Genomic DNA, 49,669 nt, shown 5'->3' with positions numbered 1-49,669 from the left:
GTGGGGTCTCCCCATGCGAGAGTAGGGAACTGCCAGGCATCAAATTGCGATAACCCTCAGCGAAAGCTGAGGGTTTTTTGCGTTCAGGACTCCGTGTTTTCCTCACTTTTTAGCCAGTCGATGACAAAATCTGCTATTAGTTGCGGCTGATTCAGGTCGAGACAAGGCACTCCCACCGTTAATGGTCGGTCACTGGCTACCGCAATCACCTCTTTATCAAGTAACTCACAGAGATTGCCACCGGTCGCTTCGCGCCACAGAATAATTTTTGGCACGCATTCGTTTTTGAAACCTTCAATCAGAATGACATCCAGTGAGGATGCATCCAGCCGGCTGGCGAGATAAAAAAGATCAGGATTAACATCGTTATCCGGCGTCTCGGTCATTAATGCCCAGCGCTGTTGACTGGCGACCAGCACCTGATCCGCACCGGCTTTACGTAACTGATAACTGTCTTTGCCTGGCGTGTCGATATCCATATGATGGTGCGTATGTTTAATCAGACCTGGTCGTATATTTCGCTGTTGCAGTAACGGAATTAACTGTTTAAGTAGCGTAGTTTTACCGGTACCGCTTGGTGCGGCAAAGGCGATAAGTGGGAGCATATGATTAAACCTCGTGCCAGCTAAGCAGATCGTCTGGCGTATTGATATTAATAAAACTTGCGTTATCATCGTCGAAAATAACAGGATTTGAGGTTATCTGTCGCATAAATAGCATCAGCTTGCGATCGCCGCGATTCAGGAAAATTTCCAGTCGATCGGCAATGCGGCGGTTAACCAAAGCCAGGGTCGGATGATCACGCCCCGCGCTTCGTACCCAGACGGCATCTGCAGTTCCCCGGTTTTCCCATAAACCTGCAACCAGAGTGGGTGGTATAAAGGGGGTGTCACATGAAACAAACATTGCCCACTGACTATGAATCGTGCGCAGTGCGGCCAGCATACCTGCCAGAGGGCCAGCAAAATCAGTAACGGTATCACTAATCACTGGAAAACCGCTCTGCTGATAGCGCGTGATGTTACGGTTAGCACTAATGCAAATAGTCGAAACTTGTGGCTGCAAACGCTGTAAGACGTGTTGATAAAGCGGAAGACCGTTGAGCATCATCAGTCCTTTATCTTCGCCACCCATCCGGCTGCCGCGTCCTCCGGCGAGAATGACCCCGGTGACCTCTGCAAATGTCATACTCATTTGCTGCTGCATGGAGATTAACCTCTCTTTTAATGTGGAAATAACCCTGTTAACGTAACGGAATACTCACCGTAAGGGCAAACCGCTATGAAATGTCATCGTCTTAATGAATTGATCGCACTGCTACAGCCTGCCTGGCAAAAGGAGCCCGATCTGAATCTACTGCAATTCTTGCAGAAACTGGCCGATGAGTCAGGTTTCAGTGGGCCAATTGAGCAGCTCACTGACGATATTCTGATTTATCACCTGAAAATGCGGGATGCAGAAAAAAGTGCCCTGATTCCTGGCCTGAAAAAAGATTATGAAGAGGATTTTAAGACCGCCTTACTGCGCGCTCGCGGCGTGATTAAAGATTAAATCTGAACCTTCAGCCAAAGCATATGTCTTTTAATGATATTCTTTCCCGCTTACTTTTAGCGAAATAGCGAATCTGCACCATGAACCAGGCAGCCTTTAACTTTCAGACGCTAAATCCCGATTCGATAGTCGATGCGCTTTGGGATACCGGCTTGCGTGTAGAGTCCGGCCTGACGGCTTTAAACAGCTACGAGAACCGGGTGTATCAGTTCTCAGACGAAGATAAAAAGCGTTATGTGGTGAAGTTCTACCGCCCACAGCGCTGGACGTCGGCTCAAATAGATGAAGAGCATCAGTTTGCTGCCGAGCTGCTGGCTGATGAAGTACCGATTGCTGCGCCGCTAATGTTGCAGGATAAGGTGCTGCATCAGCATGAAGGCTTTTACTTTGCGGTATTCCCGAGTCTGGGTGGCCGCCAGTACGAGACGGATAACTACGATCATATGGAGTGGGTGGGACGGTTTCTCGGTCGTATCCATCAGACCGGCAAAAAACACCGGTTTACCGAGCGCCCGACCCTTAGTCTGCAGGAATATATCGTTGAGCCACGGCAGGTACTGGAAAATACCAGTCTGATCCCGGCGAAGCTAAAGATCAGATTGTTGCAAAGCCTTGATCGACTGAGCAATACGCTGCAAGGCTGCTGGCATAACGACTGGGCCTCTCTGCGCCTGCATGGCGATTGTCATCCCGGTAATATACTGTGGCGTGACGGTCCACTGTTCGTCGATCTTGATGATGCGCGGAATGGTCCGGCGGTACAGGATTTATGGATGCTGGTAAACGGCGATCGTCAGGAACAGCGCATTCAGTGGGACATTTTGCTGGAGGCGTACAGTGAGTTCAGCGACTTTGATGCACACGAATTGTCACTGATTGAACCTTTACGCGCTATGCGGATGGTTTATTATCTGGCATGGATTGTTCGCCGCTGGCAAGATCCTGCTTTTCCGAGAAGTTTTCCGTGGATGACGGATGAAGATTTCTGGCACAGACAGATATCGATTTTTGATGAGCAGGACAAGCTGTTGCAGGAGCCACCGCTGCAGTTAATGCCTGCGTTTTGACGTTATATTCAGGAGAAATGTTTAAGATGAAAAAGATTTGGTTTGCGCTCGTCGGCCTGGTTCTGGCATTCAGCGCTTCCGCAGCGCAATTTACCGATGGTCAGCAGTATGTCACTCTCGATAAGCCGGTTACCGGTGAGCCTCAGGTTCTCGAGTTTTTCTCATTCTTCTGTCCGCATTGTTATCAGTTCGAACGTGTTTATCACGTTAGCGAAACGGTTAAGAAAAACCTGCCTGAAAACGTTAAAGTCACCAAATATCACGTCGAATTCTTAGGCGGTGAGATGGGTAAAACGGTCACTCAGGCATGGGCAGTGGCGATGGCGCTGGGCGTTGAAGATAAAGTCACCGCACCAATTTTTGAAGGTATTCAGAAAACGCAGACCATCACTAATCCGGCCAGCCTGAAAGACGTTTTTGTTAAAGCTGCTGATATCAAGCCAGAAGAGTACGATGCTGCATGGAACAGCTTTGTGGTGAAATCCCTGGTTGCACAACAGGAAAAAGCCGCTGCTGATGTTGATTTGCGTGGTGTTCCGGCAATGTTTGTTAACGGCAAATATATGGTTAATAACGGCGGTCTGGATACCAGCTCTATGGATAACTTCGTACAGCAATATGCCAACGTGGTTAAATTCCTTATCAACAAAAAGTAAGTAATGCTTATAGTAAACGCCGGTTTTCCGGCGTTTTTTGTTTCCCCGCCGCTATTCTTCACTTATATCTCTCCTTTTTCCCACGAAGAAAAAATACCGTCATACGTCCCACTGTCTGACCACAGAACAGGTATTAATGACGGAGCGGAAATATTTGTATCCACACTAAATATTTTTCTGATATTTAAACAAATCATCCACAATAAATTTATAACTAACTGAAAACAAATAATTTTATTCTGTATTGGATTGTCGTTTATTGTAAATAACAATAAGTTAGCAAACTTACGCACAAACTTATCCACAGTTTATTTGCTGGAAGCTGGCACGCAATTCAGAAAACTTTACTGCTTTATTGCCCGAGTTATTTCAACTTTATGCCTGAGCTGTGGCATCCTTAAGCTCATTCAAATGGCTAACAAAGAATGTGACAACCTATGGCACAAATTGCAGAAAATCCGCTGATTCTGGTAGATGGTTCCTCTTATCTCTATCGCGCTTATCACGCCTTCCCACCGCTCACCAATAGTGTGGGTGAACCGACCGGTGCGATGTATGGCGTACTCAATATGCTGCGCAGCCTGCTGCTGCAATATAAGCCGAGCCATGTTGCGGTCGTTTTCGATGCCAAAGGTAAAACCTTCCGTGACGAGTTATTTGAGGACTACAAATCTCATCGTCCGCCGATGCCGGACGATCTGCGTGCGCAGATTGAGCCGCTGCATCAGATGGTGAAAGCCATGGGCTTGCCGTTGCTGGCAGTGAGTGGTGTTGAGGCTGATGACGTGATTGGTACTCTGGCACTACAGGCAGAAAAACTGGGTCGTCCGGTGCTGATCAGCACCGGTGATAAAGATATGGCCCAGCTGGTTACGCCAAATGTGACGCTAATTAACACCATGAATAACTCGATCCTTGGCCCGGAAGAGGTCAATGATAAATATGGTATCCCGCCAGAGCTGATTATCGATTTCCTGGCGTTGATGGGCGATTCCTCGGACAACATTCCTGGTGTGCCTGGTGTTGGTGAGAAAACCGCGCAGGCGTTACTACAGGGGTTGGGTGGCATGAAAGCCATCTATGACAATCTGGATAAAGTCGCCGACCTGTCGTTCCGTGGTGCCAAAACCATGTCAGCCAAGCTGGAGCAAAATAAAGAGGTGGCTTTCCTCTCCTATCAGCTGGCAACGATTAAAACCGACGTTGAGCTGGAGGTGACTTGCGACCAGCTGAACGTCAATGAACCGGCAGTGGAAGAACTGCTCGGACTGTTCAGGCATTACGAATTTAAGCGCTGGATTACCGATCTGGAAGAAGGCGTCTGGTTGCAGGGCAAAAAGAACAATCCTGTGGCGCAAAAAACAGTAGTCGAAAAAATTGAACAGCAGGAAGTGGCCAGCGTGCTGTCAGCTGATGGCTATGTCACGATTCTGGATGAAGAAACGTTTGAACAGTGGCTGAAGAAATTGCAGGCCAGCGAAGTCTTTGCCTTCGATCTTGAAACCGATGCGCTGGATACCCTTAGTGCAAATATTATCGGCCTCTCTTTTGCGGTAGCAGCGGGCGATGCGGCTTACCTGCCGGTTGCCCATGATTATCTCGATGCGCCCCCGCAGCTTGACCGCGATGCGGTTCTGGCGCGACTGAAGCCACTGCTGGAAAACCCGAAAGCGCTGAAGGTCGGGCAAAACCTGAAGTTCGATCGCGGTGTGCTGAAGAACTATGATATTGAGCTACAGGGCATTCAGTTCGACACCATGCTTGAGTCTTATATGCTGAACAGCGTGGCCGGTAAGCATGATATGGACACGCTGGCATCACGGTGGCTGAACCATAAAACCGTCACCTTTACTGAAATTGCCGGCAAAGGTAAAAATCAGCTGACCTTCAACCAGATTGCACTGGAGCAGGCGGCGCATTACGCTGCTGAAGATGCGGATGTCACGTTGCAACTGCATCAGAAGATGTGGCCAGAGCTGGAGCAACAGGCCGGGCCGAAAAATGTCTTCGAAACGATCGAAATGCCACTGGTTACGGTGATCTCCCGGGTTGAGCGTAACGGCGTGTTAATCGATCAGGGCATTCTGGCGGCTCACTCGAAAGAGCTGACGACTCGTCTTGCCGAACTGGAGCTGAAAGCGCATGAGCTGGCTGGTGAGCCGTTTAACCTCTCTTCGCCTAAACAGCTGCAAACTATTCTGTTTGAAAAACAGGGCATTAAGCCGACCAAGAAGACGCCGGGAGGCGCGCCGTCGACCAGTGAAGAAGTGCTGGCAGAACTGGCGCTGGACTATCCGTTGCCGAAGGTCATTCTTGAGCACCGTGGTCTGTCGAAGCTGAAATCGACTTACACCGATAAGTTGCCACTGATGATCAACCCGCATAGCGGGCGCGTTCACACTTCCTATCATCAGGCGGTAACGGCAACCGGACGTTTGTCTTCCAGCGATCCGAATCTGCAAAATATTCCGGTACGGAATGAAGAGGGGCGTCGAATCCGTCAGGCATTTATCGCACCGGCAGGCCATCGCATCGTCGCCGCTGACTATTCCCAAATCGAGCTGCGCATCATGGCGCATCTGTCGCAGGATAAAGGGTTGCTGAAAGCCTTTGCCGAAGGCCAGGATATTCACCGTGCCACGGCGGCAGAAGTGTTCAGTACGCCGCTGGACAAAGTGACCAGTGAGCAGCGCCGCAGCGCCAAAGCGATCAACTTTGGTCTGATTTATGGCATGAGCGCGTTTGGTCTGTCGCGGCAGCTTAGTATCGGTGCCGGGGAAGCGAAGAAGTATATGGATCTCTACTTTGAGCGTTATCCGGGCGTGTTGCAGTATATGGAAAGCACCCGTCAGCAGGCTTCAGAACAAGGCTATATCTCGACCCTTGATGGTCGTCGTCTCTACCTGTCGGACATTAAATCCAGCAACGCCATGCGTCGTAAAGCCGCCGAGCGTGCAGCGATTAACGCCCCGATGCAGGGCACTGCCGCTGATATCATTAAGCGTGCCATGATTGCGGTAGACGAGTGGCTGCTGGCGCAAAGCACGCCGGAAGTGAAGATGATTATGCAGGTACACGATGAACTGGTGTTTGAAGTGCAGGAAGATGCGGTTGAGAGCGCCAGCAAGAAGATCCGTGAACTGATGGAAAACAGCATGACGCTGGACGTGCCATTACGTGTAGATGTCGGTGTGGGTGATAACTGGGATCAGGCCCACTAACCCTGCTAATTATGATGACCGGAAAGGGACGGGGATTTATCCCCGGGTTCTGTCGCTGAGTGATAACTAAAACCTTGGGTTAATCGTTTCAGCTTCAGGATTGACAGGGATGTCAGTCTCATAATCCGCTAAGTTTCTATCGCCTAAGCATTTTTTATGTAATTTAGCTACAAAGTTACCGGTTTTTTGTGACCAGTGTTGAGAAATCAATGATGTTTTATGAAAATTAACTACAAAAAACCCTTTTTCGGTCAGAAAAAATCATGTAGAGTTCAAGGCGTAGGGTACAGAGGTAAGATGTTCTATCTTTCAGACCTTTTACTTCACGTAATCGGATTTGGCTGAATATTTAGCCGCCCCAGTCATTTATGACTGGGGCGTTTTTTATTGGACGCGGGTCAGAATTTTGCCGAATTTTTCGCCCATCTGATGGGCTGATGCAGGCATGAGCGGCGAGAACGCCGCCCGTTCGGCAGTTTTATTCTTCCGCGATTTCTTCTTCGGTAGCGGGTGGGATCTCGCTATACCAGGTATCCAGCTTCTGACGTAGTTTATCGACGCCAATCTTTTTCAGCGACGAGAACATCTCAACCTGCACATCGCCCATAAACGCCATCGATGCTTCGCGCACCATATTCAGCTGAGCTTTACGCGCACCTGAGGCGAGTTTATCGGCTTTGGTCAGCAGGATCAGCACCGGAATCGAGCTTTCAACCGCCCACTGCACCATGGACTGATCGAGATCTTTCAGCGGGTGACGGATATCCATCAGCACCACCAGTCCTTTCAGGCACTGCCGCATGCGCAGGTATTCTGCCAGTGAGCGCTGCCATTTCTTCTTCATCTCTTCCGGAACCTGGGCGTAGCCATAACCCGGCAAGTCGACAAGGCGAATACCTTCTTCAACTTCGAACAGGTTAATCAGCTGCGTACGTCCAGGTGTTTTACTGGTACGGGCGAGGCTTTTCTGATTAGTGAGTGTATTCAGCGCGCTGGACTTACCGGCGTTAGAACGGCCAGCAAACGCCACTTCAATGCCGGTATCAGCAGGAAGGTGGCGAATGTCGGGGGCGCTGGTGACAAAATGCGTTACGTGATAATTCCAGCCAGACAAAATAGAAACTCCGAAGGACAAATGTGGCGATGGCGTGATTATACCTGTAAAACGCCCAAAGCGCCCGATAGCTAATTTTGTAAGACATTTGCCATAGTTACTGCCAGTGATTAGCGATTTTTCTAAAATTTTAAAATTATCAAATATAGATAAATCAGATGGTTAACTTTTCATACCTAAACAAAAGTATAACTATTTTTTTACCTGGCTTGTCAGTTTGGCCTTTTAGTCTAAAGTAGTGCACAGAGTCTGGATGACTCACTTCAGGATGAAGCGCTCAGGGAATGTCAGGATGACAAAGAGCGAGGGAAAAAGGAAACAGGTTCAGTGGACCAGAACCCTAACGGAAAGGGAAGCACTCGGGATGAGTGGACGGCACATGGAAAAACCGGGATGTTGATTGCATAAATGGATGTAATGGAAGACTGTCCTTCTACGGAAGGTGCGAAAAAAGGCGACAGGGTGACCTGCCGCCTTTTTTCTTTGTCCGCTTTCTGCTAGATTTCGCCGCAATTCTATACTGAATAGATAATTCCAGAGAGCAGACACTATTATGAAGCAACCTGCACGTGCGCCGCAGGGTAAAACCAAAGCGCCAAAAGACAAACGTAAGTCACGCGAAGATCTCAATCAAAAAGCGCGCGATCGCAAAAACGAGAAAAAACACCGTGGCAATGCTTCCGGCAGCCGCGCCAATCCTGTCGCGGCAGACCAGAACAAAGGCAACGACAGCAAAGCCAAAGACCCGCGTATCGGCAGCAAAAAGCCGATTCCACTGGGCGTTGAAGGCCAGCAGAGCAAACCCGCGAAAGTGAAGAAAGTGGCGGTAGAGAAACAGCCGAAGCTCAGCCCGCAGGAAGAGCTGGCGGCGTTGGAAAACAACGAGCGTCTCGATGCGTTGCTGGATCGTCTGGAAAATGGTGAAGTGTTGTCTGCGGAAGAGCAGGCATGGCTTGATCAAACTCTTGACCGCATCGACGTGCTGATGGAGCAACTGGGCATTGAGCTTGGTGACGACGAAGACGGTGATGAAGCAGAAGAAGATATGTATCGCCTGCTGAAGGGCAATAACTGATCGGCACTTTGCTGACGTCTGCACCGGCATTCCCTCTGCGGAGTGCCGGATCAAGAGGTTTAAGCCAATGCTTTGGCCTGGATCAATTTTCGCCTTTCTTCTTACATGTTATCTGATTTGGTTATTCGTTAAACTACGGCGTCTGACGCGACTGAAATCCCGGTTGCGCCGCGATACCGTCAAACGACAGCTGAGACAGTGTCCTCCCGCGCGACGGTCAACACGACGACGTAACTGGAAGGAGTGATGATGTCCATGCCAACGATTGAATGGGATCTGGCCCTGATTCAGAAATATAACGCATCCGGGCCGCGCTACACCTCTTATCCTACCGCACTTGAGTTTAATCAGAACTATAACGAGGCCTGCTTCCAACAGGCGGCGCAACGTTATCCTGAACGCCCGCTGTCGCTCTATATCCATATTCCTTTCTGCCATCGCCTTTGCTACTTCTGCGGCTGCAATAAAATCGTCACCCGTCAGCAGCATAAAGCCGATCAATACCTTGATGTGCTGGAGCAGGAGATTCGAGCGCGTGCGCCACTGTTCTCCGGCCGCACAGTAGGGCAAATGCACTGGGGCGGCGGTACCCCAACCTTTCTTGATAAACAGCAAATTACCCGGCTGAACAATGTGCTGCGCGCCAGTTTTAACTTCAGCGCCGATGCTGAGCAGTCGATTGAAGTCGATCCGCGTGAAATTGAGCTGGATGTGCTGGACCACCTGTGCGCTGCCGGGTTTAACCGCCTGAGCATGGGCGTGCAGGATTTCAATAAGCAGGTTCAGGAGAAAGTGAACCGCGTACAGGATGAGGCATTTATCTTTTCCCTGATGCAGCGCGCACGCGAACGAGGTTTTACCTCTACCAATATTGATTTGATCTATGGCCTGCCATCGCAAACGCCAGAGAGCTTTGCTTTTACTTTAGAGCGGGTGGTGGAGTTGAATCCGGACCGTCTTAGCGTGTTTAACTATGCGCATCTGCCAGCGCTGTTTGCCGCGCAGCGTAAAATCAAACAACAGGATCTGCCAGATGCGCGGCAAAAGCTGGAGATTCTGCAACAAACCATCCATACCCTGACAGGCGCGGGCTATCAGTTTATTGGTATGGACCATTTTGCGCGGCCGGGGGATGAACTGGCGATTGCCCAGCGAGCTGGCAAACTGCACCGCAATTTCCAGGGTTATACCACTCAGGGCGACAGTGATTTGCTGGGAATGGGCGTTTCGGCGATCAGTATGATCGGCGACAGTTATGCGCAGAATCAGAAAGTGATGAAGGATTACACCGACAGCGTCACCCGGCAGGGGCATGCGCTGTGGCGCGGTCTGACTTTAAGCGCGGACGACTGCCTGCGCCGTGAGGTGATCAAAACGCTGATCTGTCATTTTGCTCTCGATTTCAGACAGATTGAACAGGCGTGGAACATCGATTTTGCGCACTATTTTGCGCAGGATTTGGCGTTGCTTCAGCCGCTGATAAGCGACGGGCTGGTGGAGCGCCATCAGAAGGGCCTTCAGGTCACCGCTAAGGGACGATTGCTGATCAGGAATATCTGTATGTGTTTTGACAGCTACCTGCGCCAGAAGGCGCATATGCAGCAATTTTCACGGGTGATATAAATTAAAGGGCGGCGAAGCCGCCGCCTGTGCCGTGTTATTCCATTCCCAGCTCTTTCAACTTGCGTGTCAGGGTATTCCGGCCCCAGCCGAGCAGTCGTGCCGCTTCCTGCTTATGCCCTTGCGTATGACGCAGGGCAGTAGTCAGCAGCGTTCTTTCCATCTCCGGCTGCGCTTCTGATAACAGATTTTGATGACCGGAACGTAAGGCACGATCGGCCCACTGTGCTAACAGCGTTGCCCAGCTGTCCGGTAGCGACTGCACCGGACTATCCGGCGTCGCGGTTTCGAACAGCTCCGGCGGCAGATCCTGAATTAACACTTCCTGGCCTGCGGCCATCACCGTTAACCAGCGACAGGTGTTTTCCAGCTGACGCACGTTACCTGACCAGTGCAGACGGGTTAATGCCGTTTCGGTTTCCGGGTGCAGAATTTTCGCCTCAACCCCTAACTCACGCGCCGCAACTTGCAGAAAGTAGCGTGCCAGACGCGGAATATCTTCACGACGTTCACGCAATGGCGGCAGATGGACGCGGATAACATTCAGGCGGTGGAACAAATCCTCACGGAATTTACCTTCCTGCACGCGCAGTTCAAGGTTCTGATGGGTGGCGGCGATGATGCGCACATCCACTTTGACCGGTGCATAACCGCCGACACGATAGAACTGCCCATCGGCCAGCACGCGCAGCAGGCGGGTTTGCACGTCGAGCGGCATATCACCAATTTCATCCAGAAACAGTGTGCCGCCATCAGCCTGTTCAAAGCGGCCCTGACGAATCTGATTCGCGCCGGTAAAAGCCCCTTTCTCATGGCCAAACAGCTCTGACTCAATCAAATCCTTGGGGATTGCCGCCATATTCAGCGCAATAAACGGTGACTTGGCGCGCGGGCTGTGGCGATGCAGCGCATGGGCGACCAGCTCTTTACCGGTACCCGATTCGCCATTAATCAGTACGCTAATCGATGAGCGCGACAGGCGGCCAATAATCCGAAACACATCCTGCATCGCCGGCGCTTCACCGATGATATCGGTCGTCGGGCCATTCACCGGCTGATTACGCGGTTGCTGCTGTTCCTGATAGTGGCTGATGGCGCGTTCAACCAGTGCGACCGCTTCATCGATATCAAACGGTTTCGGCAGATAGTCAAATGCACCCTGTTGATAGGCGCTGACGGCGGCATCCAGATCGGAGTGTGCGGTCATTATGATGACCGGAAGCATTGGATGGCGCTGTTTAATCTGTTTAAGTAACGCCAGACCATCCATGCCCGGCATGCGAATATCTGATAATAAAACGTCCGGGGTTTTAGTTGCCAGCGCATCCAGCACCTCGTTGCCGCTTTCAAAGGTCGCGCAGCTTAAACCGGCTCCAGTGAGCGCACGTTCAAGCACCCAGCGGATGGAGCTATCGTCATCGACGATCCAGACTATCCCTCGTTGCATAGAAACCTCACTGGCGAATAGGCAGATATACCGAAAATTCGGTGTGACCAGGCCAACTGTTAAATTCGATTTTTCCTGAGTGCTGATCGATCAGGCTACGGGCAATGGAGAGTCCCAAACCGGTACCGCCCTCGCGCCCGCTGACCATCGGATAGAACAGCGTATCCTGTAGTTGTGCCGGAATGCCGGGGCCGTCATCTTCAATATCGATGCGTGCCACCAGGCGATAACGTACGCCATGCAGTGTCAGCTGAAAGGCTGTGCGCGTACGTAAAGTAATGGTTCCACCTGCCTCACCCAATGCCTGTAGCGCGTTGCGTACGACATTCAGCAGTACCTGCTCAAGCTGATCGGGGTCATGCGGTAATTCAGGTAAACTTGGGTCGTAATCACGCACCAGCGTCACGTTGTCCGGCAATTCCATCGACACCAGGTTCACCACGCGTTCGGAAACCTGATGAATGCTTTGCGTCACGTGCATACCGGGCTGCTGCGGCCCTAACAGGCGATCAACTAAATTGCGCAAGCGGTCAGCCTGCTCGATGATCACTTTGGTGTATTCGGTTAATGCCGGGTCGGGCAGGGCTTTCGCCAGTAGCTGCGCCGCACCGCGTAATCCACCCAGTGGATTTTTTATCTCATGTGCCAGGCCGCGCACTAAATCACGTGCGGCAACTTGCTGAGCGTGTTGAATCTGTTCCTGACTGAGGCGGCGCTGATTATCCATCGGAGCCATCTCCAGCAGGATTAACCCTTCTGGCAGACGTTGTGCCGTCAGCGACATAATATGCGCGCGACTGTCCACCACCAGCGTCACTTCGCTGTCGGTAAACCCCTGACCTGCATCAAGACTTTCCCGCATCACGTCGATATTCAGCGAGAAATAGCCCATTAAGTCCGGCAACGGTGTGCCAAATAACTTGCGTGAGCTTTGCGCCAGTAGTTGCTGTGCGGCCGGATTGGCGTAGTGCACCACCAGTTGGTCGTCGACCAGCAAAATACTGTTAATCAGAGAGTTGAGAATCTGCCCAGCATCGGGCAGCGTGCCAGTTGCCATACAGCGTTCCCCTGCACTTTTTTAGTGCATTATAGTTTCGGAACCGGTTACGCGTGAGTCCGCACGGTGAATCAGTGGAGAAAAAAGCCCATCCGAAGATGGGCTGAAAGTTTCCACGGCAACAAAAAACGTCAAACTTATTAAACGCTGTAGTACAGCTCGAACTCTACCGGGTGCGGAGTCATGCGAACGCGGTCCATTTCGGACTTACGCAGTTCGATGTAAGCATCGATAGTGTCGTCGGTGAACACGCCGCCACGAGTCAGGAACTCACGGTCTTCGTTCAGGGCATTCAGCGCTTCTTCCAGAGAGCCTGCTACTTTTGGAATCTCAGCTTCTTCTTCCGGTGGCAGGTCATACAGGTTCTTATCCATCGCATCGCCAGGATGGATTTTGTTGATGATGCCATCAAGGCCAGCCATCAGCAGTGCAGAGAACGCCAGGTATGGGTTAGCCGCTGGGTCCGGGAAGCGTGCTTCGATACGGCGTGCTTTAGGGCTGGCAACAACCGGGATACGGATTGAAGCAGAGCGGTTACGCGCAGAGTAAGCCAGCATAACTGGAGCTTCATAACCCGGGACCAGACGCTTGTAAGAGTTGGTGGTTGGGTTCGCCAGGGCGTTGATCGCTTTAGCGTGTTTGATTACACCGCCGATGTAGTACAGGGCGATGTCAGACAGGCCGCCGTATTTGTCGCCAGCGAACAGGTTGGTGCCGCCTTTAGACAGAGACATATGGCAGTGCATACCTGAACCGTTATCACCGAACATTGGTTTCGGCATAAAGGTCGCCGTTTTGCCCCATGCGTGAGCAATGTTGTGCACGACATATTTGTAGATCTGAATTTCGTCAGCTTTTTTGGTCATAGTGTTGAAGCGGGTCGCCACTTCGTTCTGACCCGCGGTCGCCACTTCGTGGTGATGAGCTTCAACAACCAGACCCATTTGCTCCATGGTCAGACACATGGCAGAACGGATGTCCTGTGCTGAGTCGACGGGTGGCACCGGGAAGTAACCGCCTTTCAAACCTGGACGGTGGCCTTTGTTGCCGCCTTCGTATTCTTTACCGGTGTTCCATGCTGCTTCGATATCGTCGATAGCCACGTGTGAGCCGGAAGTGCTGCTGCCGAAACGAATATCGTCAAACAGGAAGAATTCGGGTTCTGGTCCAAACAGCACGGTGTCCGCGATGCCGGAAGAGCGCAGGAAATCTTCTGCACGCTTAGCGATAGAACGTGGGTCACGGTCATAGCCCTGCATGGTGCCTGGCTCAAGGATGTCACAACGGATGATAAGAGTAGGATCTGCGAAGAATGGGTCGAGAACAGCAGTGCTGACATCTGGCATCAGAACCATATCGGATTCATTGATACCTTTCCATCCGCCGATGGAGGAACCATCGAACATTTTGCCTTCTTCGAAGAAGTCAGCATTTACCTGGTGAGCAGGGATAGTGATGTGTTGTTCTTTACCTTTGGTATCGGTAAAACGCAGATCAACAAATTTCACTTCATGCTCGTTAATCATCGACAGAACGTGTTCAGCGGACATACTTAACTCTCCTGGAATTTTCATTGTTGTCGTGGTTCGAGAACTTTATCGTTCGGTACGCGTAAATTGTCGCGTACATCTGATAATAAAGATCTCAGACAAGCTATCAACCGTTGTGGAAACTGCCGTTTTCGCTTAGACAGACTAAAGCGAAATCTATGCCAACTTTTTTATTTGGGTAAAAAGGCGCTATTATGCGCCCTCTCGTGAGACGAGAGATGCACCATGATGGATGTCGCGCACCATTTTGGTGCTTTTGAATGATTAATGGGCACTATTTTGGTGCAAATTCTCGATGGAGTGCGATCTTTGCACTGTAAATGGCTGTAAAAGCAATCCTGACAGTAATCTTTATATGAAATTTGTGATCCTGTTCAGTCCTTCGATTAATCCGTGTACAATAGCGCGCTATTTCTAATGCCTGAGGCAAAGCTGTGATCGAAAATTTGCGTAACATCGCCATTATTGCCCACGTTGACCATGGTAAAACTACCCTGGTTGATAAGTTGCTGCAGCAGTCCGGGACCTTTGATGCCCGCACCGAAGCAACCGAACGCGTAATGGACTCCAACGATTTGGAGAAAGAGCGTGGGATTACCATCCTCGCCAAAAACACCGCCATTAACTGGAAAGACTACCGCATCAACATCGTGGATACCCCAGGACACGCCGATTTCGGCGGCGAGGTTGAGCGCGTAATGTCAATGGTTGACTCAGTTCTGCTGGTTGTCGACGCAATGGATGGCCCGATGCCGCAAACTCGTTTCGTGACCAAGAAAGCTTTTGCTAATGGTCTGAAGCCGATTGTTGTGATCAACAAAGTTGACCGTCCGGGCGCACGTCCAGATTGGGTTGTCGACCAGGTATTTGACCTGTTCGTTAACCTCGACGCAACCGACGAGCAGCTGGATTTCCCAATTATTTATGCCTCTGCACTGAACGGTATCGCTGGTGTTGACCATACCGATATGGCTGATGATATGACTCCGCTGTATCAGGCAATCGTCGACCACGTTTCTCCTCCACAGGTAGAAATGGAAGCGCCATTCCAGATGCAGATCTCTCAGCTGGATTACAACAACTACGTTGGCGTTATCGGCATTGGCCGTATCAAACGCGGTGTGGTTAAGCCTAACCAGCAAGTGACTATCATTGATAGCGAAGGCAAAACCCGTAACGGTAAAGTCGGTAAAGTTCTGACCCACATGGGTCTGGAGCGTATCGAAGCGACCATTGCTGAAGCTGGCGATATCATTGCTATCACCGGTCTGGGCGAGCTGAACATCTCTGACACCATCTGCGACCCGCAGAACGTGGAAGCGCTGCCAGCCCTGAGCGTTGATGAACCCACTGTAACCATGTTCTTCAACGTCAACACCTCGCCATTCTGTGGTAAAGAAGGTAAGTATGTGACTTCACGTCAGATCCTTGACCGTCTGAACAAAGAGCTGGTGCACAACGTGGCACTGCGCGTTGACGAAACTGAAGATGCGGATGCATTCCGTGTTTCTGGTCGTGGTGAGCTGCACCTGTCCGTACTGATCGAAAACATGCGTCGTGAAGGCTTCGAGCTGGCAGTATCGCGCCCGAAAGTTATCAACCGCATCATCGACGGTCGCAACCAGGAGCCGTTCGAGAACGTGACGCTGGACATCGAAGAGCAGCACCAGGGTGCTGTGATGCAGGCGATGGGTGAGCGTAAAGGTGACGTTAAAGACATGGTGCCAGATGGCAAAGGTCGTATTCGTCTCGATTACCTGATCCCGGCACGTGGCCTGATCGGCTTCCGTACCGAATTCATGACCATGACTTCCGGTACCGGTCTGCTGTACTCCACTTTCAGCCACTACGACGACGTGCGTCCGGGCGAAATCGGCCAGCGTCAGAACGGCGTGCTGATCTCTAACGGCCAGGGTAAAGCCGTTGCGTTTGCACTGTTCAGCCTGCAGGACCGCGGTAAGCTGTTCCTGGGTCACGGTGCAGAAGTTTATGAAGGCCAGATCATCGGTATTCACAGTCGTTCTAACGACCTGACTGTTAACTGTCTGACCGGTAAGAAACTGACCAACATGCGTGCTTCTGGTACTGATGAAGCCACCACCCTGGTTCCACCAGTGAAAATGTCACTGGAGCAGGCGCTGGAGTTTATCGATGACGACGAACTGGTAGAAGTTACTCCTACCTCCGTACGTATCCGTAAACGTCACCTGACTGAGAATGACCGTAAACGTGCTTCCCGCGGAAGCAAAGACGTTTAATTCTCGCTTAGCGTGAACAATAAATGGCTCCGGTATCGGGGCCATTTTTTTATCTGCTTACCTCACCCCACTGATATCAGGCCACTGCACCCGCAAATTTTTGCAGCCGATTCCGTTTTCACATTTCCTGTCTCATGCTGGCTGTTCAGTCTCGATTTTTACCGCTAGAGTGAATAGCTCACCGGAACAAAAGGAGATGGCCATGCTGTATATCTTTGATTTAGGTAACGTCATTGTTGATATTGATTTCAACCGTGTGCTGGGCGTATGGAGTGACCTGGGGCGCGTTCCGCTGGCAACATTGCAGAGTCGCTTCCGTATGGGGGAAAGCGTTGAACAGCATGAGCGCGGTGAAATCAGTGATGAGCAGTTCGCAGCAGCTGTTTGTGATGAGCTGGATATTGCGCTGAGCTTTGAACAGTTTGCGGCTGGCTGGCAGGCGGTATTTGTCAGTGTGCGCCCTGAGGTGCTGACGCTGATGCATCAACTGCGTGAGCAGGGCCATCGGGTGGTGATCCTGTCGAACACTAACCGCTTACACTGTCGCTACTGGCTCGCGCAGTATCCGCAGGTGCAGCAGGCTGCCGATCGCCTCTATCTGTCGCAAGAGATGGGCGTGCGTAAGCCGGAGGCGGTTATTTATCAGCAGTTACTGCAACAGGAAGGTATTCCCGCCGATCAGGCGATATTCTTCGATGATAACCTGCCAAATATTGAAGCGGCGCGCGCGCTGGGGATAACCAGCATCCATGTCACGGATGCGAGCGTGATCCCGGCTTACTTTGCTGAGCAGCGCTGAGGTCGGTTGTAATGAAACGAACGCGTTATACCGCACGGGTAATGGCTGCCTGGCTGAAGCTATTGTGGCGGCGCATTGAGCACGACGGCATGACGACCCATGCCGGTAATCTTGCCTATGTCTCTCTGCTGGCGCTGGTGCCGCTGATTGCGGTGGTGTTTGCGCTTTTCGCTGCCTTTCCGGTGTTCTCAGATATCAGCATTCAGTTAAAGAATTTTATCTTCTCCAACTTTGTGCCGGCGGCGGGAAATACCATTCAGCGCTACCTTGAGCAGTTTGTTGCCAACGTCAATAAAATGACGGCGATTGGTGCGGTAGGGCTGATTGTTACCGCGCTGCTGTTAATGTATTCGGTCGACACCGCGCTCAACGCCATCTGGCGCAGCAGCAAAAAACGTTCGCTGGTGTACTCTTTTGCCGTGTACTGGATGATTCTGACGCTTGGGCCGCTGCTGGCGGGAGCCAGCCTGGCGATCAGCTCATATCTGCTATCGATGCGCTGGGTAGAGGTCACGGGCGTCACCACGCTGGTGGATCAACTGCTGCGTATTTTTCCGTTATTGCTGTCGTGGCTGGCATTCTGGCTGTTGTACAGCACGGTGCCAACCACCAGAGTGCCGCCGCGTGATGCGCTGATTGGCGCGCTGGTCGCCGGGCTACTTTTTGAGCTGGGTAAAAAAGGCTTCGCGCTCTATGTTACGATGTTCCCATCGTACCAATTGATTTACGGTGTGCTGGCAGTGATTCCCATTCTTTTTTTATGGGTTTACTGGACCTGGTGTATCGTACTTTTAGGGGCAGAGATTACTGTATCGCTGGACGACTATCGCCAGCTGCGACAAAAAGAACGAGAACAGGCAAACGAGGAACCATGATTGCGTTAATACAGCGAGCGTTGAATGCCAGCGTTACGGTGGCGGGAGAGACTCTCGGTGAAATCGGGCCAGGGCTGCTTATTTTGCTGGGTGTGGAAAAAGGCGATACCGAGCAACAAGCCGTGCGACTGTGCGAACGAGTATTAGGCTATCGCATTTTCGGCGATGAAAACGACAAGATGAATCTGAATGTTCAGCAGGCAGGCGGCAGTGTGCTGGTGGTGTCGCAATTCACCCTCGCGGCGGATACCAACAAAGGGATGCGCCCCAGCTTCTCCGGCGGAGCCGATCCCGCGGAGGCTGAAAGGCTGTACAACTATTTCGTCGGATGCTGCCGGGAAAAAGGCATCGCAACGGAGACGGGTCGCTTTGCGGCGGATATGAAAGTCTCGCTGGTGAATGACGGGCCGGTCACCTTTTGGTTACAGGTGTGAGGCACTTAGCCGAGCGGCAAGGGACAGCGGCGAGCTCTGACAGAGAGAATCACTTTATGTATCACCTTCGTGTACCTGAAACAGCAGAAGAGCTGGATATCTATTATCAGTTTCGTTGGGAGATGCTACGCAAGCCACTCCACCAGCCGCAGGGCTCGGAGCGCGATGCCTGGGACGCGATGGCGCATCACCAGATGGTGGTTGATGAGCAGGGAAAACCGGTGGCGATCGGGCGTCTCTATATCAACGGCGATAACGAAGCGGCGATCCGCTTTATGGCGGTGCATCCTGCGGTACAGGGGAAAGGGCTTGGTACGCTGGTGGCCATGACGCTGGAGTCGGTGGCGCGACAGGAAGGCGTCAAGCGCGTGGTATGCAGTGCGCGTGAGGATGCGGTGGAGTTCTTCGCCAAGCTCGGTTACGTCAACCAGGGTGAAATCACCGCGCCACAGACTACGCCGGTGCGTCACTTTCTGATGATCAAACCGGTAGTAACGCTGGATGATATTCTGCATCGCGCCGACTGGTGCGGTCAGTTGCAGCAGGCGTGGTACGAACATATCCCGTTAAGTGAAAAAATGGGTGTGCGGATTACGCAGTACACCGGGCAGAAATTTATCACCACCATGCCGGAGACCGGCAACCAGAATCCACACCATACGCTGTTTGCCGGCAGCCTGTTCTCGCTGGCGACGCTGACCGGATGGGGGCTAATCTGGCTGCTGTTGCGTGAGCGCCATCTGGGGGGAACCATTATCCTTGCCGATGCGCATATTCGTTACAGCCATGCGATTACCGGTAAACCGGGCGCGGTGGCAAACCTTGGTTCCTTGAGTGGCGATCTCGACCGGCTGGCGCGCGGACGCAAAGCGCGTGTACAGCTTGAAGTTGAACTGTTCGGTAACGATCTGCTGGGGGCGGTGTTTGAAGGGGTATTTATCGTGCTGCCCGCCGATCCCGACGGGCCACTGGAAGAGGGTGGATGCGGTTCGTAAGTTTTACCCCGCGGGCGGTCTCTTCACCGCCCGGCACGCAACATTAACGAACCTCGCCCTGCACCATAGTCTGATGCACATTTTGCTCATTGGCGGTGACTGACAGGGTGCCACTGGCGCTTTGGCGCAACGGCGCCCCCGCAGCCAGGCTGGCGTTCAGTTTCAACTGCATATTCCCTTTGCCCTGTAGCGGAACTGCGGGCCAGCCCCAGTTATGCAGCAAGTCAGTGGCGACCGAGCGCCCGTTAAGCGTTAACGACAGCGTACGCGCGGGATGCTGCGAAACCGTGGCTAATCCTTCCACCATTCCCTCACCGGCAAACGCGCTCATTTCAGTGACGTTAATCTGTTTATCATCGGCGGTTAACGCCAGTGAAGGGTGGCGCACATCGCTGCGGTTAAAGGTGGCTTCCGCCGCATTGAGGTTGAGCTTTCCTGACCAGATCCCCCACTGATGATTGTGTGCCAGCAACAGGCTAGTGCCGTTGCTGTCCAGCGCGGTCATCTGGAAAGGGAACGCCGGATTAATATCAATAATCAAATTACGACTGGCGGAAAAACGGTTTACCGTGACGCTATCCAGCCAGCCGGGAAGCGGTTGCATCCAGCGGTCGCGCCAGTTGTCGGGTAAGGTATATTCCAGTCCGGCAATCACCAGTTCATCCAGCGCCAGCCGTTGCTGGCTGCGCACCCACTCACCCTGCGTGCGGATTAACCCTTTCGCCCAGCGCGAGCTGAACTGCGAAATTTTGATGCCCTGCGGGGAAAAATCGAGATTAGCAATCGGGTCATCCAGCTGTAACTGACCATTAATAAAGCTGCTGGCGTTCATGGACAGCGAACCGCCATCGCTCTCCCAGTCACCGTTGCGTAAGGTGAGGTTCTTCAACGACAGGTCGAGATCGGTCACCGCCCAGTCTGGCCCCTGCATACGCGCATTGGTGATATCAACCCGCTCAAGATGCACGGAAGGCAGCGCCAGCATCGGGGCGAGTAGCGCTGTTAATGACTGGCTGGATTGCAGACGAATATCATTCAGCCGCAGATTGGCGATGCGCCAGTTGCCTTGTTGGTCGCGTTCGGCGTTACCGGTCATTGAACCGCGTGCCAGGTCTGCACCAATATTGCTGAAGACCAGACGCTTATTGTCGATGCGCCCCTGCAACAACACGTTATTACCTGCCACGCCATTGATCGTCATTGAACCGGCGCTCAACTGGAAGCTGGTGGTATCGCCCAGCACATTGCCAACTTTCGGCTGCCACGGCATAACCCCGCCGTTAACCTGTTCGGCGCTGACTGGCAGCACGCTGTGTGGGCTGGTGATCGCCATATCGTTCAGTTGCAGGCGATTGGCCTGCATTGGCCATGCCACACTGCTGTCAGAAACATTCATGGTGCCATCGTTAAGCTCAACGCTGTCAAAATGCAGCGGATCGCTAAACTGGCGCAGCGTAAAACCGAGATCAATCCGTTTGGCGACCAGCACCGCCGGTTGACCATCGTGGCCGAAGGTGACGTCATTCAGAATCAGATGCGAAGGCGAAGATAACTGGTAATCAACTTGAGCCACAGACAGGTGATACTCGGTACGATCGCTTATCCAGCGACTGGTCCAGTCAGCCCCCCAGTGGGTCTGCAACAGCAAAAATAGCGTCACCAGCACCAGCAGCACCAGTAACAGCAGCGTCAGAAAAAATTTGCCGATAAATTTCATCGCACCTTTCCCTATGAATTTCCGGTATCCGGTTGTTATGCCTGAATTACTCAGCCAGCTCAACAGCCTGGATGTAAAGTCAGACAAACTCAGTGAAAAGTCGGGAAGAATTGTGGGCGAGGTCAGCCTCGCCCATGCAGGGTTACTTCTCTTGCGGGAAAATCAGGTTCAGCACAATGGCGGTGATACCGCCAGCAGCGATGCCGGAAGAGAGCAGGGTTTTCAGCCAGTCAGGGGCGAATTGCAGGATCAGCGGCTGTTGTGAAACACCCAGACCCACCGCCAGTGATAAGGCAATAATCATAATCGCGCGGCGATTTAACGGTTCGCGTGACACGATACGCACGCCGGATGCGGCAATCGTACCAAACATCACGATGGTCGCGCCGCCCAGTACCGGCTCCGGAATATGCTGCACAAAGCCGCTCACTGCCGGGAACAGGCCGAGAACGATCAGCATCAGTGCCACGACAAAGCCGACATAGCGACTGGCGACGCCGGTAAGCTGGATCACGCCGTTATTCTGACCAAAGCAAGAGTTGGGGAAGGTATTAAACAGTGCTGAAACGCAGGAGTTAAGGCCATTTGCCAGCACGCCACCTTTCAGCCGCTTCATATACAGCGGGCCGCTTACCGGTTGCTCGGAAACATCGGAGGTCGCGGTAATATCACCGATGGTTTCCAGCGAGGTCACCATAAATACCAGCATCAATGGAATCAGCAGGTTCCAGTCAAAGCCGAGGCCGTAATAGAGTGGGGTCGGTACGGCCACTAACGGGCTTTCGCTTGCCGCGATATTCTCCGGCAGCATGCCGAGCGCCCAGGCTAAAAGATAACCGACCGCCATGGCGATCACCAGTGAGGCGACGCGCAGATAAGCATTACGCTGGCGGTTCAGCAGGATAATCACCGCCAGTACCGCACCGGCCAGCAGCAGATTTTTGGGTGCGCCGAAAGTGTGATCGTTCATCGCGGCAAAGCCACCGCCGATAGAGGTCAGGCCAACCTGGATCAGTGACAGGCCGATAATCATCACCACAATTCCTGATACCAGCGGCGTGATAATGCGTCTGGCAAGATGCAATACGCGCGACAGCAGCATTTCGGTACAGGAGGCCACCATCAGGGTGCCAAACAGCGCGGCCATCATCGTCGGAACATCAGCTCCGCCATTTTTCAGTGCCAGTCCGCCCATAATCAGCGGCGTCACAAAGTTAAAGCTGGTGCCCTGAATTGACAGTAATCCCGAACCGACCGGCCCCCAGGTTTTGATCTGCAAAATCGACGCTACGCCAGAGGCAAACAGAGACATGCTGATAATGTGCCGGGTATCTTGCGCCGGTAATCCCAGAGCCTGACAAATCAGTAGTGCTGGCGTGATAACGGCGACAAACATTGCCAGCAGATGCTGACTGGCAGCAAACAGCGTTTGCGGCAGCGGTGGTCGATCTTCGAGCCGGTAAATCAGCTCACTTTTAGCGTTAGGTACGGGGTTACGATTTGCAGCAACAGCATCGATATCGGCGGACATTTTCACGGTTCCCAGGCGACAAAGTGGCGATTTTAATCTTCTGCCAGGTAAAAGCAATCGTTTGCCAGTGCTGTAATCATCCTTAGTCGCGAGATCACCGCACATCAGGCTTAATCGAACGGGCGGATAACCACTACGCTTAAACCATTCCGCAATGTTGCGGGTAACAAATTATGAGGTACCGATGAGTCACGTTTTTATTATTGGATCGACTGGCGGCGTGGGTCGCCGTCTGAGAAAACGACTGAGCGCGTCTGGTCATCAGGTTACCGGACTGCATCGTAAACCGGAGCAGGCTGCCGGGCTGGCCGAGGATAACGTCAGGCCGGTCGAGCTTGATCTGCTGACGACGGACAGCGAGACCCTGGCACAAGCGATGCAGGGCAGTGATGTGGTAGTGTTTTCCGCCGGTGCTGCCGGTGCAGGCATCGAATTAACTGACGGCATTGATGGTCGTGGTGCACAAATCGCAGCAGAAGCGGCACGTATCGCTGGCGTTAAGCGCTTTTTACTGGTTTCTGCTTTCCCGGATGCCGGACGCGGCAAACAGATTTCGCCCACGTTTGAGCACTATATGAAGGTTAAGCGTCAGGCGGATGTGATGCTGGCGGCGACCGATTTAGACTGGGTTATTTTGCGCCCCGGCACCCTGACAAATGAACCGGGCAGCGGCAAAGTTAATGTCGGCCTGGCTATCGCCTATGGTGAAATCTCCCGCGAAGATGTGGCTGCGGTGCTGCACAGTCTGGTCGAGCACGACGAAGTGAAACGGGTGATTATTGAGCTGACGGAAGGAGAGCAGCCGATCGACCGCGCGGTGCAGCAGATCGGCGCTTACAGCGGGCGCTAAAAAAGACTCAGGCGTTGGTATAACGCTCGGTTTCTGGCAGCCAGCGCTCAATCAACGCCTGTGCCTGTTGCGGATAATGCTGGTGGATATGGCGCGCCACGCGCTGCACCTCCGGGATCATTGCCTGATCGCGCAGCAGATCGGCGACTTTAAACTCGGCATTACCGGTCTGCCGGGTGCCGAGCATCTCACCCGGGCCACGGATTTCCAGGTCACACTGAGCAATCACAAAGCCATCATTGCTGTCGCGCAGCACCTGCAGACGCTTCTGGGCGGTTTTACTCAGGGGTGCCTTATACAGCAGCACACAGTGCGAGGCGACAGCGCCACGACCCACGCGACCACGCAGCTGGTGCAGCTGTGCCAGCCCCAGCCGTTCCGGGTTTTCAATAATCATCAGGCTGGCATTAGGCACATCCACCCCAACTTCAATCACCGTGGTCGCAATCAGCAGCTGAATCTCACCCTGTTTAAATGACTGCATCACTGCCTGTTTTTCCTGCGGCTTCATGCGGCCATGTACCAGCCCGACATTCAGCTCCGGCAGCGCAATTTTCAGCTCTTCCCAGGTCGCTTCAGCCGCCTGGGCTTCCAGCAGTTCTGACTCTTCAATCAGCGTGCAGACCCAGTAAGCCTGACGCCCCTCTTCGCCACAGGCGCTTTTCACCCTGGCAATAATATCGGCGCGGCGAGTATCGGGGATGGCCACGGTGGTCACCGGCGTACGTCCTGGCGGTAGCTCATCGATGGTTGAGGTATCGAGATCGGCATAGGCGGTCATCGCCAGCGTGCGCGGAATTGGCGTGGCGGTCATAATCAGCTGGTGAGGATGGAAACCCTGCTCCTCGCCTTTTTCCCACAGCGCCAGACGCTGGTGGACGCCGAAACGGTGCTGTTCATCGATAATCACCAGCGCCAGGCCATTAAACTGCACCTGCTCCTGGAAAATCGCATGGGTGCCGACAATCATCGACACCTGCCCGCTGGCAATGGCTTCCTGCTGTGCCTGACGCGCTTTACCTTTCTGCTTACCGGCCAGCCAGCCGACTTCAATCCCTAACGGAGCAAACCACTGGCGGAAATTGTTGGCGTGTTGTTCAGCCAGTAGCTCGGTAGGCGCCATCAGCGCCACCTGCTTACCATAAGCAATCACATCCAGCGCCGCCAGCGCGGCAACCAGGGTTTTGCCTGAACCGACATCGCCCTGAACCAGACGCATCATCGGGTAGTCATGCGACAGGTCACGTTCAATCTCTTCCACCACCCGTCGCTGTGCGCCGGTAGGTTTAAACGGCAGTGCCGCCAGCAACTTATTGCTCAGCTCATGTCTGGCGGGCATGGGTAGCGCATGATAGCGCTGAGCACCGGCGCGTACCGCCAGCATACTGAGATTATGTGCCAGCAATTCTTCCATAATCAGCCGACGCTGCGCCGGATGTTTACCGCTTTCCAGATCGGCCAGCGCCATATCCGGCGGCGGACGATGCAGCGTGCGCAATGCAGTGGGCAGGCTAATCATGCCCTGGCTTAAATCGGGTGGCAGCAATTCCGCAATGGCGCAGGTTTCCAGCAGGGTTAACGCCTGTTCGGTAAGATTGCGCAGCGTTGCCTGGCGGACGCCTTCGGTAGTGGAATACACCGGGGTCAGCGTCTCCTGTAACTCGGTCACGCTGTTTTCACCCTGCACACGATACTCAGGATGGATAATTTCGGCACCGCGCTGCCCGCGCTTAATCTCGCCATAGGCCGTGACGCGCTTGCCCGGCGCCAGGCTGTTTTTCATTCCGGCATTGAAATTAAAGAAGCGCATGGTGAGCACGCCGCTGCCGTCGCTGATCTGACAGGTCAGCATCCGGCGACGACCAAAACTGATATCGGTATGCAGCACTTCACCTTCTACCGTGGCATAGATACCCGGTAGCAGATCGTTGATGGTGTAGAGTTGAGTGCGGTCTTCATAACGCAGCGGGAGATGCAGCAGGATATCTTGCACGGTGTGCAAGCCGAGCTTCGCCAGCTTGCCAGTCTGACTGGCACCGACGCCGGAGAGAGTACTCAGGGGAACGGCATCCAGCAGACGACCTGTCATTTTTTCACCGAAGCCTGCATGGTTGTCCACCATGCGTCATCAGCCACCACTTCGCCACTGTCATTGATTTGCGGATAAGGCAGACCTTTGTGTTTGGCGACGCGCGCCAGCACCGGATAGCCGCCTTCAAACAGCAGGCGCTGCTGTTCCGCATAATCCAGGGTGCTGCTGGTGCGCTGGTACATACCGGCATTCTGACGCTGACGCTGTGCTTCATACAGAATCAGCGCCGAGGCCACGGAGACATTCAGTGACTGAACCATACCGATCATCGGAATAATGATATCCTGGTCGGCCAGATCCAGCGCTTCCTGCGTGATGCCGGTTTTCTCTTGTCCCATCAGAATGCAGGTGGGGCGCGTGTAATCTATCTCGCGGAAATCCACTGCTTTATCAGAAAGATGCGTCGCCAGAATCTGCATGCCCTGGCTTTTAAGATGGCCGACGGCATCGCCGATAGTACGGTGAGTTTTCACCTGCACCCAGCTGTTACTGCCAGCCGCCGATGACACCATGGTGCGCATGCGGTTGCCAGGCCAGACGGCGTGTACTTCGTGAACGCCAACCGCGTCGGCCGTGCGAATCACGGCAGACACGTTATGTGGCTTATGAACTTGTTCCATGCAGACGGTCAGATCATGCTGACGTGCGGCAAGCATCTCTTGAATACGGGCAAAGCGTTGGGCATTCATGCTTAATTTCGGTTACGGTGAACTTTAATCACATCCGGCATAACGCGAATTTTGCGCATGATGTTGGCCAGATGCACGCGGTCACGGGCGGTCAGGCGAATAAACGCGCTATACACACGGCCATCTTTCTCTTCAGTATTCAGGCTCTGAATATTCGACGCGGCGGTGTTAATGGCTGCGGTCAGATTTGCCAGTGCGCCCTGGTGGTTAAACATATCCACCTTAATTTCGGCGACAAACTCCTGCTCGGTCTCTTTATCCCACTCAACCGCCATGAATTTTTCTGGCTCTTTCTGGTAGCCACGAATATTACGGCAGGATTCATGGTGAACCACCAGTCCTTTACCTGGGCTGACGTGCGCGACAATTGGATCGCCCGGAATCGGACGGCAGCATTTGGCGAAGGTAATCAGCACGCCATCAGCGCCTTTGATCGGCAACTTGCTGCGTGAGTGATTCGCGGACTGAACCGGTGCGGCCTGCTCGTTATGCTGCAGGTTTTTCGCCACCACCACGCTCATCGCGTTGCCCAGACCGATCTCTGCCAGCAAATCGTCCAGCGAGGCAAGCTTCATACGCTCAAGTTCTTGCTGAATATTTTCCGCAGGAATCTCGGCCAGTTTACGGCTACCGCCCAGCGCATGATTCAGCAGACGACGTCCAAGGCTGACGGAGTCATCGCGTTTCAGGTTCTTCAGCAACTGACGGATTTTCGCGCGTGCTTTCGAGCTGACGACGAAGTTGAGCCATGCGGCATTAGGACGTGCACCCGGTGCGGTAATGATTTCCACCGTCTGGCCACTGGTCAGTGGTTGCGACAGCGGATAAGGCTGGCGATCGACACGTGCGCCGACGCAGGCATGACCGATATCGGTATGCACGGCATAGGCAAAATCGACCGGAGTGGCACCAGCAGGCAGCTCGACGATGCGGCCTTCAGGGGTGAAAACGTAAATCTCATCAGGGAACAGATCGGATTTTACGCTTTCGATAAATTCAAAGGAGCTACCGGCACTCTGCTGCAATTCCAGCAGACTTTGTAACCAGCGCTGGGCGCGAATCTGCGCCGTGGTGCTGCTTTCGCCCTGTTCTTTATAAGCCCAGTGTGCGGCAACACCCATTTCAGCCATCTGATCCATATCTTCTGTACGGATCTGCACTTCAACCGGGACGCCATGTGGCCCAATCATTGAAGTATGCAGCGACTGATAGCCGTTGGCCTTTGGGATGGCAATATAATCTTTTACTCGTCCCGGACGCGGCTTGTACAAGCTGTGCATCTGACCCAGCACGCGATAACAGGTATCCACATCACGGACGATAACGCGGAAGGCGTAGATATCCATGATTGAGTGAAAACGCTGCTCTTTCAGGTGCATCTTGCAGTAGATCGAGTAGAGATGTTTTTCGCGACCGCTGACGCGGCAGGAAATACCGGCCTCCTGCAGGCGACCGTCAATTTCAGAGAGGATCTTCTGAATCATCTCTTTACGGTTACCGCGCGCGGCTTTCACCACTTCTTTGATCACGCGGTAGCGGTTAGGGTAGAGCGCCTCAAAACCCAGCTCTTCCAGCTCGGTTTTCAGGTGATGAATACCCAGTCGGTGAGCCAGCGGACTGTAAATCTCCAGCGTTTCCAGTGCGATACGGCGACGCTTGTCCGGGCGCAATGACCCAAGGGTACGCATATTATGCGTGCGGTCGGCCAGCTTAATCAGAATGACGCGGATATCCTGCACCATCGCCATGATCATCTTGCGAAAGTTTTCTGCCTGCGCCTCTTTCTTATCGCGGAATTTCAGCTTATCCAGTTTGGATACGCCTTCAACCAGTTCGGCAACGCTTTTGCCAAACAGCTGTTCCATATCCTGATAAGTCGCGGGAGTGTCTTCGATCACATCATGCAGAAGCGCGGCCATGAGAGTTTCATGGTCGAGCTTCATTTCAGCGAGAATACAGGCGACAGCAACCGGATGGGTGATATAAGGCTCACCGCTGGAGCGTGTCTGTCCCTCGTGGGCATCACGTGCGACAAGATAAGCTTGCTTGAGGCGCTTAATCTGGTCCTCAGGCAAGTATTTTTCAATCAGCTGATTGAGGCTTTCAAACAGATACAAGGCGAGCCTTCCGGCAGCTAATTAACGACGACCTTCAGCGATAGCGGTTACTGCTTGTAACTCAGCAGCTTCCTGCTCTTGCTGTTCCTGGCGATCACGAACGTCCAGAATCTGGTTAGTGATCAGGCCTTCTTCGATTTCACGAAGAGCGATAACGGTAGATTTATCGTTTTCTTCAGGAACCAGTGCATCTTTACCGCCAACCTGCATCTGACGTGCGCGACGTGCAGCGACCAGAACCAGGTCAAAACGGTTACCAATTTTCTCTACTGCGTCCTGTACGGTTACGCGTGCCATAAGTGTGATACTCCACGGGTGACGAAATGACTCGGCATCATACTGAAAGTGTCTTCAGTCTGCCAATAGTTTGCTGATTAAAGCATCATGTCGGGCTTTTTGACGGCCCATTCGCAGACGCTCGGCACGAATGATGTGTTTAAGGTCTGAAACTGCCAGATCAAAATCATCATTCACAATTAAATAGTCGTACTCAGCGTAATGGCTCATTTCCGCGACGGCTTGCGCCATACGCTTTGCGATCACCTCTTCGCTGTCCTGCCCACGGCCGCGTAAACGGCGGTCGAGTTCATCTTTAGACGGCGGCAACACAAAAATGCTGCGTGCCTGCGGCATTCTCTGACGAATCTGCTGCGCACCTTGCCAGTCGATATCGAGAAAAACATCCACACCGGTGGAGAGCACCTGCTCAATCGCCTTGCGGGATGTGCCGTAATAATTACCAAAAACTTCAGCATGCTCAAGGAAAGCATCTTCACCAATCATCGCTTCAAACTCAGGTTTGGAAACGAAGTAGTAATGCTCACCGTGATTCTCACCGGGACGAACGTTACGCGTGGTGTGCGATACGGACACCTGGGTATCGTACAGCGGTTGCGTTTTCAGCAGTGCCTGAATCAGACTGGATTTTCCCGCGCCGCTTGGGGCGGAAACAATAAAAAGCGTGCCTTGAGCCATGATTATTCTTGAAGTGTCTTAAAATGCGGAGTCTGTTTCCTGCACAGTATACACAGCTTCAGTCCACCATGCAGCGTTTGCACCCTCCCTCACCGTTTTTTCTTCGTTTTCCGGCAAATTACGCATTTTTTTTCGCCATTTTCAGCGTTGCAGAAAAACTTTCGGGCCTGCTTTCCAGAGCTTGCAGTTGCCGATGGTGTTTTTTGCCACCGCCACCTTTACTGTCAGCAGGTCAATAAGGGAGAGAAAAAATGGCAGGGATACGCTGGCTGGCACTTACGGCGTTGCTGTTCAGCCCAATCGGACAGGCAATCTGTCCGGTTTGGGCGCCGACAACCGCGCGCGAGGAAATAGCACAATTACAACATCAGCTTAATCAATGGGATGAGGCCTACTATCAGCAAGGGCAAAGCCCGATTGATGATGCTCTCTATGATAGCCTGCACCAGCGTTTGCAGCAGTGGCAGCGCTGCTATCAGCCTGCCTCGGCGCCGCGCGAGCCGCAAACCGGTCAGGGAAATCTCTGGCACCCGGTCGCCCACACCGGAGTAAAAAAGCTCGCGGACCAGCAGGCAGTTGCTCACTGGATGCAGGGCAAAGCGGCGCTCTGGCTACAGCCAAAAGTGGATGGTGTGGCAGTGACGCTGGTGTATAAGCAGGGAAAACTGGTTGATGCCATCAGCCGCGGCAATGGCATACAGGGAGAATCCTGGCTGGAAAAAGTGCGACAAATTAGCGCAATTCCGCAGAAAATCACTACTGCCCGTCAGCAAGTGGTCTTGCAAGGCGAGCTTTATCTGCCGATGACCGATCATCAGCAGGCGATTGCAGGCGGCGCGAATGCGCGGGCTCAGGTTGCCGGTGCGCTGATGCGCCATGGCGATTCTCCGCTACTGGGTAAACTGGGGATATTTATCTGGGCGTGGCCTGATGGCCCTTTATCAGTGCCGGAGCGGTTAACTCAGCTCAGGGCTTTTGGTTTTGGTATGGAATCGCACTGGACGGAACGGGTAGAGACAGTGGAGCAGGTCGCGCGCTGGCGCGAGCAGTGGTTTCGGCAGCCGCTGCCGTTTGTCAGCGACGGTGTGGTGCTGCAACGCGAGCAGCGTTCGGCCGGCAAACACTGGCTGCCGGGGCAGAGTGAGGATATCGCCGCGTGGAAGTACACACCACCAATGATCACCACGGAAGTGCTGTCGGTTGATTTTCCCATTGGACGTACCGGAAAAATTGCCGTGGTGCTGAATTTACTGCCGGTACAACTGGATGATAAAAGCGTGCGGCGGGTCAGTCTGGGCTCACTGCGCCGCTGGCAGGAAGCCGATATTGTTGCCGGTGACCAGGTCGCGATCAGTCTGGCAGGGCAAGGGATACCCCGCTTCGAGGGAGTGGTATGGCGGGTGAAGCAGCGTGAAAAAGCGATCGCGCCCGATCCGCAGGATCATCACTATCTGAGTTGCCTGCAAAATACCCCGGCGTGTCGCGAGCAATTTCTCGCGCGGTTATCCTGGTTAAGTCAGAAATCGGTACTGGATATGCCCGGTATTCAGCGTCGAAGCTGGCAGCGATTAATGCAGATGGACAGCTTCAGTCATCTGTTTTCCTGGCTGACGGTGAGTGTCGGTCAATTGCATGCCTTACCTGGGATCAGTGAAGTCAGAGCGCAGAATCTTTGGCACAGCTTTCAGCTAAGTCGTCAGCAACCGTTTAAACGCTGGGTTAAGGCACTGGGCGTCCCGATACCGGAAGCGGCATTGAATGCCATGACGGATAACAGCTGGCAGCAACTGCTGGCTCGGGATGAGCAAAGCTGGCAAACGCTGCCTGGTGTGGGGGAGACGCTGGCAAAGCGCATCACCCGTTTTCTTGCGGACGAAAGCGTCAGAAGCCTGATCGCTTTTCTGCAGCAGGAGCTTGAGATGCATTAAGCAACGCAGGCGGAATGGCTTCGCCTGCGGCCGTTAATGTTCGGGGTGCGGATAGTTAAAGATTGGCAGCCCCAGTTTGTAACGCAATGCCAGCAGTCGGGCAATAAAGCCAGCCAGCAGAGTAATAATGATAATGAACTCATGCGACAGCGGGGTTTTCAGCAGCAAGATGTAAAGCCAGCTGGAAGCGAAGGCAATACCGGCGTACAGCTCTTTCTGAAATACCAAAGGTATGCGGTTACAAAACATATCACGCAATACTCCACCAAATACGCCGGTGACTACCGCACTGATTGCCGCAATGATGGATGCATGACCCATATCCAGGGCGATTTTGGTACCAAGAATTGAGAAAACCACCAGACCTAACGCATCGAGCACCAGAAACACTTTACGCAGATGCGTCATTAGCGGGGCAACCACGGTGGTGACTACCGCGGCAGCGGCCACAATCATGATGTATTCCGGGTGTTTAACCCAGCCAAGTGGGTAGTGACCCAGCAGCATATCGCGCACAGATCCGCCTCCAATGGCGGTAACAGAGGCGATGATAATCACGCCAAACATATCCATTTTACGGCGTCCTGCGGCCAGTGCGCCGGTCATCGCTTCTGCCGTAATACCAATGATATAGAGAACGGTAAGTAACATGCTTAACTCCTGAAAAATCGCCGGCAAGACTATGTGTTTTACGCACGCATGACCACTGAGATTTTCTAAAGGTAATCAATCAGGCTTAGATAAACTGATGGTGATATGTTATTTATATCATATTTAACAATAAGTTATATAAAAATCTTTGCGATTAGACGATTAGGTTTATTAATTACTGGATTGCTTAATTCACAACGTTTTATGCCTGCAAGCTAAATGAAATGCTGAAGAACGTAAAACAGTAATATGCCACTGATTGACAGACGCAGGCGCATAAATTTATAAAAATATTAGCTAAACCATTTAGATTCTGTTGAAAAGTGTCGCGTTAATTATATAGCACACCACGTGCAGTATTTATCATCCTTAACAGGCGAGAAAGATTAATATCTCATTATTTTATCTGTAGGTAATAAATATGTAATCTGGAGCTGTTGGCAAAAAGGCTCTTTTTTCTGGCGTCTTATCAGGATGATACACAGGTATTCGTGAACGGAATGAAAACACAAAAGCATGATGTCATCTTTTTCTCTTCAGATGTCCTGGCGGCAACAGGACTTTGTGAAGTTTTTAGTCATTTACCGGTAAAATTAAAAATTCTTGCGGTAGAGGATATGCATGACATTGTTTTTCATTGCGAAAAGCACCGGCCAAAGCTGATTGTCTATTTGTTTCACGAAAATATGGCGTTAGGTGGTGCACTACAACGTATCTTTATCCATCAGCAAAATTATCCGGATGTGCGTCAGTTGGTTATCACCTGCAAACTGCTACCCATTTTTTCTGCGCTAACTGAGTATTTTTCCACGTTCAATGTCATATCTCTGAAGACACCGCTGGCGGAGTTATCATGGGTGCTTACCGCAGAACTGATGGGGCTGCGCAGCCAGCTACTCAAAGAGAGTTATGCTGATGTCATGCTTTCTGATCGCCAGCTGAAAATATTATTAATGCTTTCATGGTCATATAGTGCCGATCAAGTAGGTCAACGGCTGGGTATTACGGATAAAACGGTATATGCACATAAACTGAATGCACTGGCGCGCTTGCAGATTAATAGTAGACAAGACATGGCCGATCTGTTTGCCGTGATTGATGAATTAAGAATGATCGTGACAATGTTGCGTAATCGGCCTAAAGAGAAAGAGATGGCAGAAGCACGTACCGACAACATAATGCCACCTCTGGTATGGAAAAATGCACGATAAACGCCTGCCAATCAGGAGGTCATTAATGCATGTAAGGTTTGTAGATCGCGCTTTACCCATGCAATGTCATGTTCAAACTTCTCATCTGACATTAAGAGCTGGCGAAAAACGGTAACGACAATTTCCGCTCCTTCCTGATTAGCAATAATGCGCATCGGTATATAAACCTCTTTACCAAAGCCGGTATCAACATAGTGATCCATCACGCCCAGGCTATTGTATTCGGTAAAGCGAATTTTCACGGTGCCTTCCGGCCCTTTCGCTTTCCAGTAGTGCCCTTCCTGAACCAATGGTGCGTGGCTCAGGCCTGAAGCCCATTTCGAAAAGTATTCAGGTTTCCAGATCGTTTCATAAAGATCCTGCCAGTTGCGTGGAATGGTCAGGCTGATGGAGCGTGATGGCAGCATGTTACCTCCTGAAATATCGCCGATTACTGATTTAAGCACTGAAGCTGGCAGAAGGGAACGGGATTCACAGAATTAGCCGCCAGTAGTGAGCTGGCGCAAGTTTTTCTAGCGCTCATTGGCAGAAAGCCAGGTGTTGACAGGAAGATGCTCATACAAAAAATATCAATATATAAATAATTCAACATTTCATATGTCGTATGAATTTTTCTGAAGCTGATTTCAATATGAAATTTAAGGCTTTTTTTGATATCTGGATATAAATCCGGGAATGATAATAAAGAATTAATGAACTTAGATTTTAAGGATTATCTTATTTATGCCTGGTGACGTGACAAATTCATCATTTGTGCTTGATAAAAATTAAACAATTAAATATATTTCTCTCTCTCTGGCCGCATCGGGGGACAGTGACATGAGTACACCGGGCTTAATAGCGATTATTATTTTATTTTTTCTTGTTATTCTCTTTTGCTTTATTCAGCATTTGAAAAGCACATCAAGAAATAAAATTATCTACAAAAAAAAGAAATGATCATCTGAGCTAATTAAATAAATATTTATGAAATAATTGAGTGTTTTTTTCTGCCAGCGATATCAATATCCATGATGTGTATGCTTACTTTATTCGGGGGACTGAAATGTACAGCATCCATTCAAGCGACAGCTTGCTGGGATTTTCTATTTCTTCTGTAGTTTCATACTTAAAACATGACAGAGGGAAGGCAGGATTTTCAAAAAGAATATGTTTTACCGACCAGTATTATGAACAGCTCGAATCGTTAGTCAGTAAGTCTCTCGAAGATAAAAGTGAAATTGTAGTCATTTTTACACATCAACATCATAGCCCCATAAACATCGGTGGTCTTATTATTCTTATTAGTCTTCATACGTCATTGTCTGGCATTTATCAGTTGTTTTTTAACCTGTCAGCTAAGCAAGATTTTTTTCTCAAAGAAGTCATGTTATCTCAGACTGAAAAGTTATTTTTGTTTTTGTATTATAAAAACTGGGATGTGGGCATGATCTCTTCTTTTCTTGGTTTACAGGTAAAGACAGTGATAAATACGAAGTACTTCTTAAAGAAAAAATACGGAATCAAAGACGATATTATGTTTGTCACTCTGTCGAAAGTTACTTTTATTTACTTTAACAGCTTTAGTTAACGCAGTACTAAAAAAGCCCGATTGCACGGGCTTCGATTGAGGTACTGGCAGTTACGCAGATGCGGAATGCACCACGCGTACCGGAACCGATTTGTATGACGGTGTACCGCTTTCCTTATCAATATAATCAAGCGGCACCAGAATGTTGGCTTCAGGATAGTAAGCACCGACCGATCCGGGTGCGATGTTGTATGCAATCACCGTGATATTTTCCAGGCGCAGCTTTCTTCCCGATACCACTGTCTCAATGTCTACCCGATCGCCATGCTCCAGGCCGCGCTTGTCGAGATCAACGTCATTCATAAACAGGATGTCACGGCGACCAAACACGCCCCGGTAGCGATCATCCATGGCATAGACCGTGGTGTTGTACTGATCGTGGCTGCGCAGCGTAATCAGCCGCAACACATCATCGCCCTGTACATCGGCATCTTCATGCACTCCATTGAATACCGAGAACATGGCTTTACCCGAGTCTGTTGGCCATTTCAGTTCGGTGGGCGGCAGTGGCATACGGAATCCGCCCGGGGTAGCGATACGCTGGTTATAGTTGTCAAAACCCGGAACTGTTTTCTCAATCAAATCACGAATCCTGCTGTAATCCGCTATCAGTTCCGCCCATGGCACTTTCGTCTCCGGCAATACCGCACTGGCCAAACCGGCGATGATGGCAGGCTCAGAACGTAACAGCGGCGAGGCGGGCTTCAGTTTGCCTGACGACGCATGCACCATCGACATGGAGTCTTCCACCGTGACCGCCTGCCGACCACTGGCCTGCGTATCAAGCTCGGTACGGCCGAGGCAGGGCAGAATATAGCTCTCACGGGCAACCAGTAAATGTGAGCGATTCAGCTTGGTGCCAATATGAACACTTAATTCCAGCGCTTTCATCGCCGGAAAACACTTTTCCGGGTCGGGTAAGGCGACGGCGAAATTGCCTCCCAGACAAATCAATGCTCTGGATGTGCCGTCGACCATTGACTGCATTGCTTTGACCGCGTCATGCCCATGTTGCTCAGGCGGCACAAAACCAAATACCTTTTCCAGCTGCGCCAAAAAGGCTTTCGACGGTTTCTCGGTAATGCCAACGGTTCTGTTGCCCTGCACATTGGAGTGACCGCGCAGCGGACAAATTCCGGCGCCTGGTTTGCCAAAATTCCCGCGCATTAACAGCAAATCGGCAATTAAACGCACGGTTGCGGTGCCTTTATTATGTTGGGTAACTCCCATGCCGTAAGTCACGATAGTTGCACTGGATTTGGCATAGGCGGCCGCGACCGCGGCGAGTTGCTGGCGCGTCAGCCCGGATTCATTTTCGATATCCTGCCAACCGGTTGCGGCCAGATCGGCCGCTGAAAGATCAAAACCTTGCGTATGGGTTGCGATAAAATCGTGATCGATAATATCGCCCTGTTGTTCATCAAGGACCAGCAGCGCCTTCATAATTCCTTTCAGCGCGGCGGCATCGCCCCCTGCCTTAACCTGATAGTAAGTCGAAGCGATATCGGTTGAACTGTACGTTGCCATCTCAATCACGTTTTGTGGATCGGCAAAACGTTCAAGCGCACGCTCGCGCAGCGGATTAAACACGATGATTGGCACGTTGCGCCTGGCCAGTTCATGCAGGGTGCCCATCATACGCGGATGGTTAGTACCCGGATTGTGTCCAATTGAGATAATCAGTTGTGCATCGTCGAAGTCGTCCAGCGATACCGTGCCTTTGCCAATACCAATCGACCGCGGTAGCCCGACACTGGTGGCTTCGTGGCACATATTGGAACAGTCGGGGAAGTTATTGGTGCCATATTCGCGCGCAAAGAGCTGAAACAGCCAGGCCGCCTCGTTGGATGCGCGGCCTGAGGTGTAGAACTCCACCTGGTCCGGCGACAGCATACCCCGCAGGATTTCTCCGATGCGATTGAACGCTTCGTCCCACTCGACGGCACGCAGAGTGTCGGTGCCAGGATCATACGCCAGTGGATGCGTCAGTCGGCCATAACCTTCTAATTCAAAATCTGTTTTCTGCAACAGCGAGCTGACCGTATGCTGCGCCAGAAACTCGGGGGTCACACGTTTGCTGGTCGCTTCCCAGGTCACGGCTTTCGCACCGTTTTCGCAAAACTGGAATGTCGAGTGGTGCTCTTTGTCTGGCCAGGCACAGCCGGGACAGTCGAAGCCGTCGGGCTGATTGGTGCGCAGCAGAGTAGCGGGTGCTTCCAGCGTATCCATTTGCGTGCGTACCGAGATAGCCGTGGCTTTCAGCGCTCCCCAACCGCCGGCGGGGCCGTCATATGACCGAACTCCCGGCACTGCGCGTCTTTTTTTTGGCATATGAACTCCTGAGCGACCTGCATTTAGGGATAGATTGATGACAACGGGAGACAGTCAATGGATTGAGCTTAGTCGGCGATAAATCTTTCCGCCAAAAGGGGGCTGGGATGATGTCAGCAAAGATGGGACCGTGGTCCCATCTTAAAAAGTTGATTAATTTTGTGGCTGGCGCTTAATCAATCATTGCGCCCTGGTCGAGGATCATTTCCGGGCCATGCTTGATATTAAGCGTCAGGCCGCTGGTTTTTAACTCAGCGTTACGGACGCGTACCCCCTGCGTGGCATCAATACGGACATTCTCAAAGGTAAAGCCACTCAGTGGCGCCTCTGGCACGCCAATAATAAAGCCTGCCGCTTTACTGTTGCCGGTGGACGTCAGGTTTGACACGGTAATATTGCTGAAATGGGGTGTTTTCACCGCATCAAACGGCTGTTTTGCATCACTGTCCGGCGGATAGATTTGTTCACCGAGAGTAAATCCACCTTCGGCCACCATTTTATCCACCTCGGCTTGCACGATAGGCGCTGCTTTATAGTAGCCAGAAAACACCAGCGGCACTTCAACATCAACCATTTTGGTATTGCGATAGACGATATTTTTCACCTCACCGCCTTTACCGCGCGGTGTTTTAATACGGATGCCATACATTGATCCAATAAATTCGTTATTCTCCACCAGCACGTTATTCACACCGCCGGAAGTTTCACTGCCGATTGAAATGCCCCGTCCCTGTAATAGCTTGTTATTGGCGATATAGATATTATCTACCGCACCATCAGGATAACGGGCCGACGGTTTCTCGGCTTTAATTGCAATATGGTCATCGTTACAGTCAATGTAATTATTGGTGATTCGAATATTACGGCTGTCAATCGGGTCAATGGCATCGGTGTTGGGTGCATGCCATGGAGAAGTAATCCGGGTGTTATTAATATCGATATTACTGGAATTGCGCATCACGACATGAAAGCTTGGCGAGTTCGTCAGGTGAACGCCGTCCACCAGCACATTATCCGCCCGCGTCATATAAATCAGGCGAGGACGGTCGGTGCCTCCTTTTTTGCCGGTGGCGCGGATATTCTCGCGCCATCTTTCCCACCATACCGCACCCTGGCCATCAATGGTGCCTTCACCGGTAATGGCGACATTGCTGACGTCGGCAATGCTGATAAACGGCAGCCATTTATTTTCGGCTTCGCCGTGCTTATTTTTCTGGCTGGCACGATACGCGCTTACTTCAGTGGAGGCGACGATGGTGGCATTTTTAGCCAGATTCAGACGAATATTACTTTTTAAAAATAGTGGGTTGACCAGGTAATTACCCGCAGGCACTTCCACTGTTCCGCCACCGGCAGCGGCACAATCATCAATGGCTTTCTGAAATGAGCCGGTATTTAATGCAATCTGTAAGCGATGGCCTTCAGCACCGTAGTGCGTGACATCGCAGACTTTATCGGGAAATTTGACGGAAGAGGCGGCAGAGGCGACGCCAGCAGTGGCTAACAGGCAGGAGGCCATGACAGGTAAGGCTAGACGAGTATACATGCTGATCCTTTGCTGGGTAGATTAATGAAACGCTGTTTCATTAATCTACAGATATCGTCTGGCCGGTATAACTCTGGCGTTCGCAATTCGTGATAACCGTCGATTAACTGCTCAAAATTATGGGCAAATGCCTGAGGGAGGATGTGCGATTGCAAAGAATGGCTGCATTGATCCAATAGGGACATATGCCAATTCGCAAACATGCGCTTCGGGACACACAGTGACACACCACAATAAAGAAATAGCCCGTAATTAAGGGCTATTTGTGGGTGTGTTAGCTTGAGTGAGACTACGCGAGATCGCGTGAAACTTTACTCAATATTCGAATCTGTTTGTGGGGTGGGTAAGGGAAGTTTTTTTTAAACAATTAGTTAACTGGTGTTTTTGGTGCGTGGGGGCGAAGGGACTACCCAAAGTACTACCCACTTCGGTTGAGCGTAATTGGGATGTCTGGGGTTCTGTAATCACATGGTACTGGACTCTGGCGGTGGGAGGCAGAGATCAAGTGCTAAGCAGCAGAAACCATCGCCATCATTGCCCTCCGGCTCAGTTCTCTAAAAACTGCTTTAACAGCTATAGCGGTTATTAAAGCGATCTTTACTTACCAAAATTTTATTAAAGACTTCTTTAATAACGGCATTGGCTGTTAAACTACGCTTTAATAGTGGTGATTTTAGTAAAGATCCCTTTAATAGACAGGAAGTGATTAAAGGATGTTTTAACCACCTATTGGCTTGATAAAAGGAGTTTCCATGAGTCGCGCTTCCGGAAAATTTATCGTGACACAAAGCCACGATGAAACCGTCAATGCGTTTGTGCCTTCTCCCTTACCGCCGGCATCCCCTGTTCTGGATCCGGCTTCGTATGCTGTACAGAATGAAAAAGCAGAGAAGGCGCTTGCAAGATTATCAGGTATGTCAGGACTTGTGGCTTCGAGCGAATGGCTTGTTTATAGCACCATACGTAAGGAAGCTTTGCTCACTTCCCAGCTGGAAGGAACGCAGGCAACCCTAACTGATATTTTTGATGAAGAGGCTGGCCTGGCCGTAACTAACGTTGATGATGTTGAAGAAGTCACAAACTACCTGCAGGCGTTTAAATTCGTTCATGGGCATTTGAATTCTGAGACAGGGTTACCTGTTTGCGTTCGTCTGCTGAAGGAGGCTCATGAAATACTTCTGTCCGGTGCCAGAGGTGCCAGCAGGCAACCCGGTGAAGTCAGAACAACCCAGAACTGGATAGGGGGAACAAGGCCGGGTAACGCAGCATATGTTCCGCCACCTGCCGACGTGGTGGGAGAGCTGTTGTCTGACCTTGAAAAGTTTATCCATGAGCCGAACCCACCGCTGCCAGCTTTGGTACGAATTGGACTGGTACATGCTCAGTTCGAAACCATCCATCCCTTTCTTGATGGGAACGGGCGAATTGGCCGTTTGTTGATAGCGATGCTGCTGGAAGAGTGGGGGCTGCTAAGAGAGCCACTGCTATACGTTTCAGGGTACCTGAAACAACATCAGGCGTACTACTACCAATGCCTGACCGAAATCAGAAGCAATGGAAATTGGGAGCAATGGGTCGAATTCTTCCTCGAAGCAGTTCAGCTATCGGCAGAGGAAGCAGAGCAAAGTATCATCAGAATTGCCACGTTGATTGCAGATGACAGGAAAAAGGTTCTTGCTATGTCCGCAACATCTCTTCATACCATGCGTTTGTTTGAGTTTTTGCCGACAATGCCAAAGCTTACTGTTGATCGCGCTGTTGAACTATTGAATGTATCTTTCCCAACAGCCAATACTGTTGTGCAGGGGCTTGTTGCAGCCGGAATTCTGCACGAGACGACAGGAAGAACTCGCGGGAGAAGCTATGTGTACCATGATTACGTAGAGATTCTCCGCAATGACTAAAAAGAGATGTGTGGACTGACCCCACCCCGGTAGACGATCCTGCACTATGAGACTATATAAAACAAAAAGGCCATGATTTACAACGGCCTTTTTGTCCTGGTGCGACTTAGTGAGACAATGCGAAATCTTGTGAAACTTTACTCAATATTCTGGATCTGCTCACGCATCTGTTCAATCAACACTTTCAGCTCAATAGCGGAAGTGGTGATATCAGCATTAATCGACTTCGAAGCCAGGGTGTTCGACTCGCGGTTAAATTCCTGCATCATAAAGTCGAGACGACGACCAACGGCCTCTTTCTTCTTCAGGATGTTATAAGTCTCTTTTACGTGCGCATCGAGACGATCCAGCTCTTCTGCCACATCAATACGCTGAGCCATCATCACCAGCTCCTGCTCAAGCCGGTTATTCTCCAGCTGAACTTCCGCTTCTTCCAGTTTGGTGACCAGCCGCTCACGCTGCCATTTCACCACTTCCGGCATTTGTGCGCGGACTTTGGTGACTTCGGCGTTGACGCCTTCCAGGCGCTGTTCAATCAGTGATTTCAGCGCGGCACCTTCACTTTCACGTGCGGCAATAAAATCATCAATCGCGCCATCAAGGGACTTCAGTAGCTCGGCAGTAATGGCATCAAGATCCTGATCCTGTGCCGACATCACGCCAGGCCAGCGCAGGATATCGACCGGGTTGATCTCGCCTTCGTCGCTCTGCATTTTGACCCAGTTGGCGGCCTGCACCAGCTGTTTGGCCAGCGACTCGTTCAGAATCAGCGAACTTTGTGCGCTGGGATCGGCATCGAAGCGCAGGTTACATTCGATTTTTCCGCGCGTCAGGCGGTTACGCAGGCGCTCACGAATGACCGGCTCCAGGCTGCGGAACTGTTCCGGCAGACGAATATAGGTTTCCAGGTAGCGTTGATTAACGGAACGGAGTTCCCATGCTGCGCTGCCCCATTCGCCTTTGGTTTCACGCCGTGCGTAGGCGGTCATGCTGCGGATCATTTTGCGTACCTGTATTCAGAGAAAGATAAACGAATTATAGCGATGGCCGGCCGGGCATGATAGGCATTCCCGTCAAAACCGATTATTTTGGCTGTTGCAGTTCACTTCATTCTAATAAGGGATAGCGATGGAAATAGTAATTAATCCACGGCGCGTAAAACTGATGATGGCGGCCGCGATGTTACTTCTCAGCGGTTGTGTTGCGCCACAAAAGAGTGCCACGGTTCCGGTCTGCGCCGTCGGCGATGCGATGACGCAAACCACTTTGTACTTCGGTTTGAACCGTCCGGCGGGGCCAGTGATTAGCGCAGCGGAGTGGCAGACGTTTATCGATAAAGACGTAACGCCGCGCTTTAAAGATGGATTGTCGGTATTTGAGGCAAAAGGGCAGTGGCTGGGTAATAACGGCAAGCTGGCGCGGGAAGACAGCAAAGCGCTGCTGCTGATTCATGCTAAAGATAGCGAGAGTGATAAGCGGATTGAAGCGCTGCGGGGTATTTATAAACAGCGTTTTAGTCAGGATTCGGTGATGCGGGTTGATGCTCCGGTGTGTGTCGCATTCTGAGTGAATTTCCGGCGGCAGGCACCGCCGGAAACCGTGTTACAGCATCAGTCCGGCGAAGGCTGCCGACAGCAGGCTGACCAGCGTCGCACCGTAGACCAGCTTCAGACCAAAGCGGGAAACCACATTGCCTTGCTGCTCGTTCAGCCCTTTAATCGCGCCGGCCACAATACCGATGGACGCGAAGTTAGCAAAGGACACCAAAAACACGGAGAGGATTCCCAGCCCACGTGGCGTCATCTCTGCGGCGATTTTCTTCAGTTCGATCATCGCAACAAATTCATTGGCGACCAGTTTGGTGGCCATAATGCTGCCCGCGCGCAGCGCGTCCTGCGCAGGAATGCCGACCAGCCAGGCAAATGGCCAGAAGACATAGCCAAGAATCTGCTGGAAGCTGATGCCAAATACCGCGGCAAACAGCGCGTTCACCGCGGCAATCAGCGCAATAAAGCCAATCAGCATTGCCAGAATAATCATCGCCACTTTAAAACCGGCCAGAATATATTCGCCGAGCATTTCAAAGAAACTCTGATCTTCATGCAGCTTATCCAGCGTGATCTCGGGTTCATCACCTGCCGGTGTCGGATTGATAATCGACAGGATGATAAAGGTGCTGAACATATTGAGAATCAGCGCGGCGACCACATATTTCGCATCGATCATCGTCATATACGCGCCAACAATCGACAGTGAGACGGTCGACATGGCGGTCGCTGCCATCGAGTAGAGGCGACGCGGCGAGATATCAGCCAGAATGCCTTTATACGCGATAAAGTTTTCCGACTGGCCGAGGATCAGGGTACTGACGGCGTTAAATGACTCCAGCTTACCCATGCCGTTGACTTTCGACAGCAGCGTGCCGACCAGCCGAATCAGCAGTGGCAGAATGCGCCAGTGTTGCAGAATGCCAATCAGCGCCGAAATAAAGATGATCGGGCAGAGTACGCCAAGGAAGATAAACGCCAGGCCTTGCGAACTCATGCCGCCAAACACAAAGTCAGAACCTTGTGCCGCGAAGGTGAGCAGGGTTTCGAAGAAGCCGGAAACATGCTTAATCACCCACAAACCGCTGGCGGCGTGCAGGAAGAAGTAAGCCAGTACCGCTTCAATGACCAGCAGCTGCACGATATAGCGCAGACGAATTTTCTTGCGGTCATGACTGACCAGCAACGCCAGGGCAAAAATGACCACCAGCGCCAGGATAAAATGTAGAAGGTTAGGCATAAAAGTTTAGCTTGCGGGAGAAAAGACGCATTTATACACAGTTCACGGTATTTTTCATTAACTCTCTGTTTTCGGAATTAAAAAATATTGCGCTCAGGCGTCGGTAGGCAGCAGCGCCCGAAGTCCGTATAATGCGCAGCCATTATTCGCAAGCCGGAGAGAAACCATGCGTCCAGCAGGCCGTAGCGCACAGCAGGTGCGTCCCGTCACATTGACCCGTCACTACACCAAACATGCAGAAGGTTCTGTGCTGGTTGAATTCGGCGATACTAAAGTATTGTGCACCGCCACCATTGAAGAAGGCGTGCCGCGTTTCCTGAAAGGTCAGGGACAAGGTTGGGTAACCGCCGAGTACGGCATGTTGCCGCGTGCGACCCACAGCCGTAACGCGCGTGAAGCAGCGAAAGGTAAGCAGGGCGGTCGTACCCTGGAAATTCAGCGTCTGATCGCGCGTTCACTGCGTGCGGCGCTGGATCTGAAAGCGCTGGGCGAATTTACCATCACCCTCGACTGCGATGTGTTGCAAGCCGATGGCGGCACCCGTACGGCTTCTATCACCGGTGCCTGTGTGGCGCTGGCCGATGCGCTGAACCATCTGGTGGCGCAGGGCAAACTGAAAGCCAACCCGATGAAAGGGATGGTCGCGGCGATTTCCGTCGGGATTGTCGGCGGCGAAGCGTTATGCGATCTTGAATATGTTGAAGACTCCGCTGCTGAAACCGATATGAACGTGGTGATGACCGAAGACGGTCGGATGATCGAAGTGCAGGGCACCGCCGAAGGCGAGCCGTTCAGCCACGACGAGTTGCTGGAGCTGCTGGCGCTGGCGCGAGGCGGCATCGATAGTTTAATTCAGGCGCAGAAGGCGGCGTTAGCAAACTGATTTTTACAGGCGACCAGAGAGTCGCCTTTTTTATGACTAAAATTTGAGGAGAGACCTATGAAACCCTGGCAGCGCCAGTTTATCGAGTTCGCACTGAACAAACAGGTATTAAAATTTGGTGAGTTCACGCTGAAGTCAGGCCGTAAAAGTCCCTATTTCTTCAACGCCGGTCTGTTTAATACCGGGCGCGATCTGGCACTGTTAGGCCGCTTCTACGCCCAGGCGCTGGTGGATTCAACGATCGATTTCGATTTGCTGTTTGGCCCGGCTTACAAAGGTATTCCGATTGCGACCACCACGGCGGTCGCGCTGGCCGATCATCATGAGCGTGATGTGCCATACTGCTTTAATCGTAAAGAAGCAAAAGATCACGGCGAGGGCGGATTGCTGGTCGGCAGTCCGTTGCAGGGTCGTATTATGCTGGTTGATGATGTGATTACCGCCGGAACGGCAATTCGTGAGTCGATGGAAATTATTGCGGCGCAGGGCGCGACGCTGGCGGGTGTGCTGATTTCACTGGACCGCCAGGAGCGTGGACGTGCGGATATCTCTGCGATTCAGGAAGTCGAACGCGATTATCACTGTAAAGTGACCTCCATCATCACCTTGCAAGACCTGATCGCTTACCTCGAAGAGAAGCCGGAAATGGCCGACCATCTGGCGTCGGTTCGGGCCTATCGCAAAGAGTACGGCATCTGACAAAACGCCCTGACTGGCGCGGAGATAACGCGTGGAAAACCATCTATATGCAGGAAAAGCCGCTACTGCCGTGGGTCGTGCGGTGCGGCGGTTACAGTCTCAGGGCGTTATTTCATCGGCCACGCATCACGCCATTCTGCAATCCATTGGTGCGCGCCCGGATGCGCAGGGGTGGTTGCTGTTTCTGCGCGCAACCTTTGCGCTGACCGGCACGCTGGCAATGGTGTGCGGCGTAATATTCTTTTTCGCCTGGAACTGGGCGGCAATGCCCCGGATGGTTAAATTTGCGCTGGTCGAAGGGGCCATCATCGCCCTGGCGGTCGTGGTGTGGTGGCGCTGGGCGCAGCTCAGCGGCCGGCTGGCGTTGATCGCCATTGGCATGCTGATCGGCGTGCTGTTTGCGGTTTATGGCCAGATTTACCAGACCGGCGCTGAAAGCTGGACCTTGTTTCGTGCCTGGGCGATGGCTTTGTTCGCCTTAGCCTGCTTTGCCCGCCTGACGGCGTTGTGGTTCCTTTGTTGGTTGGTCGCCAACCTCGCTTTTGTGCTGTGGCTCGGTGGCTGGCAGGATTTCCCCTTCGTGCAACATTTCAGCCTGATTTATCAGCTGGCGCTGGTTGTCGCGCTGATTGCCTGGTTTGCGGCGACCCGTCGCACCGACTGGCTGTTTCGGGTTATGGCGTTCTGGACGCTGGTCACGCTGACGATAGCGACCGCCAGCGCACTGTTTGATGACCGTTCACTCTACGGTGCCATTAGCGCGCTGTTATGGCTGGCGCTGCTGGGCGGTGGCTGGCTGCTGTTTTATCGTCATCAGCGCGATCTGTTTAGTCTTACCTGTGGTTTATTCAGCATCAGCAGTGTGCTGGTGGCAGGGGTGATGCGCCTGTTAATCGGCATCGACATTATCCTGACGCTGGTGGTGGCATTGATCGTGCTTGCGGTGTGTGCGGCGCAGGCCAGCCGCTGGATAATGAAGTGGCGGGCAGAAGAGCCGAAAGCGCCGTCCGCAGAGCGCATCGGGCAGCAAACTCTCTGGCTGCGCTTACAGCAGCAGTCGCTATTAACGGCACAGCAAATTACCCAGTTACAGCAAGATAAAGATGATGAGCTGCCGTGGTACGTGCGTGCTGCGCTGATAATCAGTGGCTGGTTTGCCGGTCTACTGGCTTTTGCTTTGCTGGTGCTGGCCTGCTTTCTCTACGGGTTGTTCGATAAGTTTGATGCTCACACTTTTATTCTGATGGCGCTGGTCTGTGGCATTCCCGGCTGGCTATTGCTGCGTAAGCCGGGTCTGGCTCAGCAGCAGATCGGTTTATCCTGGGCAATAGCCTGTACCCTCAGTGTCTGTGCGGCAGTCGCGCTGTGGACAGATGAACACAGCTGGAGCGGGCAAATGTGGCTGACGTTTGTGCCGGCGCTGGCGCTGCTGTTTATGCTATTTCGCAACAGCTTCTACCGTTTTCTCAACAGTGCGGCGTTGATCTTTTTCCTGATTGGCGGTTTAACCTGCTATACCAACAGTTTGCCGGTAGTGGTATCGGCAGCGGTTACCGTCGGTGTGATTCTCACCGCTATTGACGATCGCTACACCTGGCGGTTTCGCCCGGCACTATTAGGCATGAGCACTGGGCTATTGATGCTCTGTTTTTATGGTTCAGTCCCGCTGGACAGCCTGGCATTAATCGAGGAAATTGCCCCGCGCGATAGCGATTTCTCCACGCTTAACGAGGGGATTGCCGCCGGACTGCTGATCGCGGCGTTACTCCTTGGCCGACGCGAAGGAATGCCGGGTGCCTGGCAACTGCTGCTGATTGCTACGGTGCTGGCCGCAATAAGCCTGTTTGCGCCGGGTATCGCGCTGGCATGGCTGTTACTGCTGCTGGCGCGTTTCCAGAACAGTAAAGCCCTGATGCTGACGGCAGCCGTGTTGTTGGTACTGTATACCCTCGACTGGTATTACTTCCTTGGCATTTCCTTACTGGATAAAGCGTTAATGCTGTTTGCCGCCGGAGCCGTGTTAATCACCATATCCATGCTGGCAGATCGTCGTTTGCAGGAAGGTGAAAATGCGTAAGGGCTTGCTGTTTGTGGTTCTGGCGATCATTTTGTTAGCGGCTAACTGGGCGATATATCAGAAGGAACAGCTGTTAGTCAGTGGCAGCGTGGTGCGTCTGGAGCTGGCACCGGTGGATCCACGGGCGCTAATGCAGGGGGATTATATGGCGCTAAACTATGCGCTGAATAACTCTCTGCACAGCACTGAGATACCCGATAATCGGCGACTGATTGTGACGCTGAACGCGCAACGGATTGCCACCGATGCCGGATGGGATCGCGGCCAGCCCTTAGGGGAAAATCAGGTTTATCTGCAGACGCATCGCAGTAATCAGGGGATTGCGGTTGCCAGCGACGCGTGGTTCTTTGAAGAAGGTCATGCGAAGGATTATACCGCTGCGCGCTATGGTGAACTGCGCGTAGCGGAAGAGGGTACGGCGCTGCTGGTGGCTTTACTGGACGATCAGCTTAAGCCTCTGCCGGCAACGCCTTAGCCTTTATACCAGCTGAGCGGCCAGCAGCGGCCAGCGCGCGTCGAAATCGACGGTTGGACGGTAGCGAAATTCAGAACGGACAAAGCGCGACAGCATACCTTCGCAGAAAGCCAGCAGCTGGCTTGCCAGCAGGGTTTCGTCGGTAGTAAAACCCTCGCCTTCGCGCATTTTGCGTTCGCGCATCACCTGGCGTAGCTGAACTTCAATGCGCTCGAACAGCTGATTGATACGACCTTGCAGGCGATCCTGTTCAAACATCAACGCATGGCCAGTCAGAATACGTGTCAGGCCAGGGTTACGTTCACCAAAGCCCAGAATCAGCTGAACGATCAGGCGCAGGCGTGGCAGCGTCTCTTTTTCATCATTTAAGATCAGATTGATGCGGGTGATCAGGCTGTCTTCAATAAATTCGATCAGGCTGTCAAACATCCGCGTTTTGCTGGGAAAGTGCCGGTAAAGCGCCGCTTCGGATACGCCAACATTGGCCGCAAGTTTGGCGGTAGTGATACGCTGGCTACCGTCACTGGACTCCAGCATTTGCGCCAGAGCCTGCAATATTTCCTCGCGACGATTCCTTTTCGCACTCTTTTTTTCTGCCATGACTTAAAGACCCCTGAAAATTCACCATAAACGGGCAAATACCCACGTAACATCCGTGAGAGGGCGTCTCACGGCATTAAAATAGTCTCGTTACGGGGGTGGTTCGTTATGCGTTACTGGCGACCGGAGTGGCCAAAGCCACCTTCACCACGCGCGCTGGCATCAAAATCTTCGACCAGATTAAACTCAGCCTGCACCACAGGCACGAAGACCATCTGTGCGATGCGCTCACCGGGTTGAATGGTGAAGCTGTCCTGCCCACGGTTCCAGACGGAAACCATCAGCTGCCCCTGATAGTCAGAGTCAATCAGACCCACCAGGTTGCCCAGTACTACGCCATGTTTATGGCCCAGCCCGGAGCGTGGCAGGATCACGGCTGCCAGTGACGGGTCAGCAATGTGAATCGCTAAACCCGTTGGAACCAGCGTGGTCACGCCAGGTGCCAGATCGATGGCTTCATCAAGGCAGGCGCGCAGGTCAAGGCCTGCCGATCCCGAGGTCGCGTAGGTTGGCAGCGGGAATTCGTTGCCGACACGCGGATCCATAATCTTAACGTCGATTTTTTTCATCATAACGGCTGACAATCTCGTCTATTAACTGTTGGCCAAGGAGTGACTTATCGCTAAGCGGTAAGACTTTTTCTCCCTCCTGCCAAAAAAGGTGAAGAGCATTGGTGTCGCTATTGAAACCCTGCCCGGCTTTTGAAACATCATTGGCGCAGATCAAATCCAGCTTTTTCCGCGCACGTTTTTGTTGGGCGTATTCTTCCACATTCTGGGTTTCAGCGGCAAATCCTACGACATACGGGCGGCTTTCGCTCATTGCGCCAACGCCCGCCACAATGTCGGGGTTTTTTACCATGGTGAGGGTAACTTCATCACCCTGTTTTTTGATTTTTTCTGCGGCAATGGTTGCCGCGCGGTAGTCTGCCACGGCTGCGCTGCCAATGAAAATATGCTGACGCGTAATGTGCTCCATCACCGCTTTTTGCATTTCCAGTGCGGTGGTGACATCAATACGTTTCACCCATGCTGGCGTCGGCAAATCAACTGGCCCGGCGACCAGCGTGACGTTGGCCCCGCGCGCGGCGGCGGCTTGCGCAATGGCAAAGCCCATTTTTCCCGAGCTGTGATTGCTGATATAGCGTACCGGATCGAGCGCTTCACGCGTCGGGCCAGCGGTAATCATAATATTGAGATGTTGCAGGTCGTTGACGGGCGATGACCATTTAACCGCTTCGTCAACCAGCGCTAGCGGATCGAGCATGCGACCCGGGCCGACATCGCCACAGGCCTGGCTGCCGCTGTCAGGCCCCCA

General features: G+C 52.2%; 44 protein-coding genes. 22 read left to right on the top strand and 22 right to left on the bottom strand.

Translation table 11 applies throughout. From position 1 onward, the window contains the following. Positions 1-83: 83 nt before the first annotated feature. On the bottom strand, positions 84-605 hold the full coding sequence (gene mobB, locus NG42_RS19295) for a molybdopterin-guanine dinucleotide biosynthesis protein MobB (RefSeq protein ID WP_052902259.1): 522 nt from the start codon (positions 603-605) through the stop codon (positions 84-86). Positions 606-609: 4 nt separating this feature from the next. Further along, positions 610-1,206 carry a molybdenum cofactor guanylyltransferase MobA gene (gene mobA / locus NG42_RS19290; RefSeq protein WP_241488381.1) on the bottom strand — a complete coding sequence of 199 codons (597 nt, stop codon included), beginning with the start codon at positions 1,204-1,206 and terminating at the stop codon, positions 610-612. Positions 1,207-1,281: 75 nt separating this feature from the next. Here mobA and NG42_RS19285 point away from each other — a divergent pair, with 75 nt between their 5' ends. From NG42_RS19285 to spfP, 5 genes are all read left to right on the top strand, one after another. Beyond that, positions 1,282-1,551 carry a YihD family protein gene (locus tag NG42_RS19285; protein ID WP_052902257.1) on the top strand — a complete coding sequence of 90 codons (270 nt, stop codon included), beginning with the start codon at positions 1,282-1,284 and terminating at the stop codon, positions 1,549-1,551. 80 nt (positions 1,552-1,631) lie between these two features. Beyond that, positions 1,632-2,618, top strand: coding sequence for a serine/threonine protein kinase (locus NG42_RS19280; RefSeq protein WP_052902256.1), 987 nt, complete (start codon positions 1,632-1,634; stop codon positions 2,616-2,618). 26 nt (positions 2,619-2,644) lie between these two features. Next, the gene (dsbA, locus tag NG42_RS19275; protein ID WP_052902262.1) at positions 2,645-3,274 is read left to right on the top strand and encodes a thiol:disulfide interchange protein DsbA; all 630 of its coding nucleotides are present in this window, start codon (positions 2,645-2,647) and stop codon (positions 3,272-3,274) included. 437 nt (positions 3,275-3,711) lie between these two features. Then, a complete protein-coding gene (gene polA / locus NG42_RS19270) occupies positions 3,712-6,495 on the top strand; it encodes a DNA polymerase I (RefSeq protein ID WP_052902254.1) in 2,784 nt (927 codons plus the stop codon). A gap of 297 nt (positions 6,496-6,792) precedes the next feature. Then, complete coding sequence (gene spfP, locus NG42_RS23985; RefSeq protein WP_071892919.1) at positions 6,793-6,840, top strand: small protein SpfP; 48 nt, start codon at positions 6,793-6,795, stop codon at positions 6,838-6,840. A 133-nt stretch (positions 6,841-6,973) separates the two neighbouring features. Here the strand turns inward: spfP and yihA are convergent, their stop codons facing one another. Next, positions 6,974-7,609 carry a ribosome biogenesis GTP-binding protein YihA/YsxC gene (yihA, locus tag NG42_RS19265; RefSeq protein WP_052902252.1) on the bottom strand — a complete coding sequence of 212 codons (636 nt, stop codon included), beginning with the start codon at positions 7,607-7,609 and terminating at the stop codon, positions 6,974-6,976. A 553-nt stretch (positions 7,610-8,162) separates the two neighbouring features. Between yihA and yihI the strand changes: the two genes are divergently transcribed. Together yihI and hemN are read left to right on the top strand one after the other, a co-directional pair. Then, positions 8,163-8,684, top strand: a complete 522-nt coding sequence (gene yihI / locus NG42_RS19260; RefSeq protein WP_052902250.1) for a Der GTPase-activating protein YihI — start codon at positions 8,163-8,165, stop codon at positions 8,682-8,684. 249 nt (positions 8,685-8,933) lie between these two features. Next, the gene (gene hemN, locus NG42_RS19255; protein ID WP_052902248.1) at positions 8,934-10,307 is read left to right on the top strand and encodes an oxygen-independent coproporphyrinogen III oxidase; all 1,374 of its coding nucleotides are present in this window, start codon (positions 8,934-8,936) and stop codon (positions 10,305-10,307) included. A 34-nt stretch (positions 10,308-10,341) separates the two neighbouring features. On the opposite strand, the gene glnG is transcribed toward hemN, so the two are convergent. The 3 genes from glnG to glnA form a co-directional block, all read right to left on the bottom strand. Continuing rightward, on the bottom strand, positions 10,342-11,751 hold the full coding sequence (gene glnG / locus NG42_RS19250) for a nitrogen regulation protein NR(I) (RefSeq protein WP_052902246.1): 1,410 nt from the start codon (positions 11,749-11,751) through the stop codon (positions 10,342-10,344). A 7-nt stretch (positions 11,752-11,758) separates the two neighbouring features. Next, the gene (glnL, locus tag NG42_RS19245) at positions 11,759-12,808 is read right to left on the bottom strand and encodes a nitrogen regulation protein NR(II) (protein WP_052902244.1); all 1,050 of its coding nucleotides are present in this window, start codon (positions 12,806-12,808) and stop codon (positions 11,759-11,761) included. A gap of 140 nt (positions 12,809-12,948) precedes the next feature. Beyond that, positions 12,949-14,358, bottom strand: a complete 1,410-nt coding sequence (glnA, locus tag NG42_RS19240; RefSeq protein WP_052902242.1) for a glutamate--ammonia ligase — start codon at positions 14,356-14,358, stop codon at positions 12,949-12,951. 434 nt (positions 14,359-14,792) lie between these two features. Here glnA and typA point away from each other — a divergent pair, with 434 nt between their 5' ends. From typA to fabY, 5 genes are all read left to right on the top strand, one after another. Beyond that, the gene (gene typA, locus NG42_RS19235; RefSeq protein WP_052902240.1) at positions 14,793-16,616 is read left to right on the top strand and encodes a ribosome-dependent GTPase TypA; all 1,824 of its coding nucleotides are present in this window, start codon (positions 14,793-14,795) and stop codon (positions 16,614-16,616) included. Between the two features lie 202 nt (positions 16,617-16,818). After that, entirely contained in the window at positions 16,819-17,415 is a 597-nt protein-coding gene (yihX, locus tag NG42_RS19230; RefSeq protein ID WP_052902238.1) for a glucose-1-phosphatase, read from the top strand. A gap of 11 nt (positions 17,416-17,426) precedes the next feature. Then, entirely contained in the window at positions 17,427-18,290 is an 864-nt protein-coding gene (locus NG42_RS19225; RefSeq protein WP_052902236.1) for a virulence factor BrkB family protein, read from the top strand. Beyond that, entirely contained in the window at positions 18,287-18,724 is a 438-nt protein-coding gene (gene dtd, locus NG42_RS19220) for a D-aminoacyl-tRNA deacylase (protein WP_052902234.1), read from the top strand. The genes NG42_RS19225 and dtd overlap by 4 nt, the downstream gene beginning before the upstream one ends. 56 nt (positions 18,725-18,780) lie before the next feature. Then, the gene (gene fabY, locus NG42_RS19215; protein ID WP_052902232.1) at positions 18,781-19,719 is read left to right on the top strand and encodes a fatty acid biosynthesis protein FabY; all 939 of its coding nucleotides are present in this window, start codon (positions 18,781-18,783) and stop codon (positions 19,717-19,719) included. A 43-nt stretch (positions 19,720-19,762) separates the two neighbouring features. Here the strand turns inward: fabY and NG42_RS19210 are convergent, their stop codons facing one another. Further along, positions 19,763-21,436: an AsmA family protein gene (locus tag NG42_RS19210; protein WP_052902230.1), complete on the bottom strand. Its 1,674-nt coding sequence runs from the start codon at positions 21,434-21,436 to the stop codon at positions 19,763-19,765. A 142-nt stretch (positions 21,437-21,578) separates the two neighbouring features. Continuing rightward, entirely contained in the window at positions 21,579-22,967 is a 1,389-nt protein-coding gene (locus NG42_RS19205) for a nucleobase:cation symporter-2 family protein (RefSeq protein WP_052902229.1), read from the bottom strand. A gap of 184 nt (positions 22,968-23,151) precedes the next feature. Between NG42_RS19205 and NG42_RS19200 the strand changes: the two genes are divergently transcribed. Then, positions 23,152-23,817 carry an SDR family oxidoreductase gene (locus NG42_RS19200; protein ID WP_052902226.1) on the top strand — a complete coding sequence of 222 codons (666 nt, stop codon included), beginning with the start codon at positions 23,152-23,154 and terminating at the stop codon, positions 23,815-23,817. Between the two features lie 7 nt (positions 23,818-23,824). On the opposite strand, the gene recG is transcribed toward NG42_RS19200, so the two are convergent. Genes recG through gmk form a run of 5 tightly spaced genes read right to left on the bottom strand, consistent with a single transcriptional unit; the run spans position 23,825 to position 29,690 of the window. Beyond that, the gene (gene recG, locus NG42_RS19195; RefSeq protein ID WP_052902223.1) at positions 23,825-25,906 is read right to left on the bottom strand and encodes an ATP-dependent DNA helicase RecG; all 2,082 of its coding nucleotides are present in this window, start codon (positions 25,904-25,906) and stop codon (positions 23,825-23,827) included. Next, on the bottom strand, positions 25,903-26,598 hold the full coding sequence (gene trmH / locus NG42_RS19190) for a tRNA (guanosine(18)-2'-O)-methyltransferase TrmH (RefSeq protein ID WP_052902221.1): 696 nt from the start codon (positions 26,596-26,598) through the stop codon (positions 25,903-25,905). Before trmH ends, recG begins: the two co-directional genes overlap by 4 nt. 2 nt (positions 26,599-26,600) lie before the next feature. Then, complete coding sequence (gene spoT / locus NG42_RS19185) at positions 26,601-28,715, bottom strand: bifunctional GTP diphosphokinase/guanosine-3',5'-bis pyrophosphate 3'-pyrophosphohydrolase (protein ID WP_052902219.1); 2,115 nt, start codon at positions 28,713-28,715, stop codon at positions 26,601-26,603. 21 nt (positions 28,716-28,736) lie between these two features. After that, positions 28,737-29,012: a DNA-directed RNA polymerase subunit omega gene (gene rpoZ, locus NG42_RS19180; RefSeq protein ID WP_017801603.1), complete on the bottom strand. Its 276-nt coding sequence runs from the start codon at positions 29,010-29,012 to the stop codon at positions 28,737-28,739. 54 nt (positions 29,013-29,066) lie between these two features. Next, positions 29,067-29,690, bottom strand: a complete 624-nt coding sequence (gene gmk, locus NG42_RS19175; protein WP_052902217.1) for a guanylate kinase — start codon at positions 29,688-29,690, stop codon at positions 29,067-29,069. A gap of 251 nt (positions 29,691-29,941) precedes the next feature. Between gmk and ligB the strand changes: the two genes are divergently transcribed. After that, positions 29,942-31,618: an NAD-dependent DNA ligase LigB gene (ligB, locus tag NG42_RS19170; protein WP_052902215.1), complete on the top strand. Its 1,677-nt coding sequence runs from the start codon at positions 29,942-29,944 to the stop codon at positions 31,616-31,618. A 33-nt stretch (positions 31,619-31,651) separates the two neighbouring features. Here ligB and NG42_RS19165 read toward each other — a convergent pair whose 3' ends face one another. After that, complete coding sequence (locus NG42_RS19165; RefSeq protein ID WP_052902213.1) at positions 31,652-32,269, bottom strand: trimeric intracellular cation channel family protein; 618 nt, start codon at positions 32,267-32,269, stop codon at positions 31,652-31,654. Positions 32,270-32,769: 500 nt separating this feature from the next. Between NG42_RS19165 and NG42_RS19160 the strand changes: the two genes are divergently transcribed. After that, the gene (locus tag NG42_RS19160) at positions 32,770-33,480 is read left to right on the top strand and encodes a helix-turn-helix transcriptional regulator (RefSeq protein WP_156322116.1); all 711 of its coding nucleotides are present in this window, start codon (positions 32,770-32,772) and stop codon (positions 33,478-33,480) included. An 11-nt stretch (positions 33,481-33,491) separates the two neighbouring features. Here the strand turns inward: NG42_RS19160 and NG42_RS19155 are convergent, their stop codons facing one another. Then, the gene (locus NG42_RS19155; RefSeq protein ID WP_052902211.1) at positions 33,492-33,887 is read right to left on the bottom strand and encodes a hypothetical protein; all 396 of its coding nucleotides are present in this window, start codon (positions 33,885-33,887) and stop codon (positions 33,492-33,494) included. A 572-nt stretch (positions 33,888-34,459) separates the two neighbouring features. Here NG42_RS19155 and NG42_RS19150 point away from each other — a divergent pair. Further along, entirely contained in the window at positions 34,460-35,050 is a 591-nt protein-coding gene (locus NG42_RS19150; RefSeq protein WP_052902209.1) for a hypothetical protein, read from the top strand. 51 nt (positions 35,051-35,101) lie between these two features. Here the strand turns inward: NG42_RS19150 and NG42_RS19145 are convergent, their stop codons facing one another. Then, positions 35,102-37,381 (bottom strand): FdhF/YdeP family oxidoreductase, encoded by a 2,280-nt coding sequence (locus tag NG42_RS19145; RefSeq protein WP_052902207.1) that lies wholly within the window; start codon positions 37,379-37,381, stop codon positions 35,102-35,104. 172 nt (positions 37,382-37,553) lie between these two features. After that, positions 37,554-38,927, bottom strand: a complete 1,374-nt coding sequence (locus NG42_RS19140) for a glycoside hydrolase family 28 protein (protein WP_052902205.1) — start codon at positions 38,925-38,927, stop codon at positions 37,554-37,556. Positions 38,928-39,679: 752 nt separating this feature from the next. Between NG42_RS19140 and NG42_RS19135 the strand changes: the two genes are divergently transcribed. Continuing rightward, complete coding sequence (locus NG42_RS19135) at positions 39,680-40,831, top strand: Fic family protein (RefSeq protein WP_052902202.1); 1,152 nt, start codon at positions 39,680-39,682, stop codon at positions 40,829-40,831. Between the two features lie 137 nt (positions 40,832-40,968). Here the strand turns inward: NG42_RS19135 and NG42_RS19130 are convergent, their stop codons facing one another. Continuing rightward, entirely contained in the window at positions 40,969-41,832 is an 864-nt protein-coding gene (locus NG42_RS19130; RefSeq protein ID WP_052902201.1) for a YicC/YloC family endoribonuclease, read from the bottom strand. A gap of 127 nt (positions 41,833-41,959) precedes the next feature. On the opposite strand from NG42_RS19130, the gene NG42_RS19125 reads away from it, so the two are divergent. Continuing rightward, complete coding sequence (locus NG42_RS19125; RefSeq protein ID WP_053115820.1) at positions 41,960-42,397, top strand: DUF3574 domain-containing protein; 438 nt, start codon at positions 41,960-41,962, stop codon at positions 42,395-42,397. A gap of 36 nt (positions 42,398-42,433) precedes the next feature. Here NG42_RS19125 and NG42_RS19120 read toward each other — a convergent pair whose 3' ends face one another. Further along, positions 42,434-43,618 carry a NupC/NupG family nucleoside CNT transporter gene (locus tag NG42_RS19120; RefSeq protein ID WP_052902200.1) on the bottom strand — a complete coding sequence of 395 codons (1,185 nt, stop codon included), beginning with the start codon at positions 43,616-43,618 and terminating at the stop codon, positions 42,434-42,436. 166 nt (positions 43,619-43,784) lie between these two features. Here NG42_RS19120 and rph point away from each other — a divergent pair, with 166 nt between their 5' ends. From rph to NG42_RS19100, 4 genes are read left to right on the top strand one after another with little or no spacing between them, the layout of a single operon-like run. Further along, positions 43,785-44,501, top strand: a complete 717-nt coding sequence (gene rph / locus NG42_RS19115; RefSeq protein ID WP_052902198.1) for a ribonuclease PH — start codon at positions 43,785-43,787, stop codon at positions 44,499-44,501. A gap of 57 nt (positions 44,502-44,558) precedes the next feature. Next, the gene (pyrE, locus tag NG42_RS19110; protein WP_052902196.1) at positions 44,559-45,200 is read left to right on the top strand and encodes an orotate phosphoribosyltransferase; all 642 of its coding nucleotides are present in this window, start codon (positions 44,559-44,561) and stop codon (positions 45,198-45,200) included. A 31-nt stretch (positions 45,201-45,231) separates the two neighbouring features. Then, positions 45,232-47,277: a DUF4401 domain-containing protein gene (locus NG42_RS19105; protein WP_082203917.1), complete on the top strand. Its 2,046-nt coding sequence runs from the start codon at positions 45,232-45,234 to the stop codon at positions 47,275-47,277. Then, on the top strand, positions 47,270-47,752 hold the full coding sequence (locus NG42_RS19100) for a GDYXXLXY domain-containing protein (protein ID WP_052902192.1): 483 nt from the start codon (positions 47,270-47,272) through the stop codon (positions 47,750-47,752). Before NG42_RS19105 ends, NG42_RS19100 begins: the two co-directional genes overlap by 8 nt. A gap of 3 nt (positions 47,753-47,755) precedes the next feature. On the opposite strand, the gene slmA is transcribed toward NG42_RS19100, so the two are convergent. The 3 genes from slmA to coaBC form a co-directional block, all read right to left on the bottom strand. After that, complete coding sequence (slmA, locus tag NG42_RS19095; RefSeq protein ID WP_052902191.1) at positions 47,756-48,352, bottom strand: nucleoid occlusion factor SlmA; 597 nt, start codon at positions 48,350-48,352, stop codon at positions 47,756-47,758. 113 nt (positions 48,353-48,465) lie between these two features. Continuing rightward, positions 48,466-48,924, bottom strand: coding sequence for a dUTP diphosphatase (gene dut / locus NG42_RS19090; protein ID WP_052902190.1), 459 nt, complete (start codon positions 48,922-48,924; stop codon positions 48,466-48,468). After that, a partial coding sequence (gene coaBC, locus NG42_RS19085) for a bifunctional phosphopantothenoylcysteine decarboxylase/phosphopantothenate--cysteine ligase CoaBC (protein WP_052902188.1) occupies positions 48,902-49,669 on the bottom strand: 768 nt, incomplete at its 5' end. The genes coaBC and dut, both read right to left, overlap by 23 nt.

Origin of the sequence: Winslowiella iniecta, assembly GCF_001267535.1 — a bacterium.
Taxonomy (GTDB): Bacteria; Pseudomonadota; Gammaproteobacteria; order Enterobacterales; family Enterobacteriaceae; genus Erwinia; species Erwinia iniecta.
Note: the sequence above shows the minus strand (reverse complement) of the source record. Positions and strands in the feature narration are given on the sequence as shown.

Excerpts from the sequence above, each read along its gene's own strand:
- mobB (WP_052902259.1), bottom strand. The coding sequence starts at position 605 with ATGCTCCCACTTATCGCCTTTGCCGCACCAAGCGGTACCGGTAAAACT.
- mobA (WP_241488381.1), bottom strand. The coding sequence starts at position 1,206 with ATGCAGCAGCAAATGAGTATGACATTTGCAGAGGTCACCGGGGTCATT.
- NG42_RS19285 (WP_052902257.1), top strand. The coding sequence starts at position 1,282 with ATGAAATGTCATCGTCTTAATGAATTGATCGCACTGCTACAGCCTGCC.
- NG42_RS19280 (WP_052902256.1), top strand. The coding sequence starts at position 1,632 with ATGAACCAGGCAGCCTTTAACTTTCAGACGCTAAATCCCGATTCGATA.
- dsbA (WP_052902262.1), top strand. The coding sequence starts at position 2,645 with ATGAAAAAGATTTGGTTTGCGCTCGTCGGCCTGGTTCTGGCATTCAGC.
- polA (WP_052902254.1), top strand. The coding sequence starts at position 3,712 with ATGGCACAAATTGCAGAAAATCCGCTGATTCTGGTAGATGGTTCCTCT.
- yihI (WP_052902250.1), top strand. The coding sequence starts at position 8,163 with ATGAAGCAACCTGCACGTGCGCCGCAGGGTAAAACCAAAGCGCCAAAA.
- hemN (WP_052902248.1), top strand. The coding sequence starts at position 8,934 with ATGTCCATGCCAACGATTGAATGGGATCTGGCCCTGATTCAGAAATAT.
- glnG (WP_052902246.1), bottom strand. The coding sequence starts at position 11,751 with ATGCAACGAGGGATAGTCTGGATCGTCGATGACGATAGCTCCATCCGC.
- glnL (WP_052902244.1), bottom strand. The coding sequence starts at position 12,808 with ATGGCAACTGGCACGCTGCCCGATGCTGGGCAGATTCTCAACTCTCTG.
- glnA (WP_052902242.1), bottom strand. The coding sequence starts at position 14,358 with ATGTCCGCTGAACACGTTCTGTCGATGATTAACGAGCATGAAGTGAAA.
- yihX (WP_052902238.1), top strand. The coding sequence starts at position 16,819 with ATGCTGTATATCTTTGATTTAGGTAACGTCATTGTTGATATTGATTTC.
- NG42_RS19225 (WP_052902236.1), top strand. The coding sequence starts at position 17,427 with ATGAAACGAACGCGTTATACCGCACGGGTAATGGCTGCCTGGCTGAAG.
- dtd (WP_052902234.1), top strand. The coding sequence starts at position 18,287 with ATGATTGCGTTAATACAGCGAGCGTTGAATGCCAGCGTTACGGTGGCG.
- fabY (WP_052902232.1), top strand. The coding sequence starts at position 18,781 with ATGTATCACCTTCGTGTACCTGAAACAGCAGAAGAGCTGGATATCTAT.
- NG42_RS19210 (WP_052902230.1), bottom strand. The coding sequence starts at position 21,436 with ATGAAATTTATCGGCAAATTTTTTCTGACGCTGCTGTTACTGGTGCTG.
- NG42_RS19205 (WP_052902229.1), bottom strand. The coding sequence starts at position 22,967 with ATGTCCGCCGATATCGATGCTGTTGCTGCAAATCGTAACCCCGTACCT.
- NG42_RS19200 (WP_052902226.1), top strand. The coding sequence starts at position 23,152 with ATGAGTCACGTTTTTATTATTGGATCGACTGGCGGCGTGGGTCGCCGT.
- recG (WP_052902223.1), bottom strand. The coding sequence starts at position 25,906 with ATGACAGGTCGTCTGCTGGATGCCGTTCCCCTGAGTACTCTCTCCGGC.
- trmH (WP_052902221.1), bottom strand. The coding sequence starts at position 26,598 with ATGAATGCCCAACGCTTTGCCCGTATTCAAGAGATGCTTGCCGCACGT.
- rpoZ (WP_017801603.1), bottom strand. The coding sequence starts at position 29,012 with ATGGCACGCGTAACCGTACAGGACGCAGTAGAGAAAATTGGTAACCGT.
- gmk (WP_052902217.1), bottom strand. The coding sequence starts at position 29,690 with ATGGCTCAAGGCACGCTTTTTATTGTTTCCGCCCCAAGCGGCGCGGGA.
- ligB (WP_052902215.1), top strand. The coding sequence starts at position 29,942 with ATGGCAGGGATACGCTGGCTGGCACTTACGGCGTTGCTGTTCAGCCCA.
- NG42_RS19165 (WP_052902213.1), bottom strand. The coding sequence starts at position 32,269 with ATGTTACTTACCGTTCTCTATATCATTGGTATTACGGCAGAAGCGATG.
- NG42_RS19160 (WP_156322116.1), top strand. The coding sequence starts at position 32,770 with ATGAAAACACAAAAGCATGATGTCATCTTTTTCTCTTCAGATGTCCTG.
- NG42_RS19155 (WP_052902211.1), bottom strand. The coding sequence starts at position 33,887 with ATGCTGCCATCACGCTCCATCAGCCTGACCATTCCACGCAACTGGCAG.
- NG42_RS19145 (WP_052902207.1), bottom strand. The coding sequence starts at position 37,381 with ATGCCAAAAAAAAGACGCGCAGTGCCGGGAGTTCGGTCATATGACGGC.
- NG42_RS19140 (WP_052902205.1), bottom strand. The coding sequence starts at position 38,927 with ATGTATACTCGTCTAGCCTTACCTGTCATGGCCTCCTGCCTGTTAGCC.
- NG42_RS19135 (WP_052902202.1), top strand. The coding sequence starts at position 39,680 with ATGAGTCGCGCTTCCGGAAAATTTATCGTGACACAAAGCCACGATGAA.
- NG42_RS19130 (WP_052902201.1), bottom strand. The coding sequence starts at position 41,832 with ATGATCCGCAGCATGACCGCCTACGCACGGCGTGAAACCAAAGGCGAA.
- NG42_RS19125 (WP_053115820.1), top strand. The coding sequence starts at position 41,960 with ATGGAAATAGTAATTAATCCACGGCGCGTAAAACTGATGATGGCGGCC.
- NG42_RS19120 (WP_052902200.1), bottom strand. The coding sequence starts at position 43,618 with ATGCCTAACCTTCTACATTTTATCCTGGCGCTGGTGGTCATTTTTGCC.
- rph (WP_052902198.1), top strand. The coding sequence starts at position 43,785 with ATGCGTCCAGCAGGCCGTAGCGCACAGCAGGTGCGTCCCGTCACATTG.
- pyrE (WP_052902196.1), top strand. The coding sequence starts at position 44,559 with ATGAAACCCTGGCAGCGCCAGTTTATCGAGTTCGCACTGAACAAACAG.
- NG42_RS19100 (WP_052902192.1), top strand. The coding sequence starts at position 47,270 with ATGCGTAAGGGCTTGCTGTTTGTGGTTCTGGCGATCATTTTGTTAGCG.
- slmA (WP_052902191.1), bottom strand. The coding sequence starts at position 48,352 with ATGGCAGAAAAAAAGAGTGCGAAAAGGAATCGTCGCGAGGAAATATTG.
- dut (WP_052902190.1), bottom strand. The coding sequence starts at position 48,924 with ATGATGAAAAAAATCGACGTTAAGATTATGGATCCGCGTGTCGGCAAC.